The 45,413-nt window shown below is 65.2% G+C and carries 43 protein-coding genes; 23 read left to right on the forward strand and 20 right to left on the reverse strand.

The annotated features are described in order from the left end of the window. From ACO1P8_RS14820 to urtA, 13 genes are all read right to left on the reverse strand, one after another. On the reverse strand, positions 1-245 hold a 245-nt coding region (locus tag ACO1P8_RS14820; protein ID WP_486296649.1), incomplete at its 3' end, for a TRAP transporter small permease subunit. A 10-nt stretch (positions 246-255) separates the two neighbouring features. Beyond that, positions 256-1,356 carry a TRAP transporter substrate-binding protein gene (locus ACO1P8_RS14825; RefSeq protein ID WP_486296650.1) on the reverse strand — a complete coding sequence of 367 codons (1,101 nt, stop codon included), beginning with the start codon at positions 1,354-1,356 and terminating at the stop codon, positions 256-258. 89 nt (positions 1,357-1,445) lie between these two features. Then, positions 1,446-3,131: a methyl-accepting chemotaxis protein gene (locus tag ACO1P8_RS14830; RefSeq protein WP_486296651.1), complete on the reverse strand. Its 1,686-nt coding sequence runs from the start codon at positions 3,129-3,131 to the stop codon at positions 1,446-1,448. Between the two features lie 276 nt (positions 3,132-3,407). Continuing rightward, positions 3,408-3,725 carry an NIPSNAP family protein gene (locus ACO1P8_RS14835; protein ID WP_486296652.1) on the reverse strand — a complete coding sequence of 106 codons (318 nt, stop codon included), beginning with the start codon at positions 3,723-3,725 and terminating at the stop codon, positions 3,408-3,410. A 62-nt stretch (positions 3,726-3,787) separates the two neighbouring features. Continuing rightward, the gene (locus tag ACO1P8_RS14840) at positions 3,788-4,762 is read right to left on the reverse strand and encodes a Bug family tripartite tricarboxylate transporter substrate binding protein (protein WP_486296653.1); all 975 of its coding nucleotides are present in this window, start codon (positions 4,760-4,762) and stop codon (positions 3,788-3,790) included. Between the two features lie 127 nt (positions 4,763-4,889). Then, a complete protein-coding gene (locus ACO1P8_RS14845) occupies positions 4,890-5,792 on the reverse strand; it encodes a helix-turn-helix domain-containing protein (RefSeq protein ID WP_486296654.1) in 903 nt (300 codons plus the stop codon). Positions 5,793-5,882: 90 nt separating this feature from the next. Next, positions 5,883-6,215, reverse strand: a complete 333-nt coding sequence (locus ACO1P8_RS14850; protein WP_486296655.1) for an FmdB family zinc ribbon protein — start codon at positions 6,213-6,215, stop codon at positions 5,883-5,885. Between the two features lie 30 nt (positions 6,216-6,245). After that, entirely contained in the window at positions 6,246-7,475 is a 1,230-nt protein-coding gene (gene fmdA, locus ACO1P8_RS14855; RefSeq protein ID WP_486296656.1) for a formamidase, read from the reverse strand. A gap of 25 nt (positions 7,476-7,500) precedes the next feature. Further along, the gene (gene urtE / locus ACO1P8_RS14860) at positions 7,501-8,193 is read right to left on the reverse strand and encodes an urea ABC transporter ATP-binding subunit UrtE (protein WP_486296657.1); all 693 of its coding nucleotides are present in this window, start codon (positions 8,191-8,193) and stop codon (positions 7,501-7,503) included. Between the two features lie 22 nt (positions 8,194-8,215). Further along, positions 8,216-8,989 (reverse strand): urea ABC transporter ATP-binding protein UrtD, encoded by a 774-nt coding sequence (urtD, locus tag ACO1P8_RS14865; protein ID WP_486296658.1) that lies wholly within the window; start codon positions 8,987-8,989, stop codon positions 8,216-8,218. Further along, positions 8,986-10,077, reverse strand: a complete 1,092-nt coding sequence (gene urtC / locus ACO1P8_RS14870; protein ID WP_486296690.1) for an urea ABC transporter permease subunit UrtC — start codon at positions 10,075-10,077, stop codon at positions 8,986-8,988. The genes urtD and urtC overlap by 4 nt, the downstream gene beginning before the upstream one ends. 62 nt (positions 10,078-10,139) lie before the next feature. Further along, positions 10,140-11,057 carry an urea ABC transporter permease subunit UrtB gene (urtB, locus tag ACO1P8_RS14875; protein ID WP_486296659.1) on the reverse strand — a complete coding sequence of 306 codons (918 nt, stop codon included), beginning with the start codon at positions 11,055-11,057 and terminating at the stop codon, positions 10,140-10,142. Positions 11,058-11,138: 81 nt separating this feature from the next. After that, the gene (gene urtA / locus ACO1P8_RS14880; RefSeq protein ID WP_486296660.1) at positions 11,139-12,401 is read right to left on the reverse strand and encodes an urea ABC transporter substrate-binding protein; all 1,263 of its coding nucleotides are present in this window, start codon (positions 12,399-12,401) and stop codon (positions 11,139-11,141) included. Positions 12,402-12,603: 202 nt separating this feature from the next. Between urtA and ACO1P8_RS14885 the strand changes: the two genes are divergently transcribed. Both ACO1P8_RS14885 and ACO1P8_RS14890 read left to right on the forward strand, forming a co-directional pair. Then, entirely contained in the window at positions 12,604-15,999 is a 3,396-nt protein-coding gene (locus tag ACO1P8_RS14885) for an ATP-binding protein (protein WP_486296661.1), read from the forward strand. Further along, positions 15,980-16,978, forward strand: coding sequence for a response regulator (locus tag ACO1P8_RS14890; RefSeq protein ID WP_486296662.1), 999 nt, complete (start codon positions 15,980-15,982; stop codon positions 16,976-16,978). Before ACO1P8_RS14885 ends, ACO1P8_RS14890 begins: the two co-directional genes overlap by 20 nt. A 10-nt stretch (positions 16,979-16,988) precedes the next feature. Here the strand turns inward: ACO1P8_RS14890 and ACO1P8_RS14895 are convergent, their stop codons facing one another. Continuing rightward, positions 16,989-17,639 carry a nitroreductase family protein gene (locus tag ACO1P8_RS14895; RefSeq protein ID WP_486296663.1) on the reverse strand — a complete coding sequence of 217 codons (651 nt, stop codon included), beginning with the start codon at positions 17,637-17,639 and terminating at the stop codon, positions 16,989-16,991. A 172-nt stretch (positions 17,640-17,811) separates the two neighbouring features. On the opposite strand from ACO1P8_RS14895, the gene cynR reads away from it, so the two are divergent. The 6 genes from cynR (at position 17,812) to ACO1P8_RS14925 (ending at position 23,515) form a co-directional block, all read left to right on the forward strand. Continuing rightward, positions 17,812-18,714, forward strand: coding sequence for a transcriptional regulator CynR (gene cynR / locus ACO1P8_RS14900; protein WP_486296664.1), 903 nt, complete (start codon positions 17,812-17,814; stop codon positions 18,712-18,714). A gap of 121 nt (positions 18,715-18,835) precedes the next feature. Continuing rightward, positions 18,836-19,897 (forward strand): Bug family tripartite tricarboxylate transporter substrate binding protein, encoded by a 1,062-nt coding sequence (locus tag ACO1P8_RS14905; RefSeq protein WP_486296665.1) that lies wholly within the window; start codon positions 18,836-18,838, stop codon positions 19,895-19,897. A gap of 21 nt (positions 19,898-19,918) precedes the next feature. Beyond that, a complete protein-coding gene (locus ACO1P8_RS14910) occupies positions 19,919-20,938 on the forward strand; it encodes a M14 family metallopeptidase (RefSeq protein ID WP_486296666.1) in 1,020 nt (339 codons plus the stop codon). Beyond that, positions 20,938-22,002: an Ldh family oxidoreductase gene (locus tag ACO1P8_RS14915; RefSeq protein ID WP_486296667.1), complete on the forward strand. Its 1,065-nt coding sequence runs from the start codon at positions 20,938-20,940 to the stop codon at positions 22,000-22,002. The genes ACO1P8_RS14910 and ACO1P8_RS14915 overlap by 1 nt, the downstream gene beginning before the upstream one ends. Positions 22,003-22,049: 47 nt before the next feature. After that, a complete protein-coding gene (locus ACO1P8_RS14920; RefSeq protein WP_486296668.1) occupies positions 22,050-23,204 on the forward strand; it encodes a UxaA family hydrolase in 1,155 nt (384 codons plus the stop codon). Beyond that, the gene (locus ACO1P8_RS14925; RefSeq protein WP_486296669.1) at positions 23,201-23,515 is read left to right on the forward strand and encodes a UxaA family hydrolase; all 315 of its coding nucleotides are present in this window, start codon (positions 23,201-23,203) and stop codon (positions 23,513-23,515) included. The genes ACO1P8_RS14920 and ACO1P8_RS14925 overlap by 4 nt, the downstream gene beginning before the upstream one ends. Before the next feature lie 37 nt (positions 23,516-23,552). On the opposite strand, the gene ACO1P8_RS14930 is transcribed toward ACO1P8_RS14925, so the two are convergent. After that, a complete protein-coding gene (locus tag ACO1P8_RS14930; RefSeq protein ID WP_486296670.1) occupies positions 23,553-24,062 on the reverse strand; it encodes an RcnB family protein in 510 nt (169 codons plus the stop codon). 192 nt (positions 24,063-24,254) lie between these two features. On the opposite strand from ACO1P8_RS14930, the gene ACO1P8_RS14935 reads away from it, so the two are divergent. The 4 genes from ACO1P8_RS14935 to ACO1P8_RS14950 all read left to right on the forward strand — a co-directional run bounded on the left by ACO1P8_RS14935 (position 24,255) and on the right by ACO1P8_RS14950 (position 28,633). After that, positions 24,255-24,614 (forward strand): hypothetical protein, encoded by a 360-nt coding sequence (locus ACO1P8_RS14935; RefSeq protein ID WP_486296671.1) that lies wholly within the window; start codon positions 24,255-24,257, stop codon positions 24,612-24,614. Next, complete coding sequence (locus ACO1P8_RS14940) at positions 24,614-25,246, forward strand: ATPase (protein WP_486296672.1); 633 nt, start codon at positions 24,614-24,616, stop codon at positions 25,244-25,246. Before ACO1P8_RS14935 ends, ACO1P8_RS14940 begins: the two co-directional genes overlap by 1 nt. Before the next feature lie 194 nt (positions 25,247-25,440). Further along, on the forward strand, positions 25,441-26,967 hold the full coding sequence (locus ACO1P8_RS14945) for an ATPase domain-containing protein (RefSeq protein WP_486296673.1): 1,527 nt from the start codon (positions 25,441-25,443) through the stop codon (positions 26,965-26,967). Next, positions 26,954-28,633: an ATP-binding protein gene (locus ACO1P8_RS14950; protein ID WP_486296674.1), complete on the forward strand. Its 1,680-nt coding sequence runs from the start codon at positions 26,954-26,956 to the stop codon at positions 28,631-28,633. The genes ACO1P8_RS14945 and ACO1P8_RS14950 overlap by 14 nt, the downstream gene beginning before the upstream one ends. Positions 28,634-28,655: 22 nt before the next feature. On the opposite strand, the gene ACO1P8_RS14955 is transcribed toward ACO1P8_RS14950, so the two are convergent. Further along, positions 28,656-29,906 carry a flavin-containing monooxygenase gene (locus ACO1P8_RS14955; RefSeq protein ID WP_486296675.1) on the reverse strand — a complete coding sequence of 417 codons (1,251 nt, stop codon included), beginning with the start codon at positions 29,904-29,906 and terminating at the stop codon, positions 28,656-28,658. A 237-nt stretch (positions 29,907-30,143) separates the two neighbouring features. Here ACO1P8_RS14955 and ACO1P8_RS14960 point away from each other — a divergent pair, with 237 nt between their 5' ends. The 5 genes from ACO1P8_RS14960 to ACO1P8_RS14980 are packed head-to-tail and all read left to right on the forward strand — an operon-like array spanning position 30,144 to position 34,348. Next, positions 30,144-31,265, forward strand: a complete 1,122-nt coding sequence (locus ACO1P8_RS14960; RefSeq protein ID WP_486296676.1) for an ABC transporter ATP-binding protein — start codon at positions 30,144-30,146, stop codon at positions 31,263-31,265. Further along, entirely contained in the window at positions 31,262-32,260 is a 999-nt protein-coding gene (locus ACO1P8_RS14965) for an NAD(P)H-quinone oxidoreductase (protein WP_486296677.1), read from the forward strand. Before ACO1P8_RS14960 ends, ACO1P8_RS14965 begins: the two co-directional genes overlap by 4 nt. A 5-nt stretch (positions 32,261-32,265) precedes the next feature. After that, entirely contained in the window at positions 32,266-32,883 is a 618-nt protein-coding gene (locus tag ACO1P8_RS14970) for a glutathione S-transferase (protein ID WP_486296691.1), read from the forward strand. Positions 32,884-32,894: 11 nt separating this feature from the next. Then, positions 32,895-33,377, forward strand: a complete 483-nt coding sequence (locus ACO1P8_RS14975; protein ID WP_486296678.1) for a type II 3-dehydroquinate dehydratase — start codon at positions 32,895-32,897, stop codon at positions 33,375-33,377. 11 nt (positions 33,378-33,388) lie between these two features. Beyond that, a complete protein-coding gene (locus tag ACO1P8_RS14980; protein ID WP_486296679.1) occupies positions 33,389-34,348 on the forward strand; it encodes a 2-hydroxyacid dehydrogenase in 960 nt (319 codons plus the stop codon). Between the two features lie 32 nt (positions 34,349-34,380). Here the strand turns inward: ACO1P8_RS14980 and ACO1P8_RS14985 are convergent, their stop codons facing one another. From ACO1P8_RS14985 to ACO1P8_RS14995, 3 genes are all read right to left on the reverse strand, one after another. After that, a complete protein-coding gene (locus ACO1P8_RS14985; protein WP_486296680.1) occupies positions 34,381-35,202 on the reverse strand; it encodes an ABC transporter permease in 822 nt (273 codons plus the stop codon). A gap of 1 nt (position 35,203) precedes the next feature. Beyond that, a complete protein-coding gene (locus tag ACO1P8_RS14990; RefSeq protein ID WP_486296681.1) occupies positions 35,204-36,058 on the reverse strand; it encodes an ABC transporter permease in 855 nt (284 codons plus the stop codon). Positions 36,059-36,152: 94 nt separating this feature from the next. Next, the gene (locus ACO1P8_RS14995) at positions 36,153-37,178 is read right to left on the reverse strand and encodes an ABC transporter substrate-binding protein (protein WP_486296682.1); all 1,026 of its coding nucleotides are present in this window, start codon (positions 37,176-37,178) and stop codon (positions 36,153-36,155) included. 325 nt (positions 37,179-37,503) lie between these two features. Between ACO1P8_RS14995 and ACO1P8_RS15000 the strand changes: the two genes are divergently transcribed. The 4 genes from ACO1P8_RS15000 to argE all read left to right on the forward strand — a co-directional run bounded on the left by ACO1P8_RS15000 (position 37,504) and on the right by argE (position 41,021). Further along, positions 37,504-37,917 (forward strand): RidA family protein, encoded by a 414-nt coding sequence (locus tag ACO1P8_RS15000; protein WP_486296683.1) that lies wholly within the window; start codon positions 37,504-37,506, stop codon positions 37,915-37,917. Between the two features lie 21 nt (positions 37,918-37,938). Continuing rightward, positions 37,939-38,610, forward strand: coding sequence for a DUF1028 domain-containing protein (locus ACO1P8_RS15005; protein WP_486296684.1), 672 nt, complete (start codon positions 37,939-37,941; stop codon positions 38,608-38,610). Between the two features lie 182 nt (positions 38,611-38,792). Beyond that, entirely contained in the window at positions 38,793-39,770 is a 978-nt protein-coding gene (locus tag ACO1P8_RS15010) for a LysR substrate-binding domain-containing protein (protein WP_486296685.1), read from the forward strand. 75 nt (positions 39,771-39,845) lie between these two features. Continuing rightward, the gene (gene argE / locus ACO1P8_RS15015) at positions 39,846-41,021 is read left to right on the forward strand and encodes an acetylornithine deacetylase (protein ID WP_486296686.1); all 1,176 of its coding nucleotides are present in this window, start codon (positions 39,846-39,848) and stop codon (positions 41,019-41,021) included. Between the two features lie 19 nt (positions 41,022-41,040). Here argE and ACO1P8_RS15020 read toward each other — a convergent pair whose 3' ends face one another. Continuing rightward, positions 41,041-41,790 (reverse strand): SDR family oxidoreductase, encoded by a 750-nt coding sequence (locus ACO1P8_RS15020; protein WP_486296687.1) that lies wholly within the window; start codon positions 41,788-41,790, stop codon positions 41,041-41,043. 197 nt (positions 41,791-41,987) lie between these two features. On the opposite strand from ACO1P8_RS15020, the gene ACO1P8_RS15025 reads away from it, so the two are divergent. Continuing rightward, positions 41,988-42,896: a LysR family transcriptional regulator gene (locus ACO1P8_RS15025; RefSeq protein WP_486296688.1), complete on the forward strand. Its 909-nt coding sequence runs from the start codon at positions 41,988-41,990 to the stop codon at positions 42,894-42,896. 312 nt (positions 42,897-43,208) lie between these two features. Continuing rightward, positions 43,209-45,413 (forward strand): beta strand repeat-containing protein (locus tag ACO1P8_RS15030; protein WP_486296689.1); only part of this gene is annotated, 2,205 nt, incomplete at its 3' end.

A 45,413-nucleotide genomic window follows, 5' to 3' on the forward strand; every position in this document is an offset into this window, starting at 1 on the left:
GACAGGATGTCCACCCGCACGTGCTCGTTCTTCAGCAGCGTATAGCCCGCGGACAACAGGAACATCGCCCCGAACATATACCACTGCAGCTCCAGCCACGCGTTCGAGCTGCTGTGAAAGACCTTGCGCACCACGGCGTTACCGGCGCTGACCAGCACCACCAGCAAGGTCACCCACATCACCGCGCGGCCCACGCGCAGGTTTATCGCGTCGATCAGACGCGATAAGGCAAGTAATGATTTCATTGCTGCTCGCTTACTTGCCGCTGTTGCGCCCTATCGTGCCCATATAGCCGTCGAAGCTGCCGTCCGCCACGCGGAACCAGGGGATCTCGTTATCGCGGAAGGCCACCATGCTGTCGTAGATCTTCTTGAACATGGGGCTCTTGGCGCTCATTTCCTGATAGACCTTCAAGGACTCGGCATAGCAGGCGTCCATCACGGGCTTGGGGAAGGCCCGCAGCTGGGCGCCGTTGGCGATCAGCCGCCGCAGCGCGGCCGGGTTTTCCGCATCGTACTTGGCGATCATGTCATTCGTCGCGGCGGCCGACGCCTGTTCCAGCACGGCCTGGTAGTGCTTGGGCAGCTTGTTGTAGGCGTCCTGGTTCACATACAGCGACACCTGCAGGGTGCCTTCCCACCAGCCGGGGAAGTAATAGTATTTGGCGACCTTGTTGAAGCCCAGCTTCTCGTCGTCGTAGGGGCCGATCCACTCGGCGCCATCGATGGTGCCTTTTTCCAGCGCCGGATAGATATCGCCGCCAGCGATCTGTTGCGGCACCACACCCAGGCGCGACAGGACGGCGCCCGCGAAGGCGCTCATGCGGAACTTCAGGCCCTTCAGGTCATCGACCGACTTGATCTCGTTGCGGAACCAGCCACCCATCTGCGTACCGGTATAGCCGCAGGGGAAGTTGACGACGTTATACGTCTTGAACAGTTCGCGCAGCAGCTTCAGGCCATCGCCGTGCCGCATCCACGCATTCATCTGGCGCGTGTTCAGGCCGAAGGGCACCGCGGCGTCGAAGCTCAGCGCGGGGTCCTTGCCGAAGTAGTAGTAGGAGGCGCTGTGCCCGCACTCCACCGTGCCGTTCTGCACGCCGTCGAGCACCTGCAGCGCGGGGACGATTTCGCCAGCGGGAAAGGCGCGAATGCTGAATTTGCCGCCCGTGGCCTCGCCCACGTATTTCGCCAGGTTCTCGCCGCCGCTGTAGATCGCGTCGGCGCTGCGCGGGAAGCTGGAGGCCAGGCGCCAATTGATCGTCGGGGATTCCTGGGCAAAAACGGGGGAAGCGAGGGTGGCGCCACCGGCGGCGGCGCCCAGGGTGGCCTTTTTCAGGAAGGAACGGCGTTGCATTGCGGATGTCTCCCGGGTGTAGGAATGAACGGAGCTCGCAGCGCCGCCCGGGTAGGGCGGGCGCGAATAGGAATTGTGGAGGGCAGCTTTCAAACAACTGCCGTTTGGGTCGCCATCTTAAGGGCGAGAGCGCCGGGCTGCGCTTGCGGATAACCCTTAATGATTGTTACGGCACCACCATTTTGCTGCATTGCAACAGACGAAGGGCCGCCATCATCCAGCCGGAAAACCTGCATGGTTTCGTGCGTGCTCCGTGCCAGGCCTTCCAGCGAAACGGCAGCCCCGGCCACCTGCTCGACCAGTTCGGCGTTCTGCTGCGTAATGCTATCCAATTGGGCAACGGCCGCATTGACCTGCGAGATCCCGGCGAGCTGCTCTCTCGACGCCTCGGTGATTTCGCCGATCAGCGCATTCACCTCCTGCACGCTGCCCAGCACGTCGGCCATGGTCTTGCGGGCGACCGCCGTCCTTTCGCTGCCCTCCGCCACTTTCACGCCGGATTCGTCGATCAGGTGGCGGATCTCTTTCGCCGCATGGGCGCTGCGTTGGGCCAGCGAACGCACCTCTCCCGCCACCACGGCAAAACCACGCCCCTCTTCCCCGGCGCGCGCGGCCTCGACGGCGGCGTTCAATGCGAGGATATTCGTCTGGAAGGCGATGCTGTCGATGACTTGCGTGATCTCGCTGATGCGCCGCGACGATTCCAGCATCCCCTGCATGGTCGCGCCGACTTCCTCGACGGCGCGTGCGCCACGCTCCGCGACCTCGCTGGTCCGCGCCGACAGTTGGCTTACCCGCTGCGCGGACTCGGCCGCCAGGCCCACCGTACCGGTAATCTGCTCCATCGACGCGGCCGTCTGCTGGACGTTGCCGGCCTGCGTTTCGGTGCGCTCGGAAAGATGCGCGTTGCCCTGGGCGATTTCCGCGGTCCCGGTCACGATATCCTGGCTTTGGTCGCGCGCGTCGCGCACCACGGAGCCCACGTTGATGCGCAGCTGTCCGAGCGCCGCCTGCAATTCGCCCAGTTCATCGCCGCGCGTCCTCTCCAGCGGCTGCGTAAGGTCTCCCGCGGCCAGGCGATAGGCGGCGGCCAGCACGTCGTCCAGCGGCGCCGCCACGCTGCGGCGCAGGAACCCCCACGCGGCCACGATCAGCACCAGGCGCAACAGCCACGCGCCAGCTTCCCACGCCACCGCGTCGGCCGGCATCAGGCGGTCGATCGCCAGGAAACACAGCATCAACAGCGTCAGCAGCGTCGTCAGCTTGCCCACCACGCCCAGCCGTGCCATTTCCGCCATCCGGCCCGCCAGCGTGCGCTTCACCCGCCGGCCGTTGGCCAGGGTGTGAACCCGCCGTCCGGCTTGCGCCTCGTCGCGCATGACGGCATAAAGCGCTTCCGCCTCCTCGACCTGTTCTTGCGTGGCTTCGGTGCGCACCGACATATAACCGACGGGCTCGCCATCCTTGAGCATCGGCGTCGCGTTGGCCATCACCCAGTAGTAGTCGCCATTCTTGCGGCGATTCTTGACCGGCGCGGACCATGGGCGGCCGGAGGAAATCGTCGCCCACATATCCCGGAAGGCCTCTTCCGGCATGTCGGGGTGGCGGATCACGTTATGGGGTTTGCCCAGCAGCTCCTCCTTCGAAAAGCCGCTGACTTCGAGGAAGGCGGGATTGCAGTAAAGGATTCTCCCCTTGGCGTCCGTCGTGGAAACCAGGGTGCGTCCACGAGGGAACGGATATTCCTTGTCCGAGACGGGAAGGTTCACGCGCATATCTTCAGCTGTTCCAGTGAGTGTTGCTTATCGACCGCCTGCTTCGGAACGCTGACAAGGCCATCTTGCTTATCGGTATCCCCGCCGCCTCCCGCAGTCGGCTCATTCTGGCTCCTATCGGGCCATCATCCCTTGCGTTTTATCAAATTGTAAGCAATGTCTGTATGAATAGGACAGAATGCAAGGCCGGCCGGCGGGATGTCCCCGCCGGCCGGCCTTGAAAACAAGGGATGGCAGCGCGCGCGCCCTTCTCCGGGCCTCCGCGGGCCCGCAGTGTCAGGACCTGAAAAAGGCCGTCGGCGTCATCAAGCGGTTTTCCTGGCTGACCAGGTAGGCCGCCTCCGCGCTGCGGGACAGATATGCCGCCCAGTCCGGATCCTTCTGCAGCGCCTGGCGCCTGGACTCGCGGTCGGCCGCGCTTTCATAGACCCAGATGTGCATATAGCTGTTGACGTTGCCGGCATCCGTCTGCAGGTAGGCCAGCGGCGTGCCGAGGTGGCGGCTTTGGACGGCGTAGCCGTGCTCCGCATAGAGCGCCAGATGCTTTTTCAGTGTGCCGGGGCGGCAAGTGTAGGTACGTACGTCGTAAAGCATGGATCGTCCTCGAAAAGCAGAAGGAAAATGTTCCGGACCGTCGCGAGGCGGTCGCGCCAGGACTAGTCGGCGCTTGCGCCGGATTGTGTAACCAGGGTCCGCCAACGCACGACGTCGTCCTGGACGTAGCGCTGGAATGCCGCATGGCCGTCGCCGATCGGATCCGCCCCCAGTCCCTTCAGCTTGGCCTGCACATCGGGATCCCGCACCGACGCGACGATGGCGCGCGAAAGTTCGTCGACGACCGGCTGCGGTGTATCGGCCGGTGCGAACAGGCCGAACCAGGAACGCGCATCGATCTGCTTGAAAGCGGTTTCCGCGAACGCCGGCACCTCGGGCAAGGCATCGCTGCGACGATCGCCGGACAGGGCCAATGCCTTCAACCTGCCGCCCTTTACCTGCGAGAGGACCTCCGGAAGATTGGCGAACATCAGTTGCACCTGTCCGCCCATGACGTCGTTCAGCGCCTGTGCGCCGCCCTTGTAAGGCACATGCGTCATCTGCCGGCCGGCCAGCACATTGAATTGCGCCCCGGCAAGATGCGCCGCGGTGCCCGTGCCGCCCGAGGCATAGTTCACGCGGCTTCCATTGGCCTTCGCATAGGCGGCCAGCTCGGCGGGCGTGGACGCGGGTACGGCCGGGTTGACCACCAGCAGCAGCGGTACCGATGCCAGGTTGGACAGGCCGACGAAATCGCGCGTCAGGCTGTAGTCCAGGTGGCGGTACAACGACGCATTGATGGCATGGCTGGACGTCGCCATCAGCAAGGTATAGCCATCCGGCTGGGACCGCGCGACCAAGGCGGCGCCGATATTGCCGTTCGCGCCCGCCTTGTTCTCCACCACCACCGGCTGCTTCAGCCGCACCGCCACGGCTTGCGCCACGGTGCGTGCGATCACATCCGTGGCGCCGCCCGGCCCGAAAGGCACGATGACCCGTATCGGATGATCGGGATAATCCGCCAGCGCCGGCGCAGCCACCGTCCCCACCAGGGCAAGCGCGCCCAGGCGCGCGGCCAATTCCTTCCATTTCTTCATTGTCGTCTCCCAGGTTTTCTTATTCGGCGGGCCGCGCGTTCATGCCATGTTTCGGTGGATGCACTTTACGCAATACCGTTCCGCGGGCGTTAGGACAGTTCGCCCCTTGTATTGGACTTTTTCCCGCTCAGTCCAAGGCCCGCGCGTACCTCCGGCGGAAGTCTCCTGGGGTGCACCGCGTGTGCTTCTTGAAGAACCGCGTGAAATAGGCCGGGTCGTCGAAGTTCAGCCTGAAGGCGATCTCGGCGATGCCGAGTCCGGTGTTGCTGAGAAGCCGCTTGGCCTCCAGAGCGATGCGTTCCTGGACCATCTGGCTGGCGGTCCGTCCGACGGTGCGCTTGACCGCCTCGTTGAGTTGGCGCTCGCTGACATGCAGCGCCTCCGCGTACTGCCGGATCGCGGTGTAGGCCAGGTAATGGGATTCGATCAACAGCGAAAAGCGCTTGGTCAGCGCATAACGGGGGCCGGAAATCGCCCCGCGCTCTTCCGCGGAATACAGCCGGCGCAAACGTGTCAGCAGAATCAGCAGGTACGACCGCACGATATCGAAGCGCCCCGGCTGCCGGGCGCGCGTTTCGGCCTCGATTTCCGCCAGCAAGGGGAGCAGCGCGTCGTGCTCGCCGCGCGACAGGTACATCACCGGCGCGTCGCGGTTCAAATGGAAGAACGGAAACTGGGCGATGTCATCGGCGCGCGGAAACATGTGCGCGAAGAACGCCGTGCTGATATTCAGGACGTAGCCGTGCGGCTTGACCGTGGAGGTCCACGCGTGGATCTGTCCGGGCGACAGGAAAAAAACCGAACAATCACGCACGTCGAAGGTTTGGAAATCCAGCATGTGCGAACCTTCGGCGCGCGTCATCCACAGCAAGTGATAGTAATTGTGGCGATGGGGAAAGCCGCGCGGAATGTCGTCGCGGTCCTGCAGCCTGACCAGATCGAAATAAAAGGCATCTTCCGCGCCCGCGAAGTCCGACGTCTCGAAAACCGGGAAGTCGGCCTGTTCCAGGCGGTCCAGGGCTGTCGTCACGCGTTGTCTCCGCTATCGCCGCACCCGTCTTTGCAGCGTGCCGCCGCCATTGTAGGCGGCCGGAGACCCGCGACTACCCAGGCCAGCGCGTCAGTGGCTGATCATCCACGGACGGCTGTCGACAAAGGTCTTGCCGCCGTCGGCGGTCTTGCGCGTCTTGCCGGCGGACCTGCCGCCGCCGCAGCAGCCGCAATTCATGCCATGGCCGGCGCGGGTCGCGCGCGGTTCATGGGCGTTGCGCTCGTTGGCGGCGCGGGCGCGATTGACCGCCGAGGACAGCGCCCCCAGGGCGGGCGCGCCCGCCACGATGCGGGCCGAGGCCGCGCCACAATCCGGACAGGACGCGGGGTCGCGCCATTGCGCCAGCGGCCGCATGGCGGCGAAGTCGCCACATTGCGCGCAGGAATAGTCGTACAAGGGCATGGCGTTCTCCAGGATAGGCCTCGTGGAAGATCAAAGGTCGGGCGACAACGGCATATCGACGCCGCCGGCGACCGCCTTCACCGGGCCGCTGGCCGAGGGCTGGATGTCGAACTCGAAGATTTCGGTTGGCAGCCAGAGCGTGGCGCAGGCATTGGGGATATCCACGACCCCGCTGATATGGCCCTGCACCGGCGCGGTTCCCAGGATGGAATACGCCTGCGCGCCGGAGTAGCCGAACTTCTTCAGATACTCGATGGCATTCAGGCAGGCCTGCCGATAGGCGATATGCACGTCCAGGTAATGCTGGCGTCCCCCCTCGTCCACCGAAATACCCTCGAAAATCAGGTAGTCCTTGTAGTTCGGCGTGATCGGACTGGGCTTGAAGATCGGATTGCGGATGCCGTATTTGTCCATCCCGCCCTTGATCAGCGAAACCCGCATATGGATCCAACCCGCCATTTCGATGGCGCCGCAGAAGGTGATCTCTCCATCGCCTTGCGAAAAATGCAGATCGCCCACCGACAGGCCACCGCCCTTGACGTAGACCGGGAAGAATACCCGTGAGCCGCGCGACAGGTCCTTGATATCGCAATTGCCGCCATGCTCGCGCGGCGGCACCGTGCGCGCGCCTTCGGCCGCCGCCTTGTCGCGCGCCGCGCCCTGTAGCTTGCCCATGTGAGCGGTGTGCGGCGCTGGCGGATTCGCCAGCGGCGGGACACGCGCGGGATCGGAGTCGATCAGCGCCTGCTCGCGCTTGTTCCAGGTGTCCAGCATCGCCTGGTCGGGAAGGCAGCCGATCAGGCCGGGATGGATCAGGCCGGCGAAGCGCACCCCGGGGATATGACGCGACCTGGTGAACATGCCCTCGAAGTCCCAGATGGATTTCTGAGCTTGCGGGAAGTGTTCCGTCAGGAAGCCGCCGCCGTTCTTCTTGCTGAAGAAGCCGTTGAAGCCCCACAGGCTGTCCTGTTTGGCCCCGATATCGAGGAAGTCGACAACCAGCAGGTCGCCCGGTTCGGCGCCCTCTACGCCGACGGGACCGGACAGGAAATGCACCGTGGACAGGTCCACATCCCGCACGTCGTCGGCGCTGTCGTCATTCTTGATCGCGCCGCCGGTCCAGTCGTAGGTTTCCAGCACGAAGTCATCGCCGGGCTTGACCCATGCCGCCATGGGAATGTCGGGATGCCAGCGGTTATGGATGCTTTCGTTTTCGTATGGCGACTGGGCGAGATCGACCTTGATCAGGGTATCGGGCATGGCATGCTCCTTTGGGTGATGGAACCTAGACGGACAGATAACGGCTGATGGTTTGTTCATCGACCTGGCCGCGCAGGTCCTCATGCACGAAGCGGCCCTTGTCGATGACGATCAGCCGGTCGGCGATCTGCATGGTGAAACTGAGCACCTGTTCGGAAACGACGATGGCCAGGTCCTTCAGCTTGCGGATCTCCAGCAGCGTTCGCGCGATGTCCTTGATGATCGACGGCTGTATGCCCTCGGTGGGCTCGTCCAGCATCAGCACCTTCGGGCCGGTCACCAGCGCCCGCGCGATCGCCAACTGCTGCTGCTGGCCGCCGGAAAGATCCCCGCCCCGGCGCCGGCGCATCTCGTGCAGCACAGGGAACAGGGCGAACACCTCGTCGGGGATGGGATCGCGCAGCGCCCGGCCCGGCAAACCGGTGCGGATATTCTCTTCCACCGTCAGGGTGGGAAAAATCATGCGGCCCTGCGGCACATAGGCCACGCCGCTGCGCACGCGCTGGAAGGTCTGCAAGGCGGTGATGTCCGTGCCGTCGATGCTGACCTTGCCCTGCATCGACGGCAGCACGCCCATCATGGTCTTGAACAGCGTGGTCTTGCCCATGCCGTTGCGTCCCATGACGGCGACGATCTCGCCCCTGGCCACGCTCAGGTCCACGCCGTGGATCACGCGGCTTTGTCCATACCCGGATACCAGGCCCGAAACATTCAACATGCGGATTCTCCTGCGCGCGCGCTCAATGACCCAGATAGACTTCAATGACACGAGGATCGGACTGGACCTTGTCCATCGGCCCCTCGGCCAGCACCTTGCCCTGGTGCAGCACCGTCACCTTGTGCGCGATGTTCTTGACGAATTCCATGTCATGTTCGATGACGATCATCGAGCGGTCCTTGCTGATGCGATTGAGCAGCTCGGCCGTTTTTTCGCGTTCCGATACGCTCATGCCCGCAACCGGCTCGTCGAGCATCATCAATTCCGGCTCCTGCATCAGCAGCATGCCTATTTCCAGCCACTGCTTCTGCCCATGCGACAGCAGTTCGGCCGAGTGCTCCAGCATGTCGGCCAGGAAAATATCGCAAGCCACCTGCTCGACGCGCTCGATCACGTCGGCGGTGCGGCGAAACGCCAACGCACCGAAGACGCTGCGCCCGCGCGGAAACGACACTTCGAGGTTCTCCCGCACCGTCAGGGTTTCGTAGATCGACGGCGTCTGGAATTTGCGGCCCACGCCGGCTCGCACGATCTCGTGCTCGGCCATGCGGGTCAGCTCCGTATCCTTGAAGCGGATGGAGCCCGCGGTCGCCTTGGTGCGGCCGCAGATCAGGTCCAGCACCGTGGTCTTTCCCGCGCCGTTCGGCCCGATGACGACGCGCAGCTCGCCCTTGTCCACGTACAGGTTCAGATCGTTCACCGCGACGAAGCCATTGAAGGACACCGTCAGGCCCTCGACGTACAGGGCGAATTCCTGCGCGGCGGCCGGCCGCGCGTTCATCAGGGGCGGATTCATGCGACCTCCGTGTGGGACGCGGCCTTGGGCGGCACGGCTTGGGCGCGCGGTCCCCGGCGCAGCCGTGGCTGCACGTATTGGGTATACAGGCCGGCCAGCCCGTTGGGAAAGGCCATGACGACGGCGATGAAAAGCCCGCCCATCAGGAACAGCCACAGCTGCGGAAAGCTTTCGGAAAAGTAGCTCTTGCCGAAGTTCACCAGCAGCGTTCCGTAGACCGCGCCCAGCAGCGAAAGGCGCCCGCCCACCGCCGCGAAGATCACCATTTCGATGGAGGGGACGATACCCACGAAGGACGGCGACATGAAGCCCACCTGCAGGGTGAACATGGCCCCGCCGATGGCGGAGAAGACCGCCGCCACGCAGAATACGAATATCTTGAAGCCCGCCACGTCGTAGCCGGAGAAGCGCACCCGTTCCTCTTTGTCCCGCATGGCCACCAGCAGCTTCCCCAGTTTGGACGAGAGCAGGAACCTGCCGAACAGCAGGCAGGCGAACAACAGCGCGCCGTTGACGAAGTACAGGATGACGCGCGCCGAATCGGTGCGGATATCCCAGCCCAGCAGGGTTTTCAGGTCCGTGATGCCGTTGACGCCGCCGGTCAGCCCTTGCTGGCCGATGATCAGTACGGAAAGGATCAGCGCAATCGCCTGCGTGACGATGGCGAAATAGGTATCGCCCACGCGGCGCTTGAACATCGCCACGCCGATCACGAGCGCCAGCAGCGCCGGCACCACGGGCACGGCAATCAGCGTGAACAGGAAGCTCTTGAACGGCACCCAGAACCACGGCAGCGACGTGATCTGGTTCCAGTCCATGAAATCCGGGATGCCGGGCGTGGATTGGATTTTCGTGGCTTCGACGGTGGATGCTTCCAGCTTCAGGAACATCGCCATGCAATAGCCGCCTATGCCGAAGAACACGCCCTGCCCCAGGCTGAGTATCCCGCCGTATCCCCAGCACAGCACGAGCCCCAGCGCCACGAAGGCGTAGGTCAGGTACTTGCCGACCAGGTTCAGGCGGAAGCTGTCCAGCAGCAGCGGAAAGACCAGGAAAACCAGCGCGGCCAGGACGGCCAGGCCGATCATGCCCTGGCGTCCGCCCAATACATTCTTGTAGATGAGTTTCACGTTCGAGCTCCTGGACCTGCTTATTTGCGGACTTTGATCGTGAACAATCCCTGCGGGCGCAGCATCAGGATGATCACCACGGCGGACAAGGTCAGCACCTTGGCCATGGAGCCCGTCAGGAAAAACTCCGACACGGACTGCGTCTGGGCGATAACGAAGGCCGACGCGATCGTGCCGTAAAGACTGGCTGCGCCGCCGAAGACCACGGTAAGGAAGGTATCGACGATGTACAGCGATCCGCTGGTCGGGCCCGTGGAGCCGATGGTGGTGAAAGCCGCGCCGGCGATGCCCGCGATCCCGCATCCCAGGGCGAAGGTCACCCGGTCCACTTTCCTCGTGTCGATGCCCACGGCCCCGCTCATGACGCGGTTCTGCATCGTCGCCCGCACGTGCAGGCCCCAACTGGAGCGAAACAGCGCCAGCAGCAATCCGACCGTCAGGATCGCCGTGATCGACATGACGATCAGCCCGTTGATGGGGATATCCACGCCCGGCAGCGGCTGCACCGAACCCATCAGCCAATCGGGCAGTGTCGGGCTGACTTCGCGCGGACCGAAGATCGAACGCAGCGCCTGCTGCAACACCAGCGACAGACCCCAGGTGGCGAGCAGGGTATCCAGGGGGCGGCGATACAGGTGGCGGATCATCAGCCATTCGGTCAGCCAGCCCAGCGCGAAGGTCACCGCGAAGGCCGCGGCAATGGCCAGGAAGAAGTAATAGGGCATGACCGCGGGCGCATACTGCTGCGTCAGTTCCGAGAACAGGCAGGTCGTATAGGCGCCGATCGCGAGGAATTCCCCATGCGCCATGTTGATGACACCCATCTGTCCGAAGATGATGGCCAGGCCCAGCGCCATGAGCAGCAGGACGCTGAACACCGACAGGCCATTGAAGCCCTGCATCAGAAGAATGGCGCCAAGATCGGAGAAGGATTCCATGGGCGAGCCTTTGCGTGGGAAAAGCGGGACCGCGCCGCCCTCGGGCCGGGGCCCGGCGGGCGGCGCCTGCCGTGGACCGGATTACTGGTAACCCTCGGGGAAGGGATCCGGCTTGATCAGGTCGGGCGTCTGGTAAACCACATCGAACTGCCCGTCCTTGCGGATCTGCCCTACGCGCGTACGGCTCCACAGGTGATGGTTCGGGTCCACCTTGACGTAGCCTTCGGGCGCCTGCTTGAACTCCAGGTTGGGCGAGGCCGCCACCACTTTGTCCACATCGAAGCTCTGGGCTTTTTCCACGGCCATCTTCCATAGCCAGGGGCCCAGATAAGCGGCCTGGGTGACGTCGCCGATCACCGCGTTCGGGCCGTACTTCGCCTTGAACGCGGCAACGAACTTCTTGTTGTTCTCGTTGTCCAGGCTTTGGAAATACTTCATGCAGGACCAGAAACCTTCGGCGTTTTCGCCGCCTATTCCCAGCAGTTCGTCTTCCGTCACCGAGATGGTCAGGAGCTTCTGCTTCTGCGCCGTCACGCCGGCCGCCTTCAGCTGCTTGTAGAACGACACGTTGCTGCCGCCGACCACGTCGGCGAATACCACGTCGGGCTTTTTCAGCTTGATCTTGTTGATCAGCGAACCGAATTGGGTATGGCCCAGCGGGTAGTATTCCTCGCCCACCACTTCGCCCTTGAGCACGTGTTCGATGTGCTTGCGGGCGATCTTGTTGGAGGTGCGCGGCCAGATATAGTCGGAACCGACCAGGTAGAAAGTCTTGGCCTTCTTCTCCTTGGCCAGCCAGTTCAGGCTGGCCAGGATCTGCTGCGTGGCCTCCTGGCCGGTATAGAAGACATTCTTGGACTGCTCCAGGCCCTCATAGAAGGTCGGGTAGTACAGCAGGCCGTTTTCCTTTTCGAACACCGGCAGCACGGCCTTGCGCGAGGCCGACGTCCAGCAGCCGAACACCGTGGCCACCTTGTCGCTGACCAGCAGCTTGCGGGCCTTCTCGGCGAAGGTAGGCCAGTCCGACGCGCCGTCTTCCTGGATGATCTTGATCTGGCGCCCCAGGATGCCGCCCATGGCGTTGATCTGCTCGATGGCCAGTCGCTCGGCCTGGATGGAGCCGGTTTCGCTGATGGCCATGGTGCCGGTGGCCGAATGCAACTGTCCCACCGTCACTTCCGTATCGGTTACGGCCAACCCCGTGGTATTGACGGCGGCCGTCGCCGGGCCCGCGGCGCGGCCCAGCCCGGGGATGCCGATCAGCGGCAGCGACGCCAGCGCCAGCGCCGCGCGGCGCCGGGCGGGCGAGGCGGGGTCTTGTTCAAAAGGGGGTTTGCGAGACATCGAACGCTCCTTGCGGATGAGACGCTTCAGGGAAAAACCCGATGCCGCGACCGCTATCGCGCGGTGCCGCATCCGGGGGTTCGATGCGATACTAGGTACCCATACCGCACTGCAACATACGTTGATTGACGTAGTGGCTGTTACGTCGCCAGGCGGTACAAACGCGGCATACGTCGAATGACGCATACCGGAGATTCCAAGCGTGGATGCTGGCGCACCTCAACGCATCGTCAAGATACGGCGCGACTACAACACCTGGGTTGCCAACGAGACCCTGGAGGACTACGCCCTGCGGTTCACGCCCGTGTCGTTCCGTAAATGGTCGGAATTTCGCGTCGCCAATACCGCCCTCGGGGCGGTGTCCTTCCTGGCACTGGAGGCCATCGGCGGCGCCCTGGCGCTGAACTACGGCTTCGACAATGCGTTCTGGGCCATCGTCGCCGTGTCCATCCTGGTGTTCTTCACCGGCCTGCCGATCGCCTACTACGCCGCGCGGCATGGCCTGGACATGGACCTGCTGACCCGCGGCGCGGGCTTCGGATATATCGGCTCGACCATCACGTCGCTGATCTACGCGTCCTTCACCTTCATCTTCTTCGCGCTGGAAGCGGCCATCATGGCGCTGGCGATCGAAGTCTGCACCGGGCTGCCGCTGTGGCTGGGCTACATGGCCTGCGCGATTGTCATCATCCCATTGGTTACCTACGGCATCACACTGGTGAACCGGCTGCAGTCATGGACGCAGCCGGTGTGGCTGACGCTCCTGGTGCTGCCCTACGCGTTCATCCTGTTCCAGGACCCGGGCGCGCTGCGCGGCCTGATGGATTTCCCCGGCCGCCACGGCGGTGGCGGGCACTTCGATCTGCTGCTGTTCGGCGCCGGCGCGGCCGTGGCCGCGTCGCTGATCACGCAGATCGGCGAACAAGTGGATTTCCTGCGCTTTCTGCCGGAAAAGACGGCCGGCAACCGCGGCCGTTGGTGGATCGCCCTGCTGTGCGCGGGGCCGGGATGGATCGTTCCCGGGGCGGCCAAGATGCTGGGCGGCGCCTTCCTGGCCTGGCTCGCGCTGCAGCACGGCGTCCTCGCCGCCAAGGCGGCCGACCCCACCAAGATGTACCTGCACGCGTTCGGCTATGTTTTCTCGCATCCGGGCGGGGCGGTCGCCGCCATGACGGCGTTCGTCGTCATTTCGCAGGTCAAGATCAATGTGACGAACGCCTATGCGGGTTCGCTGGCGTGGTCGAACTTCTTCGCGCGCATCACGCACAGTCATCCGGGCCGCGTAGTCTGGCTGGTGTTCAACGTGCTGATCGCCATCGGCCTGATGGAAATGGGCGTGTTCGACGCGCTGGAGCACGTACTGGCCATGTTCGCCCACGTCGCGATCGCCTGGATCGGCTCGCTGGTGGCCGATCTGGTGATCAATAAGCCCCTGGGGCTAAGCCCGCGGGGAATCGAGTTCCGGCGCGCCTACCTGTACGACATCAATCCCGTGGGCGTGGGCGGCATGCTGATCGCGCTGGCAACCGCCTTCATCGCCTACAGCGGTGTGATCGGGGCCACGGCCCAGGCGCTATCGCCTTTTATCACCCTGGCCGCCACGTTCATCGCCGTCCCGGCGATCGCCTGGGCCACTCGCGGCCGCTACTACCTGGCCCGCCAGCCGCACGCCCTGCATGCCCATGGCGCCGGCCTGAGCTGCGTCATCTGCGCCAAGGCGTTCGAGCCTCAGGACATGGCGCACTGCCCCGCCTACAACGGCGCCATCTGTTCGCTGTGCTGCACGCTCGACGCGCGCTGCCAGGATCGCTGCAAGACCGGCTCGCGCCTGCAGGACCAGCTTGGCGACGCGCTGCGGCGCATATTGCCGGGCGCGGCGACACCCCTGTTCCATAACCGCCTCGCCCATTACCTTGTCATCCTCGGGATGATAGCCGGCCTGTTCGGGGCCATCCTGGCGCTGATCTACTACCAGGAAGCGGTGACCTTCGGCCAGGCCGGCGCGAACATCGCCGTGCTGCGCGCCACCTTCCTGAAACTGTTCGCCGCCCTGCTGCTGGTCGGCGGAGTGGCCGCGTGGTGGCTGGTGCTGACCAACGAAAGCCGCCAGGTCGCCCAGGAAGAATCGGACCGCCAGACCCACCTGCTGTTGCGGGAAATCGAAGCCCACCGCCAGACCGACGCGCAACTGCAGAAGGCCAAAGAGTCCGCGGAGGCGGCCAATCTGGCCAAGAGCCGGTTTATGGGCGGAATGAGCCACGAACTGCGCGCGCCCTTGAACAGCATCCTGGGCTATGCGCAGATACTGCAGCGCGACACCGCCATCCCGCCGAACCGGCGCGAAGCGATCGACGTCATCCATCGCAGCGGCAAGCATCTGATCGGCCTGATCGACGGGCTGCTGGACATCGCGCGTATCGAGGCCGGCAAGCTGCGCCTGGAGAACGGCGAGCTGCGCCTGCCGGAATTCCTGGAACAGATCGTCAAGATGTTCCAGCCCCAGACCGCGCTGAAGGGCCTGCGCTTCGACTACGAAGTCGCCGCCAATCTTCCCAGGATCGTCCACATCGACGAAAAGCGGCTGCGCCAGATACTGATCAACCTGCTGAGCAATGCGGTGAAATTCACCCGCGTGGGCCACGTGGCGCTGCGCGTGCGCTACGCCGCGGACATGGTGCAGATGGAAGTGGAGGACAGCGGCGCCGGTATCCCGGCCGACGATCTGGATCGCATCTTCATGCCTTTCGAGCGCAGTTGGGCCGCGGCGGATCACGCCGATACGGGGACCGGACTCGGCCTGACGATCTGCCGCATGCTCACCGGCATCATGGGCGGCGAACTGACCGTCCGCAGCGAGGTAGACCGCGGCAGCGCATTCACCCTTAAGCTTTTCCTGCCCGAGGTACGCTCGCCGCGCGGCGATACGCAGCCGGCGGCGTCCATCGTCGGGTATGCGGGCGAGCGGCGCGCCGTCCTGGTGGTGGACGACCAGCCGTCGCAGCGCCGGATCCTGCGCGACATGCTGCAACCGCTGGGCTTCGACGTGCTCGAAGCCGGCAGCGGGCAGGAATGCCTGGCCTGCGTGCATACCCTGCGCCCCGCCCTGATCCTGATGGATATCACCATGCCGGGCCTGCCCGGGTGGGAGGTGTGCCGTCTGCTGCGCGACCAGGGCGTGGGTGCCCCGGTCATCATCGTATCGGCCAACGCCTATGGCGTGGACCCCAAAGAGGCGGTCCAATGCGGACTGACCGACTGGCTCGTCAAACCTGTCCTTCTGGACGAATTGGTGGCGAAGATCGGCCTGCATCTTCGCCTGGACTGGATCCTGCGACCGGCCGCCGTGCCCCCGCACGTCCCCGCGACCGCCCTGCACGACGTCCCCCTGGACCGCGAGGACGCGGAGTCCCTGCTGGAATTGGGGGCCATGGGATACATCAAGGGCATTTCAGCCCGGCTGGACGAAATCCGGGCACGCGCCCCACATGCGGCGCCGCTGGCCGACCGGCTCGGCGCGCTGGTCCAGGACTTCCGACTGGCCGAATACAACGCCTTGCTCAAGGAACACATACAGCACCATGCCGCGGCCCTCCGATAAGAACCTGGTTCTACTGGTGGACGACACACCGGACAACCTGAAAATGCTATCCGACGCCCTCGACGACGCCGGATACATGGTGGTGGTCGCCACCGACGGTCTGTCGGCGCTGGAAAGGCTGGACTATGTGGTCCCCGATATCGTGCTGCTCGATGCGGTGATGCCCGGCCTGGACGGCTTCGAAACCTGCCGGCGCATGAAGGCACACCCCGCCGCCAGCCATGTACCGGTGGTCTTCATGACTGGCCTGACCGAGCCGGAGGACGTGGTGCGGGGCTTCCGCGCCGGCGGGATCGACTATGTCGTCAAGCCGCTGGATACCGACGTGGTGCTGGCGCGCCTGCAGGCCCACCTGCGCAATGCCCGCATGATGTCGGTCGCGATCAACGCCATGGACGCGGTGGCGAATGCGGTCGTGGTGCTGGACGAGGCCGGCGCGGTGACGTGGAAAACAGCCAAGGCACGCCTCTGGCTGGCGGAATATTTCGGCCGCGATGAGCCCGGACGGGATCTGCCCGCGCCGCTGGCGGCCTGGGTCGCGCAACAACTATCCCGCACCGGCACCCCCAGCGGCAACGATGCCGGTGACGCTGCCGACGCGGCCGGCGGGGATCCTCCGGACTTCGTGCGGCAAGCAGGCGACCGCCAGTTGCGTGTGCGCCTGACGGCGTCGCGCAAGGCGGGCGAATACGTATTGCTCATGGACGAGCGCTGCGCGCCGGCCGATCCGGCGTCCAGCCTGGCGGCCACCTACCAGCTGACCGCGCGCGAGCGCGAGGTGCTGATCTGGCTGGCCAAGGGGAAGACCAACCGCGACATCAGCGACATACTCGGAATGAGCCCGCGAACCGTCAACAAGCACCTGGAACACGTTTATGTGAAGCTGGGCGTGGAAACAAGAGCCGCCGCCACGGCGCTGGCCTTGACCCATATGCACGCGACGCTTTTCACCGACACGGCGGCCCAGGCCAAACGTTAAGCCGCTTCTCCTAGGACCGGCCCGGATACCCCACGGTCTGCGCGAGTATCGGCACTTCATCCTCGTTCAGCGATAGGGCCTCCGCCAGCAAGCGCGGAGATATCCACCCGCGCACCACGCTGGCCAGGCCGGCCGAGGCGCAATACAGCGCCACGTTCTGGGCAATGGCCCCGGCCGTCACGGCGGAAAACCGGTCGCGTTGCTGGACGGGCATTTCCAGCAGCCGCGAGGTCTGCACCACGTAGACCAGATCCAGCGGTGCCTGGCCGACGAAGTCCTGGTAACCGGTCTGCCCCCGCGCATCCACCGCATGCTTGAGTACCAATTGGTGTTTGGCTGGATCGTAACGGTAGACACCATCCGCAAGCGCGACGTAGATATCGATCTCGTTGAAGGCGTGAGGCGATGGCGCGGTCCGCCCCCCCGTCACGGGCCTGTTGATGCCGTCCGCCGCCCACAGCAGTTCGCCGAGCGTGGCGGTCGGCAGCGGCCTGGGCGCGAACTCGCGGCAACTGGCGCGGCGGCCCAGAGCCTCCATCAACGGCACGCCGGCCTGCCGCGAGGGTGGGTCCAGCGCGATGGTATGAGGGGGCGCCTGCTTGACCGCTTTCAACGGAAGGGCCACCGCCGGTTTGTAGGTAAGAAGTTGCGCTTCGCTCATATCCGACTCCCTTCGCAAGGTTGCCATGCCGATCGCGCGCCGCCGCCGCCGCCGCGCTGCATCCCGCTTTTGAAGTTAGCGTGAACGTCTCCCGGCCTATTGATATAGATCAGGCAACGGGCATTCTTCGCGCCCTATCGCGGGCGGCGGGCTGGCCGGTATGATCCTCGCCATGGAACTTCGACACCTGCGCTACTTCCTTGCCATCTGCGAAGCAAAGAGCTTTTCCCGCGCGGCCGACCGGCTGCACGTCACGCAGCCCACCTTGTCGCATCAGATCCAACAACTGGAGGAAGAACTCGGCACCCGGCTGCTGGAGCGGCGCGGCGCGCGCACCGAGCCGACTGCCGCCGGCGAAGTGTTCCGCGCCCATGCGGCCCAGGCCATGCAGGACGTTGCCGCCGGCGTGATGGCGGTTCACGAACTGGAAGGCCTGATACGCGGCAATCTGTCGGTCGCGGTCTTCCATTCGTTTTCGAACACGCGGTTGCCGGCGGTCTTCGCGGATTATGCGTCCCGCTATCCCGGCGTGCGGATCGTCGCGCGCCAGCTGTCCCGGGACGATATGGAAAAGGAACTGCTGAGCGGCCGGCTGGATTGCGCCATCGGCTACCTGGAACCGGCGGATGACGGGCAGATCGAATCGCAGACCCTCTTCGACGAAGCCCTGGTACTCGTGGTCGGTGCGCGCCATCCCTGGGCCGCGCGACGCAGCATTGCGATGAAACGATTGGCCGAACTGTCCCTGGTCCTGCTCACCCCCGAATTCGGCGCGCGCGCATACCTGGATGATTATTTCGCCGGTATCGGCGCAACGCCCCATATCGTGCTGGAAATGAACGCCATCGATCCCATCCTGGCGACCATACGCGACACCGCCCTGGCCACCGTCCTGCCCCAAGGCGCGGTAGGCGATACAAGACGCGTCAAGGCCGTGCGCCTGACCGATCCCGTGCCCAAGCGCCGTGCGGCGATCCTCTGGCGCCGGCACGGGACGCGCTCGGCGGCGGCGCAACGGCTGGCAGAGATGTTGATGGCCGAATACGCCGACCGCGGCGCCGGCAGACCGCTATAACTGCCATCGATAGGCCGTATCGAAATAAATCATTTGATCTATGGGCTTCCACCGCCGCAGAATGAATTCCGCCACATCATGAGCCCATAGGGCCGCCGGCGAAATTTCAAGGGGAAGTGCCATGATTCTGTTTGCAGCGGCCCGCACAGGGCCGGGCAGCCGCTCGGCTGTCCAATCCGCCAATCCGCTCATGCGCGCAAGGGTAAAACTGCGCGGCCTGATCAACGTCATTCTGATGGCCTCGGCCGCCGCCGGAATCCTGGCCGCGACACCCGCCGCGGCGCAGGACTGGCCCAACCGGCCGATCCGGATGTTGATCCCGTTTCCACCGGGCGGCGTGTCGGACGTGATGGGCCGCTTCTGGGCACAGAAGCTGTCCGAAGCCCTGAAAACGTCCGTCGTCGTGGAAAACCGGCCCGGCGCGGGCACCACGATCGCCGCCGGCATCGTTGCCAAGGCGGCGCCCGACGGCTACACGCTGTACTTCGCGGACGTCACGACGCACGCCATCAACGCCACCCTCTACAAATCCCTGCCGTTCAAGAGTGATAAGGATTTCACGGATATCGCGCTGCTGGCGGCGGCGCCGCTGGCCCTGGTCATACCGCCCGACGTACCGGCCGCCAACCTGCAGCAGTTCATCGCATTGGCCAAGGCGAAGCCGGGCCACCTGAACTACGCGTCGTCGGGCAACGGCACCATCCTGCACCTGGCCGGCGAGACGCTCAAGCGCATGGCCGGCATCGACATGGTGCATGTCCCGTACAAGGGCAGCTCCGATGCGGTGATGGCGACACTGGGCGGCCAGGCTTCGGCGACCTTTTCGGCGCTGCCGCCCGCCTTGCCGCAGATCCGCACCGGCAAGCTGCGGGCCCTGGGGGTTACGTCGACGACGCCCAACGAGACGCTGCCCGGCGTGCCGCCCATCGCCGCGACGCTGCCGGGCTTCGACATGGTCCTGTACTCGGGGATCCTGGGCCCGGCGGGCATGCCGCCGGAGATCGTCGATCGTATCAATGCCGCGGTAAGCGGCGTACTGAAGGAATCCGCGACGCGTCAGTTCTACGACAGCGTCGGCGCCGACCCGGTCGATATCAGCCCGGCCGCATTCACGGCACGGATGACATCGCTGATCGCGGAAATGGGCACGGCCGTGCGCGATTCCGGCGCGGTGATCAACTGACAATGGAGAGAGAGTCGCATCATGCCTAAAGAAAATATCCTGCGTATCGCCGGGCTGGAAGTCCAGCCGGGACAACGCGCGTCCACCCTGTTGCATATCACGCGTACGCTGCGCGGGGATCTGGCCGTGCCTGTCCACGTGATCAACGGCGCCCATCCCGGCAAGGTATTCGCCGTGCTGTGCAGCGTGCATGGCGACGAGGCGATGCCGCTGCTGTCGGCGATGCAGCTATGGCGCGAGACGGATCCGGCCTCGATGCGAGGCGCCCTGGTGATCCTGCCGGTATGCAATCCGCTGGCCTTCTCGGACTTTCGCCGCGAAAGCGCGGAGCAGCGGGAAAACACCGACCTGCACCGCTGCTTTCCGGGCAACGCGCGCGGCTCGGTGACCGAGATGATCGCGCGCGTCCTGACGGACCAGGTACTGGACCATGTCGATGCGTTGTGCGACATGCACTCGGGAGGACAGGGCGGCCGCATACACCAGCGCGCCGACCTGAACGAGGACGCCACCGGCCAGGTACGCGAGGCCAGCCTGGAACTGTGCCGGGTATTCGGTACCGGCGTGGTCCATGTGAACTTCCTGCCGCCCTCCACCGCTGTGGGCTATCTGAACAGCACAGGCCGCGCCGCGGCCGGCGTCGAGATCGGCGGCACCTACATGAGCGGCCCCATGACCGACGAATTCCAGGCGCGCGTGGTGCGCGGCCTGCGTAACCAGATGAAGTCGCTGGGCATCCTGGATGGCGAACCGGAACTGCAAGGCAGGCAGTACCTGTTCACGCGCAAGGAACGCAAGGAATCGAATCCGACACGAGGCGGCTATGTCGTCTCGCTGGCCAATCGCGTGGAAGACCTGGGCCGGCGCGTCGCCAAGGGCGAGAAGCTCGGCTCGGTCGTGGACCCCTATACCCTGGAGGAATCCGAATCGCTGGCCGCGCCCTGCGACGGCATTCTTTTCTTCAGCCGCATGTCGGGGCCCGCGGAGGCCGGCGCCAAGGGCTATGCGATCGCCGATGCGGCCGGATTGCGGGAGATCTGATGCCGACCGACCATCCAGCCACGCGCTACCCCGCCGCGCGTCTGCATGAGTTCAGCGCGGCGGCCCTGCGATCGCTGGACGTCCCCCCGGACCACGCCGCGCTCGTCGCGGACTGCCTGGTGGCGGCCAGCCTGCACGGCGTCGACACGCACGGTATGGCGCGGCTGCCGACCTATCTGCGCCGCCTCGCGCAAGGCGCGATCAACGCGCGCGGGCAGCCGCGCGTGGCTCGCGAATTCGCCGCGACAGCGGTGGTCGATGGCGACAATGCCCTCGGACCGCTGGCGGGCCATATGGGCATGCGCGAGGCGATCGAGCGCGCGCGCCGCTTCGGCGTCGGCTATGTCGCCGTACGCGCCAGCAACCATTTTTCGTATGCCGCCTGGTACTGCGAGCAGGCCGCGGCGCAGGGCATGATGGGTTTGTGCTCGTCCGGCGGCGAACCCACGGTGGCGCCCTGGGGCGGCAGGCAGGCCTTCTTTACCAACAGCCCGTTGGCGTTCGCGGCGCCCACCAGCACTGACCCATTGGTCGTTGACCTGGCCACCAGCGTGAGCTCGCGCGGGAACATACTGCTGGCGGAATTGCTGGGACAGCCGATTCCCGCCGACTGGGCGCTGGACGCGGACGGCCAGCCCACGACCGATCCCGCCCTGGCGTTGAAAGGATCCGTCCTGCCCATGGGAGGCGCCAAGGGATATGCATTGATCGTCGCGCTGGAAGTGCTGAACAGCGTGCTGGCCGACGGCGCCATGGCGCCCGACGTGAAATCGCAAGCGGCGCAGGATGGCCTGCCGGCCGGCGTCCCGCATTGCTTCATCGCCATCCATCCCGAAGCGATGATGGAGCGCGGTGCCTATCTGGCCCGTATCGATGCGCTCCTGGAACGCACGCGCGCGGCGCCGCGCGCCGATCCGGAGCACCCCATCCGGCTGCCGGGTGAACGGCGGCGGCAGATCGCCGCCGAGCGCGCGGCCGCCGGCATTCCCTTGCCCGCCAAACTCGTCGATGAATTGCGCGCGGCGGCGCAGCGCTATGCCGCGCCGGCCGCGCCCCTGCTGTAAGGGCGTGCGGAATTCAATCCAGTGACCCAGTCGCACCGAGGATAGCCATGACTTCATTGACCGCCTATACGCGCCCCGATGGGCGCCGGGGCATACGCAACCTGCTGGCGGTGGTCGCCGCCACGGACGCGGCCAACCCGGTGGCGCGCCGGCTGGCCGAGGCGCTGCCCGACTGCGTCGCGATTACACCGCTCTATGGCCGTGGCCAATTGGGCGCGGACCTGGCCTTGTCGATCCGCACGATGGTAGGGCTGGGCAGCCATCCCAACGTCTACGCGACGCTGGTGGTCAGCCTGGAGCGCGTCGCCGGCACGCGCGTCTACGACGGCATCCGCGCGGCGGGGACGCCGTGCGAAGTCATGGGTATCCAGGAAGAAGGCGGCACACCCGCCCTCTTCCGGCGCGGCCTGGCCCTGCTCAAGGAATGGCGCGCGCAAGCCGAAACGCTGCGACGCGAGCCCGCGCAGATGTCGGAGTTCGTCATCGGCCTGGAATGCGGCGGTTCGGATACCACTTCCGGCCTGGTCGCCAACCCGGCGATCGGTTGGGTCACTGACGGACTGGTCGACGCCGGCGCGACCGCGATTTTTTCCGAACCGGTGGAATGCCTGGGCGGCGAGGCGACGCTGGGCGCGCGCGCGGCCAGTGCCGGCGTGCGTGGGCGCATCGACGCCACTATCCGCAAATACGAGGAAATCGCCCGTCGTGCCGGCGTGGACCTGAACAAAACCAACCCCGCGCCCGACAATATCCGCGGCGGCCTGACCACCATAGAGGAAAAGTCGCTGGGCTCCATCTGCAAGACAGGCAGCCGGCCCATCCATGGCGTACTGGACTATGGCGAGGCGGCACCTGCCTCGGGCCTGTACTTGATGGACGCGCCCGCGCCCGCCACGGAGAACATCACCGCGCTGGCAGCCGGCGGCTGCCACCTGATTCTTTTCGCCACCGGGGTGGGAAATTCGATAGGCAATCCCGTGTCGCCCACCGTCAAGATATGCGGCAACGATCGGACCTGCCGGACATTCGCCGATCACATCGATGTCGATCTCAGCGACGTACTGCTGCACGGCCGCTCGTTGGAAGATGCGGGGGAACGGGTCCGGGACGCGATGGCCGCGGTGCTGAACGGCCGGTTGACGCGTTGCGAAATCCTGGGTGAAACCGAGACTGCCATCAGCCGCATAGGGGAATCCGTATGAAAGATCCTCAATCCCTGGCCGCCGAGGCGAAAGTCTGGGTGGTCCATCGCGACGACAATGTGGGCACCGTGGTGGGCGGCGACATCCGTGAACGAGGTCCCGTTCCGCTCGCCGGCTCGGGCCAAGGCATGGTGGACGTATGCGAGCCGGTGCCTTACGGGCACAAGGTCGCGCTGCGTCCGCTGGACGCCGGACAAGAGATTGTCAAATACGGCGTGGCGGTGGGCCGCCTGTCCAGCGCCGTGGCCGCCGGCCGCCACGTGCATGTGCACAACCTCGAATCGCAGCGTGGCCGCGGCGATCTGGGTTAGCCCAAACAGCCGCCGGCCATCGCGTCCGCGTTGATTATCAGTTTCCGAACACCGACTCCAGCACCACACCGGTGGCCACGCCGATCAGGAAGAAATCCGGGCCGACGCTGATCCAGTGATACCCGTGCGGCGGCTGGTGCAAGTGGTAAGGCCGCCAATCCTCGACCACATACTGATAGCCGCGATAGGGCTGGGGCACGCGTTGGCCCTTGTGCCAGCGTTCCGGAGGGGGGTCGCCCCGGTAGGCCTGGTGCCTATCGCGGTCGTGGCTCTTGGAATGGCCGGGCGGCCGGCCCTTGCCGTCGTCGTGGCGGTCGTGGTCATGGTCGTGGGAATCCTGCTTCTGCGGCCCCGGACGCCCATGGTCCTGGTGTCCCGAAGGACCGTCGCCGCGCGATTGCCCGGGCGGGCCGTTGCCGCGTTGCGGGCCCTGGGAGCCATTGCCATGTTGTTGTCCCGGGGGCCCGGGCTGCGCCCATACATAGCTGCAACCGGTCGCGAGCATCGTCGCCAATACCGCCGACGCGATCTTTCTTTTCATCCTCATGGCTTACTCCTGCGATGTCGGCACATGCCGACGGCCCGACTATATCGGCACCTAATGGATGAGAAGCGGCCATTCGTTACCTGCCGTAAGGGCGGCCCCGATTTGAAATCGACTGTGACACCCATTCGTGGAATGCCGATTCAATTTGGGAATTTTGGGTAAAATGGCCACATCGATAAGCCGGATGACGCCATGAGCCTGCCTGCCCCCCTGGACGATCCCCTGGACCGCTTGCCGGTCGCCGCCGCTTCGTCCGTCAAGAAAGAGGGCTGGCGCGGCATGATGCGCGCGCTGGCGCCCGAAGGCCGGTTGCTGATCACCAATCACAATCAGCCGGAGGCCGTGATCCTGTCCACGGCCGAATACGCGCGGCTGGTGCACGCCGCGCAGGCCGCCAACCAGGCCATGCCCGATCCGCTGGCGGAGCTGCGTCGCCGTTTCGATGAACGACTGGCGGTGCTCGACGATGACGACGCCGGGGATCGCCTGCGCGCCGCGATGCGGTCGCCCGGCCGGCTCGACGGCAAGGTCAAGGCCGGGCCGACGTATTGATGTCGCGCCCCGTCGTTTATGTGCTTGCCGGTGTAAATGGCGCCGGCAAAAGCTCGATCGGCGGCCATCTGCTGACGCAGGCGGCAGTCACGTGGTTCAACCCCGACACCTTTGCCCGCGAATTGGCGCGGCACCACGGCTACGCGGTGGAAGACGCCAACGCCGCCGCTTGGAACGAAGGCGTGCGACGCCTGGAACGCGCCGTATCGTCAGGCAAATCGTTCGCCTTCGAAACCACGCTGGGCGGCCGCACCATCGTACGCAAGCTGATCGCCGCAGCGGCCACGCACGACATCCTGGTCTGGTTCTGCGGGCTGCGCGACGCAGAGCAGCATATTGCCCGCGTCCGGCTTCGCGTCGCGCAAGGCGGTCACGATATTCCCGCGGACCGCATCCGGCAGCGCTGCCGCACGTCGCTGTTGAACCTGCTGGCCTTGATGCCCAGGCTGGCGCAATTGCGCATCTACGACAACAGCCTCGACGTCGCCGTCGGCCAGGCCATACCGGAACCCCGGCTCCTGCTCTGGATGGATGATGGGCAGCGGGTCTTTCCGGCCACGCGTCGCGAGGCAAGCACTACACCGGACTGGGCCAAGCCACTGGTGGAAGCGGCCTTCGCCGACGCGCCCTGATCCTCGATAAGCGGGCGTTGCTTATGCCGCGCATCGGGCGCCGGGCGCATCACATATACACACACTCGTAAACCGCACGCGCATGGCTCAGTACCAAGTGCCACACGTTGTAGCCATATGTTTGGAGAGCAGGCTGGTCATATTGGAATTTAGGGTACGCTAGATTTGTCTGCATCAAAGCGGAGAACAGCGCGATGAGTGACAGAACCAACGGCAATACTCCGAAATACAAGCCGCTACCTCGCATTTCGACCGGCAGCGAAGGACTCGACGATATCCTGGTCGGCGGGCTCGATCGGCACCGCATGTATCTGTATGAAGGCAACCCCGGCACGGGCAAGACCACCATTGCCATGCAGTTCCTGCTGGAGGGCGCGCGCCAGGGCGAACGCGTCCTCTACATTGCCCTGTCCGAAACCCGTCAGGAAGTGGCCCTGGTGGCGGAACGCCATGGCTGGTCGCTGGACGGCATCGACATCTTCGAACTGGTGCCTTCGGAAACCACGCTGGATCCTGACCGGGAACTGACGGTGCTGCACCCGGCCGAGGTCGAGCTGAACGAGACGACCAAGCTTATCCTCGACAAGGTCGAAGCAAGCAATCCTTCGCGGGTGGTGCTGGACAGCCTGTCGGAATTGCGGATGCTGGCGCAAACACCGCTGCGTTACCGCAGGCAGGTATTGGCGCTGAAGCATTTCTTCGCCAGCCGGCAATGCACGGTCGTGCTGCTGGACGATCTCTCGTCGGATTCCGTGGATCTGCAATTGCATTCGATCTCGCACGGCGTCATATCGCTGGAACAGCTTGCCATCGACTATGGCGCGCAGCGCCGGCGGCTGCGCGTGGTGAAAATGCGGGGCATCGATTTTCGCGGCGGCTATCACGACTTCACGATCAAAAAGGGCGGACTGGCCATCTATCCGCGGCTGGTCGCGGCGGAGCATCACAAGGATTTCCCGCGCGACCTGACCTCCAGCGGCAACCCGCGCCTGGACGATCTGTTGGGCGGAGGGCTGGAGCGCGGCACCAATGCCTTGCTGATCGGCGCGGCCGGTGTCGGCAAATCCTCCATCGCATTGATGTACGCGATCGCAGCGGTCCAGCGCAACGAGCCCGCCATTGTCTTCGCCTTCGACGAAGGGCGCGGCACGCTGGAGGCTCGCGCCGAAGGGCTGGGCATGCCCATCAAGGCGGCGCTCGAGAGCGGCCTGCTCACCATCCAGCAGGTCGACCCGGCCGAGCTGTCCCCCGGCGAGTTCGCCGCCATCGTGCGCGACAGCGTGGACCAGGGCGGCGCGCGCATCGTCGTCATCGACAGTCTGAACGGCTACCTGAACGCCATGCCGGACGGCCGCTTCCTGATTCTGCAAATGCACGAACTGCTGACCTATCTCGACCAACAGGGCGTGAATACGATATTGGTGCTGGCCCAGCATGGCCTGGTGGGGCCGATGGAGACGCCGCTGGATATCAGCTACCTTAGCGATGCGGTGCTGATGCTGCGCTACTTCGAGCATGGCGGTAAGGTACGGCGCGCGCTATCCGTCGTGAAAAAACGCAGCGGCCGCCATGAGCAGACCATACGCGAGTTCCGGCTTTCCTCGCGAGGCGTGGAGGTGGGCCCGCCCTTGGCATCGTTCAGCGGCGTTTTCTCCGGCACGCCCCAGTACACCGGCGAAAACCTTCCTCCCATGCCGAGCGACGACAATGGAGCTGCTTGACGGGCGCGAAGCCCGCGTTCTGGTCTTTGCTCCGATAGGCCGGGATGGACCGGCATCGGCGGCCGTGCTGCGCCGGTCCGGCCTGGATGTCGAAGTCTGTACCAGTATGGACGACGTGCTGGCTTGCGCGGACCAGGGCGTGGCGACCCTATGCGTGACCGAAGAGGCATTGTTCGGCAAAAACCTGGATGCCATGACAGCCTGGGTCGCGCGGCAAGCGGCATGGTCCGATGTACCGTTCGTGGTCCTTACCAGCCACGTACAGCAGCCCGCGGTGACGGCCTGGCGGCAGACCATGGTCGCTGCGTTGCGCAATGTCTCGCTCCTGGAGCGGCCGGTACACAGCATCACGCTGACCAGCGCCGTGCATGCCGCGGTTCGTGCCCGCATGCGGCAATACGAGATGCGCGCGCTGCTGCACGCGCGGGAGATGGCCGCCGCGGTTCTCGAAGACACGGTGCGCAGCCGGACGAGCGAGCTGGAAGCGGCCAACGCGGCGCTGCGCAAGCAGATGCGGGAGCGCGCCCTGGTCGAGGAATCGCTGCGCCATGCCCAGAAAATGGAAGCCCTGGGCCAATTGACCGGTGGCGTGGCGCACGACTTCAACAACCTGCTCATGGTGATTTCCGGCGGGCTGCAAATGCTGGACAGGCAGTCCGATCCGGATCGCCAGGCGCGCCTGCTGCGCGGCATGAAGCAGGCGGTCGAACGCGGTGCCGGCCTGACGCGGCAGTTGCTGACGTTTTCGCGGCGCCAGCCTCTGCAGGCGGAAACGATCGACCTCGCGCGGCGTATCCAGGGCATGCGCGAAATGCTGGAACGCAGCCTGAGAGGCGACATCAAGGTCAGCCTGCGCCTGCCGGATAGCCTGTGGGCGGTCGAGGTCGATCCGGGCGAGCTCGAGCTGGTACTGCTGAACCTGGCGGTCAACGCGCGCGACGCGATGCCGGCGGGGGGCACCATCGAGATCCGCGCCGAGAACGTACCGGACATGGACGAAGGCGGCCTGCGGGGCGACTTCGTCAGCCTTGCGGTCGTCGATTGCGGAACCGGGATGACGGAAGAAGTGAAGGCGCGGGTCTTCGAGCCCTTCTTCACCACCAAGGACGTCGGCAAGGGTTCCGGCCTGGGGCTGGCGCAGGTCTATGGTTTCGCGCGGCAGTCGGGCGGCAGCGTGCAGGTCATCAGCGAGCTGGGCAAGGGCACCACCGTGCGCCTGGCGCTGCCACGCTCCAGCAAGCCTTTATCCGCCGCCGCCCAGCCCGATATCGCGCCCCTTTCGGAGGCGGCGCACTGCGCGCACGTGCTGCTGGTCGAGGATGACGACGAGGTAGCGGCACTGGTCGCCGAAATGATGACGCAGCTGGGCTTCGAATCCACCCGGGTCGCCAGTCCCGCCGCCGCGCTGGGCGCCCTGGCCGATGGCCGGCGCATCGACGTGGTGTTTTCCGACATCATGATGCCGGGCGGCATGAGCGGCCTGGAACTGGCGCATGAAATACGGTCCCGGCGCATCGCTCTGCCCATCGTGCTGACCACCGGCTATGTGGGCCAGGACGCGCGCGCGGCCGAAAACGACGGCATCCCGGTACTGCCCAAGCCCTATCGGGTGGAAGACCTGGACGCGATCCTGCGCGCGGCGCTGGCGGGCCGGGCGCCGCGCTGATGGCGACGCCGGCCCGGGTGCATCAGGGTTTCCGGTAAGCCAGGTAATCGAGGTGGATGCCGATGTGATCCGCGATGTACCTGGCGTCATGCCAGACGCCCCAGATGAACGATGAGGAGCGGTTCGTCAGGTTCGGCAGGCCAAGGAAATAAATGCCTTTTTCCGCGGAGATCCCGCGCTTGTGCACCGGGTAGCCGTTCGCGTCGAACGTATCGATGTCCATCCAGCTGAAATCCACCTTGAATCCCGTCGCCCACAGGATGGTGCGGATGCCCGCCTTGGCGATGTCCAGCGTGGAGATCGGATGCGTCAGGCATTCCGGATCGTCGAGCAGTTTCCAGGCATCGGGTTCGGGCGGCAGGTCCAGTCCGTTCTGCTCGATATAGGCATCGGCCTCGCGCAAAACCTCGAAATAGTCCGCGTCGCCCTGTGCGATGTTCCTGGCCAGGCCTTCCTCGAAGGTCATCACGCCATTCTCATAGTTTTTGGTCACGCCGACCAGCGTGATGCCCATGTGCGCCAGCCGGCGGAAGTCGACGGTCTTGCCATTGTCGTAGCCGCTGACCGCGAACGCGACGTGCTCGCGCTTCGGCTTTTTCTTGACTTCGTCCCACATGCCCAGCGCGCCCAGCCACCAGCAGTAATCGCGTTGCCGGTAGGAACGGGGCGGACGATAGTGCTCGCCCACGGAAAGGTAAACCTCTCTGCCCGCCAGGCGCAGTTCCTCGGCGATCTGCGAGCCGGATGCGCCGGCGCCCACGACCAGCACCGCGCCCGCTTCCAATTGCGCCGGATTCTTGTAGGCCGAGGAATGCAGCTGGCGGATGCCGGCATCGGCCGGGACGATCGCCGGATAGCTGGGAACCTGGAACGGCCCGGTCGCCGCAACGACGTGCAGGGCCTCGATCACGCCCTCGGAAGTGGTGATGGTGAACCCTGGCCGCCCCGCGTTGCGCCTGACGTGCGTGACCTCGACCCCGGTGCGGACGGGTGCCTCGATCATGCGCGCGTAATCCTCGAAATACTGCGCCATGCGTTCCTTGGGCGGGAAAACCTCGGGACCGACATCGTCGAACGCCAGGTTGGGAAAGCGGTCGTGCCAGGCCGGGCCATTGGCCACGAGCGAATCCCATCGTTCGGAACGCCAGCGTTCGGCAATGCGCTTGCGTTCCAGCACGATGTGGGCAATCCCCTTCGAGCGCAGGTGCTCGCTCATCGCGATGCCCGCCTGGCCCGCGCCGATCACCAGCGTATTGGTTGTTTCGATGGACATTTCGAATTCCTAAGTAGTATCGAGACCTTGGCGGGCAGTGTGAGCGAGATCGCACGGTTTGATAACTTCGTTTTTCGGACGCCGGGCTTAGGAAAAAGCAAATGGCTGCCCGGCGATGGCTTTCGTTTTTTCCGATGAACCGCCTCAGTATCGACAAAGGGCCGCTGCCGGCTGCCTGCCGTATCCTTCGAAGCATCGATCATCAGACCGGGCTTCGACCTGTCGAGCCAGCCGCCCATGCAGACCAGCCCCCTTCCCCCGGAATCCGCCACCGCCGTCAGCCTGGAAGGCGTGGTCAAGAAGTACCGCGACCAGACGGTGCTGCAGCAACTGTCGCTGAAGATCCGGCGCGGCGAATTCCTGACCTTGCTGGGGCCTTCCGGCTGCGGCAAGACCACTCTGCTCAATCTGATAGCTGGCTTCGCGCAAGCCGACAACGGCGAAATCTTCATCGACGACCAACTGGTCACGGACCTGCCGCCCTATCAACGGCAGATCGGCATCGTGTTCCAGAACTACGCGCTTTTCCCCCACATGACGGTGGAACGCAATATCGGCTACGGCCTGCGCACGCGCCGCCTGCCATCCGCCGAAATCGCCCAGCGCGTGCGCGAGGCCATGGCGCTGGTGAAGCTGGATGGACTGGGCCAGCGCAAGCCCCGGGAATTGTCCGGCGGGCAGCAACAGCGCGTCGCCCTGGCCCGGGCCCTGGTGATCCGCCCCAAGGTCCTGCTGCTGGACGAGCCGTTTTCGGCGCTGGACAAGGGCCTGCGCGGTGCCATGCAGGTAGAGATACGCGAGATCCAGCGCCAGTTGGGCGTCACCACGGTTTTCGTCACGCACGACCAGGGCGAGGCGCTGAGCATGTCGGACCGCATCGCGGTGATGTCCAGCGGGGTAATCCGGCAGATCGCCACGCCCGACGAGCTCTACCGCAATCCTCAGGACCCCTTTGTCGCCGCCTTCCTGGGCGATGTGAATATCCTGCCCGCCCATTACCACGGCGCCGACCAGGACGGCATACAGCTGCGCCTGGGGGCCGGATTGATACGCGTCCCGCGCGAGCGCCTGGTCGGCGGTTCCCATGAAGGGCGGCGGCTGGACGTCTACGTGCGACCCGAGCAGATACGTCTCGAAAACCTGAACGGAGGCTCCGTCCTGAGCGGGACGGTCGTCAACCACGTGTTCCAGGGCGATCACATCGACTCCTACATCGACGTGGACATCCCCGTGGCGGGACACAAGCGCGTCATGGTCCGCAGCGCCGGACTCGACGCCCCCCGGCTGTGGCCCGTGGGCGCGGTCACCGCCCTGGTCCTGCCCGATCAAGGCATCAGCGTCTTCAACGCCGCGTCATGACCCATACTCCCGCCACCATGCAAGCCGTCATCGCGCGCCAGCCCGGCGACGCCGACGTCCTGGCCGTCGCCACGCGGCCCGTCCCCACCCCGGCCACGGGCGAAGTGCTGCTGCGCGTGCGCGCCGCCGGCGTCAACCGGCCCGACATCATGCAGCGGCAAGGCCTGGCCAAACCGGCGCCGGGGGTGACCGACATCCTCGGCCTGGAAGTGTGCGGGGAAGTCGTTGCATGCGGCCCCGGCGTGCCGGAGACCCTGCTCGGCCAACGCCTCATGAGCCTGCTGCCGGGCGGCGGCTATGCCGAATGGTGCGTGGCGCGTATGGACCACTCGCTGCCGGTGCCGGACGGCATCGGCGACGATGCCGCCGGCGCCCTGCCCGAAGGACTGTTCACGGTCTGGCACAACCTCTTCGAACTGGGCGGCCTGCGCATGGGCGAGACGGTGCTGATCCACGGCGCCGCCGGCGGCATCGGTACGCTGGCGATCCGCATGGCCCACGCCGCCGGCGCCAGGGTCATCGCCACCGCCGGCCGGACCGATCGCCTGCCCGCTTTGCGCGATATGGGCGCGGCGCATGCCATCTGCTACCGCGACGAGGATTTCGTCGCCGCCTGCCAGGATGTCACCCAAGGGCGGGGCGTGGATGTCGTGCTCGACATGGTCGGCGGCGATTACGTGCGCCGCAACCTGCAGGCGCTGGCCTTCGGCGGACGCCACGTCAGCCTGTCCTTCCTGCAGGGGTCCTCCGTCAATATCGATCTTCTGACCCTGATGCAAAAGCAACTGAGCCTGCACTCATCTACCCTGCGGCCGCAGAGCGCGGCGGAGAAGACACGCATGGCCACGGCCATCGCCACACACGTGCTGCCGCTGGTCGATGATGGCCGCATCCGCCCCCGCATCCACGCCGCCCTGCCCCTGGCCGCTGCGGCCGAGGCCCATCGGATGCTCGAAAGCGGGGCGGTGTTCGGCAAGGTGGTGCTCCTGCCATGACCGCACTGCAACTGCTTTATGCCCCGACGTCGCCCTACGTCCGCAAGGTCATGGTTAGCGCGCACCTGGCCGGGGTGGCAGACCGCATCCGATTCCTGGACAGCGCCGCCCACCCGATACGGCGCGACGGACGCATCGCCGCGCACAATCCGCTGGCCAAGGTCCCGACCCTGATCCTACCCGGCGGCCAGGCGCTGTACGACAGCCGCGTGATCTGCGAATACCTGGCCAGCCTGGGCGCCAACGACCACCTCTTTCCCGGCAACGGTCCGGCGCGATGGCTGGCGCTGACCCGCCAGGCGCTGGGCGACGGCCTGCTCGACGCCGCCCTGCTGGCCCGCTATGAGTTCACCGCGCGGCCCGCCGAACGCCAGTGGCCCGAATGGCGCGAGGCCCAGCTGGTCAAGGTGGATGCCAGCCTGGACGAAATCGAAGCCCAGGCGGCTGCCCTGGCGATACGGCGCCCGTCCATCGGCGACGTGGCGATCGGCTGCGCCTTGGGTTATCTGGATTTCCGCTTTCCCGACATCGACTGGCGCGCCGGCCACCCCCGCGCGGCCCGCTGGTTCGAGGAATTCCTGGCCTTGCCGGCCATGCAAGCGACCGTGCCACACGAAGCCTGAGGCCTGCCACCGTGAACAGCCCCATCGATACCACCTCCACTGCCACCGACGCCTTGACGGTCTGGTTTCTTAACGGCCCGAACGCCAATCTCTACGGCCTGGACGCGAACAAGACATACGGCTCGGAAAGTTTCCCCGTCCTGCGCGAGCGCTGCCAGAACAAGGCAGCCGCACTGCGCATGACGCTGAATTTTGTCCAATCCAACCACGAAGGCCAGTTGGTCGACTGGATCCAGGAAGCGCGCGGCACGGCGAGCGGCATCATTATCAACGCGGCGGGCCTGACGTATTCCTCCGTGCCCATCCTGGATGCGCTGCTGGCGTTCTCCGGCCGCATCATCGAAGTGCACATGAGCAATATCTGGCGACGCGAGAGCTTTCGCCATCATTCCTATATTTCCAAGGCGGCCGACGGCGTGATCGCCGGGCTGGGCGCCGAAGGCTACGAACTGGCCATCGAAGCCATGGCACGCCTGATCCGCCGGGCGGATTGAAGGACGACCCGATGAGCGCATCGACCACCGCGACGCCGTCAGGGTCGCTCGTATTCCACAGCGATTTCGACGACTTCGCGACCTGGCGCGACGCGCTGCGGGCGCGGCTGCCGCGGCTGGACATCCTTCACGCCAGCGAGATGTCCGACCGCTCGCGCATCCACTACGTCCTGGCCTGGAAGCCGCCCGAGGGCTTCTTCGACGGCATGGCCAATCTGCGCCTGATCGTCAATCTGGGAGCAGGAGTGGATTCGCTGGTCGGGCGCCGGGATCTCCCCGCCGGGGTGCCCATCACACGCATCACCGACCCGCACATGGGCCGGATGATGGCCGGCTATGTCCTCTTCGCCACGCTGCGCTACGCGCGCGATATTCCCCATTTCGAACAGGCGCAGCGGCGCGGCGAATGGGCGTACCGCCACCCGCGCTCCCCCGAGGACGTGCGCGTGGCCGTCCTTGGCCTGGGCGAGCTTGGCGCCTATGCCGCCCGCGAACTGAGCCGTCAGGGGCTGACCGTCATGGGTTGGTCGCGCAATCCGCGGCAAATCGAAGGGGTGCAATGCCACTCGGGCATGGATACGCTGGATGCCGTGCTGTCGCAAGCCGATATCGTCGTCGTCATGCTGCCGTTGACGCCGCAAACGCGCGGCCTGCTCGACCGGCAACGCCTGCAACGGCTGCCACGCGGCGCCGCGCTGATCAATGTGGCACGGGGCGCGCTGGTGGACCAGGCTGCCATGACGGATCTGCTGCGCAGCGGCCATATCGGCGGCGCCACCCTGGACGTCTTCGAGCGCGAACCGCTGCCTGCCGACGATCCGCTATGGCGGATGGAAAACGTATTGATCACCCCGCACCTTGCGTCCGTCGCCATCCCGGCCTCCGCCGCCATGCAGATCGCCGACAACATCCTGCGCGTTTCCGACAATCTGGAACCGGCGAACCGGGTCGACGCCGCGCGCGGCTATTGAACCAGCGCGAAGCGCCCGCCGGCCGCGGCCGCCTAGCGGGTTTCCTCGATGTTGAGAATTTTCCCCAGGCCCAGGAAGTAATTCGCGAACGCCAGCAAGCTGGCCGTCACCACGATATAGACGACCGACAAGGCGGCCAATGTAGGGTCCGCGAACTCGCGCACGTAGTTGTACATGAATACGGGCAGCGTCTGGGTGCTCTGCGTCGTGACGAACAGCGAGGCGGTGAATTCGCTGAAGGACATAATGGCTGCGAACAGCCAGCCGCCGAACAGCCCGGGCGCGAGCAGCGGCACCGTGATCGTGAACAGCACGCGCACGGGAGACGCGCCCAGGCTTGCGGCGCTGTGCTCCAGCCGTTCGTCCAGGTTCTCCATCGAAACGTAGACGCTGCGCAGCACGAAGGGCAGCACCAGCATAATGTGGCAAAGGATCACGATGGCATAACCGCGATCCAGCTTGAGCTGCGCCACCAGGATAAGCAGGCCCAGTCCCAGCGTGAAATGCGGGATCACCAGCGGCGACAGCAGGACGGCCTGCAGGGCGTGCTTGCCGGGGAACTCCAATCGCTTGACCGCGATCGCCAATGCCGTGCCGATCGCCAGCGCCAGCACCGAGGACCAGAGGGTGACGACCAGGCTGGCGCGGAAACCGTCCTTGAAGTCCGGATACGTGAAGACCCGGTCGAACCAGCGCCAGGACCACGCCGCCGGCGGGAAACTGAGCAGCGCCTTGTCGTTGAAGGAAGCCAGGGTCACTACCACCACGGGCAGCAGCACGAAAGCGAGCAGAATGCCCACCAGCAGCGGTGCGCCGATGCGCAGCCAGAACGGCGTGGCGTTACGTATTTTCATGTCAATGGTCCGTCGTGCTTTTCAGCCGGCGCGTCACCCTGCCCAGCAGCAGCAGGGAAACTACCGTCAATGCCAGGCCGGCAACGCTCAGGCTGGCCGCCAGGGGGAAATTCATGGAAGAAAATCCAAGCTGGTACACCAGCGTGGAAATCGTCGGCACCCGCCCGCCGCCTATCATCTGCGGCGTGGCGAAGGCACTGAAAGTCCAGGCGAAAGAGGTGGTGATGCTGGCCAGGATGCCCGGCATGGACAGCGGCAGCGTCACCGTCAGGAAGGTGCGCACCGGGCCGCTGCCCAGGCTCTGGGCGGCCTTTTCGTAATCCCGATCGATGTGCGAGATCGCGGTGGCCAGCATGAGCACGACGACCGGGATCGTCACATGCACCAGCGCGACCAGCACGCCGACGTGAGTGAACATCAGGTTCAGCGGCTGGTCCAGCACACCCAGCTTGCGCAGTACGGTATTGATGAAGCCGCTGCTGCCCAGGACGATGATCCAGGAATAGGTGCGGACGATCTCGCCCAGGAACAGCGGCGTGATCGAGACGATCAGGATGAAGGACTTCAGGACGCGATTGCGCACGCGCACCAGCGCGTAGGCCAGCGGATATGCCGCCAGCAGCGAACAGACCGTGGTCTCCACGCTCAGCAGGAAGGTATTGGCGAACGCCTCGAGATAGATCGGCTTGTCCAGGCCGGTGAAGTTCGCCAGCGTCAGGCCGCCGACGTCCATCGATCCCGGCACGAAGGCGCGCAGGCTGTACTGGAACACCGTTATCAGCGCGGCGCATATGCACAGCGCGATAAAGCTCGCCGGCGATATCAGCCATCCTCTCAGCCCCGAACGCGATTCCATAACTCCATCCGTTTTCGTCTACGTTGTCCTGCCGGAGCACGAACGTCCCGGCAGGACCGCCTGCCGGGACGTCGCGCCTGCGCATGCCGCGCCATCAGTTCATGATGTTCTCGGTGAACCACTTGCGCCACTCGGCGGTCTTTTCCGCGCGCAGCTTGTCGTCGATGACGATGGCCTGCGTGTCCCATTGCTGCTTGGTGGTGAACACGCCGGGCAAGGCGGCGTCTTGGGCGGAGACCTTGGCGTTATCCACCACCGGGCTGGCTTTTTTGTAGCTGACGATCTTGGCCTGCACCTCGGGCGACAGGGCGATGTTCATGAACTTGTACGCCAGGTCCTCCTTGGTGCTGCCCTTCATGATGGCCATGGTGTCCACGCCCAGCACGGCGCCCTCTTTCGGGATGACGACCTTGATGGGAACGCCCTGCCCGATCATGTAGTACGCGTTCATGGAGAGCAGGACCTGCACGGGCGTTTCCCCGGTGGCGATCAGTTGCTGGCTATTCGCGTCGTTGGTGTAGAAGGCCTTGAAATTGGGCTTCAGCGCCTTGAGCTTTTCCTCGCCCTTTTGCCACGTAGCCGCATCGCCGCCGGACAGCATTGCGGCGACCGTGATGATGTGGCTGGGGTCGAAGTCCGGCGCGGAAATCTTGCCCTTGAGCGCCGGGTTCCACAGGTCGTTCCAGCTATCGAACTTGATGCCCGGCGGCACCATGTCAGGCCGGTAGCCGATGGTATACACGTAGGCCCAGCTGCCGATGTGATACGGGCTGATCTTCGCGCGGTCGACCAGATGCGAATAGTTCGGCAGCTTGCTCGTATCCAGCTTTTCGTACAGGCCGGCATTGACGTAAAGCCAGCCGATGTGCGAAGTGGTGAACGTAATGTCGCTTTCGGGCTTGGTGGCCAGTTTGGCCTTGTTCAGCCGGTCTATCGTGCCACCGGTGATGTACTTGACCGGCACACCAGTCTGGCGCGTGAATTCCTTGCCGATGTTCTCGTCGATCAGATCCCGGAAGCTGCCGCCCCAGGTGCTGATGACCAAGGCGTCCTCCGCGCACGCCACGGTGGCGAACATCGCGCTGGCGAGGATCCCCGCCGATATAAGCTTTCGAACCATTGCAATCCCCTTGTGCTGTGTTGATGCGCTTGAATGCTTCCGATCGAGCGCAAATGATCGGATAGACCCATCGCCGGGCCAAGTCGCCTTTTCCTTGGGCATGGCTCGCATTTCCTGACGCGCCCATGGCCGGGGCGGAACGGTGGTGTTAACCCTGACGCTCCGCGCGTGCGGGTCGGAATTTCCGAGACAGTCCCCCGGAAAAAACAAATAGGCACGGCTGCCGCCTGGATCGACCATGGCGTCCATGCGGTCCAACGGATTCGCCAGAACACGGCTCCGCTCGGCGACACGGACATCCGATCCAACCTACCCCTACCCAACCATGAAACACACCCGCATCCGCACCTTCAATACCAAGGCGACCTATCCCGAACAGAACCTGGACAACGATCTATGCCAGGCCGTGGTGGCCCGGGGCAGCACCGTGTTCCTGCGCGGACAGATCGGCCAGAACCTGGACACCGCCGAAAGCGTGTGTATCGGCGACGCCGCGGGCCAGGCCGAACAAGCCATGGCGAACATCGCCATGCTGCTGAAGGAAGCCGGCGGAGAGCTCGAACATATCTGCAAGATCACCATCTACATCATCGACCCGCGCTATCGCGAGGCGGTCTACCGCGTGGTCGGACGCTGGCTCAAGGGCGTCTTTCCGGTCTCCACCGGCATCGTGGTGTCGGCTTTGGCCCGCCCGGAGTGGCTGGTGGAAATCGACGCGACCGCCGTCATTCCCGACTGACATCCGACCGGGGTTCCCGCCATGACTTTCTCGATCGTCGCCCGCTGCCCCGCATCCGGCCAGTTCGGCGCCGCGGTTTCCTCTTCTTCGCCCGCGGTCGCCGCGCGCTGCATCCGCGCCCGCGCCGGTGTCGGGGCGGCGGCCAGCCAGAACATCACCGATCCCGCCCTGGGCCCGCTGGCGCTGGATGCGATGGCCGGCGGCCAGACGCCCGAACAGGCGCTCGCCGGCCTGCGCCAGCGTCCCTATATCGAGTACCGGCAGCTCATGGCCATCGATGGCAGCCACCCGCCGGCCATCTACACGGGCAGCAGCGCGCTGGGCACGCTGGCGAGCGCGGCCGGCCGGGATGCCGCCTGCGCCGGCAATATGCTGGCATCGCTCGACGTTCCCGCCGCCATGCTGGCGGCATTCGAGCAGGCGCGGGGCACGCTGGCCGAACGCCTGATGCAGGCCCTGCTGGCGGGACAGGCCGCGGGCGGCGAGGCGGGCCCCGTTCACTCCGCCGGACTGTTGGTTTATGCCGACCTGGACTGGCCCATCGTCGACCTGCGCATGGACTGGGTGGAAACAGGACCGGTGGAAGCCCTGTACGAGGCCTGGAAGATATACGAGCCCCAGGTGGAGGACTACATCACCCGCGCGCGCGATCCGCGCGCGGCGCCCAGCTTCGGTGTGCCCGGCGATCTCTGACCGGTGCGTCCGGGGGCGAGCCCCGCGCAACGGTGGCGGCGGGCACGCCGCGGGCATATGTGGATACACTGCGATATCGTGCCGCGCGGATCGCCACAGGGGTGCGGGGCCGGTGGAGAGTCCCGCGGGCGGTTGCTCCGACCGGCGTCCAGGCCCACCCGATTACGTTCCCTCCCTGCACTATGCTCAATCGCATTTCCCTGCGGCAGATGGAGTACTTCGTCGCTACCGCCAAACACGGCAGTATCGCGTCGGCCTCCGCCCAGATCCATATATCCCCGCCTTCCATTTCGGCCGCCATCGCCCACATCGAAACCGAGCTGGGCGTGCAATTGTTCGTACGGCATCCGTCCAAGGGGCTCGCGCTGACCATCCTCGGGACGGAAGTGATGCAGGAATGCGAAGACCTGCTCGAACGCGCGTCCCGGCTGTATGGGATCGCGTCCGTATCGAGCGACACCATCCAGGGCGTGCTGCGCGTGGGCTGCTTCCAGTCGCTCGCGGCGATGGTCGCGCCGGAGGTCATCTTCGGCTTTTCGCGGGCCTTCCAGAAAGTCGAACTGCACATGATCGAGGGCGACCAGCAGGAACTTATCGGCAAGCTGCATACGCTGGACGTCGATGTCGCCATCACCTACGACCTGCAGCTGGGCGAAGAGATCCAGTTCGAGACACTGGCCCATCTGCCGCCCCATGTGCTGGTCAGCGAGCTGCACCCGCTCGCCCAGCAGATCGCCGTGACGCTGGACGAACTGGCCCAGCAGCCTATGGTGCTGCTGGATCTTCCCATGAGCAGGGAATACTTCATGTCGCTGTTCGCCAAGGCCGGCCTGGAGCCCAACGTCGTGGCGCGCTCGCGGTCCGAGGATGTCGTACGGTCCATGGCCGCCAACGGCATAGGCTATGCGCTTTTCAATGTGCGCCCGCGTTCGACCCAATCCCTGGACGGCAAGCGGCTCGTGCGGCTGCGCCTGGCCGGCGAACACCGCCCCATGCTGCTGGGGCTGGCCACCTACAAGCCCATGAAACCCTCCCGCCTGGCACAGGCTTTCATGCAACGCTGCCGCGCCTACATCTCGGACCAGTACATCCCGGGCATGAGCGCCGCCAGCTTCTTCGATCCTTATATCTCCGGCACCGCAGAGGACCAGGCCCCATGAGGCTACCCGCGTGCTTCCCTTTACCTCCGGCCTTCGGCGTCGCGCCGTCAGGGCCTTATCGCCATTAGCACAGCCATGACCAAGCCTTCGCCCTCCACCAGCGTCGCACTGTTGCGCGAACTGATCGCCTTCCCCTCGGTCACGATGACGCCCAATGCCGACCTGATGGCACGTGTACAGGAGTTGCTGCAGGACGCAGGCATCGCATCCATAATCGTCGCCGATCCCCAGGACCCCAGCCGATGCAATCTGTTCGCGTCCGTGGGACCGGAGAGCGAACCCGGCGTGATGCTATCGGGCCACACCGATGTCGTGCCCGCCAGCGGCCAGCCATGGACCGTCCCGCCGTTCGAGGCGACCGAACGGGAGGGCCGCATCTATGGCCGCGGCAGTTCGGATATGAAAGGCTTCGTGGCATGCGCGGTGATGGCCATGATCCAGGCCTCCGGACGCCCGCTCAAACGGCCGCTGCAACTGGCGCTGTCGTTCGACGAGGAAATCGGCTGCGTCGGCGTGCGGCACCTGATCCGCGCGCTGGCCGACATGCAGCCCGCGCCCTCGCTCTGCCTGGTCGGAGAGCCGACGCTCATGAAAATCGGCACGGGCCACAAGGGCAAGGCCGCCTATCGCGCCTTGTGCTGTGGCCAGGCCGGCCATTCCGGGCTGGCGCCCCGCTTCGTGAACGCCATACACACCGCAGCCGATCTCGTCGGCGCGCTGCGGGACGTACAGGAGGAGCTCGCCGCGAACGGCCCGCGCGAAGCCGGATACGCCATCCCGTACTCCACGGTTCATGCCGGCACCATACGCGGAGGCACCGCGCTGAACATCGTTCCCGAGGAATGCGCGGTGGACTTCGAGATCCGGGCCGTTGCCCAGGACGATCCCGCACATATCCTCGAACGCGTGCTGGAACGGACCGGATCGCGCATGCGCGACGCCAGGGCATTGCCGGACGCCGCGCCGCCGGAAGTCCACCTGGTCAATGCCTATCCGGGACTGTCCACGCCAGAGGACTCGCCCGCCGTGCGGTTGCTCGCTTCGCTGCTGCCGCCGGACACCCCCACCACCAAGGTTGCCTTCGGCACCGAAGGCGGGCTTTTCCGGCAACAGTGGAACGACACGACCGTGCTGGTCTGCGGGCCGGGCAGCATCGAAGTGGCTCACAAGGCCGACGAGTACGTGGAGGTGTCGCAAATCGAGGCTTGCGACCGCATGCTGGCGCGGCTTGTGGACCATCTTTGTCGGTAGCCCGCCCGGCCGCGCTTGCTCAGACCTGGGCCATGCCGCCGTCGACGAACAGCTCGGTGCCGTTGATATAGCTGGCCGAATCGGAAGCCAGGAAGGCCACGGCCTTGCCGATTTCCTCCGGCTCGCCAAGGCGGCCCAGCGGCACCTGCGCGGCCAGCGCGTCATACAGGCCCTGGCGGGCATCGTCGGGCACCAGGCCGCCCAGGCCCGGCGTACGGATCGGCCCCGGGCTGACCGCGTTGACGCGGATGCCGCGATCCTTCAGGTCCAGCGCCCACGAGCGCGCGAAATTGCGCACCGCCGCCTTGCTCGCGCTGTAGACGCTGAAGCTGGCGGTTCCCTTTACCGACGTCACCGACGAGGTCAGGATCACCGAGGCGCCATCCGTCAGGAGGGGCAAGGCCCTTTGCACGGTGAACAGCACGCCGCGCACATTGGTGCCGAAGATGCGGTCGAAATGCTCCTCTGTGATCGCGCCCAGCGGCATCATGTCGCCGCCGCCCGCGTTGGCGAACAGGATGTCCAGCTTGCCGGCCGTCCTGGCGATCTGCGCGTACACCGCGTCCAGGTCAGGCAGCACCGATGCATCCGCGCGGATCGCCGTCGCGGCGGGGCCGATCAGCGCCACGGCGGCATCCAGCTCCGCCTGGCGCCGGCCCGTAATGAAGACGCGCGCGCCGCGCGCGGCCAGTTCGCGGGCGGCCGCTAGGCCGATGCCGGTGCTGCCGCCCGTGACCAGGGCAATCTTGCCATTCAGTTGTTCGTTCATGATCTGCTCCGTTTCGTGATGGGAAAGTCGGGATATCCGCATCGAAGTGCGCCGGCGGCTCGCTTGTACCGGTGTCTTCGCGCAGTGCGTGAAGCGAACTTTAATCACCGCCAATTTATTGATAAATGGCAAATTAACTAAATGACTATCCACCGACATGTATAATCTCGGCCGGACAGACACGGGCGGGGCCATGCATGGATCAGTTATCCGCAATGCGGGCATTCGCCCGCGTGGTGGAAGCGGGCAGCTTTACGCGGGCCGCCGAATCGCTGGATATCCCGAATGCGACCATGAGCAAGCTGGTTCAGGAGCTCGAGGCGCATCTGGGCATCAAGCTGTTGCAGCGGACCACGCGCAAAGTCACCGTTACGCCGGAAGGCCAGGACTACTACGCGAAGGCCACCCGCATCCTGAATGACCTGGCGGACATCGACGCATCCTTCAATGCCACGCGGGGCTCGCCGCGCGGCAACCTTCGTGTGGATGTGGGCGGCCTCACCGCGCGCGATGTCCTGGTTCCCTTGCTTCCGGACTTCATGTCGCGTTATCTGGACATCCGCATCGAACTGGGGGTCGCCGATCGTGCGGTGGATCTCGTCGGCGACAATGTCGATTGCGTGATTCGGGGCGGCCCCCTGGCCAACTCGTCGCTGGTCGCGCGCCATATCGGCGATGCCATGATGGTCACGTGCGCCGCGCCGGCGTATTTGAAGCAGTTCGGCGTTCCGGCGTATCCGGGGGAACTCGAAAACGGGCATCGGTTGATCGCCTACGTCTCGCCCCAGAACGGCCGGGCCATGCCTTTCCGATTCCAGAAAGCGGACGAACGAATCGACATCAAGATCGCGCACCGAATCGGTATCAACGAAAGCAACGCACATTTCGCGGCGGGGATCGCGGGGCTGGGGATCATCCAGACATTCGCGTCCTCCGCCCGGCCGGCCATCGAGGCGGGGTTGCTGGTAGCGGTCCTGGAGGGCTGGCAGCCTCCGCCCTATCCGTTCCATGTCGTGTACCCGCAGAACCGCTACGTCACACACCGGCTGCGCGTCTTCATCGAGTGGCTGCTGACCGTTTTTCCGGACAAGATCCGAGGTATGTAGACGGATCAGCAAGCAAAGCGCCGCGACCATTCCTGACCGGCCCGCGAGTATCCGAAGACAGACGGATACCTGCGTTCTACCGGTTGCGCACTTGCGTACCCCACCCCATGCCCTGAAACGTCGCCCCCGGGGGGCGGCACAGCGCTGCGCTCCCGTACATCCCGACTTACCCTAGAAATGTAACTTGTCAGTAAGAAGCGTGACGCAATTACACTGGGAAGCACACAGCTTGTATTTATGTGAATTCAAATGAAACGCCGTCGAATACCCGTGCCCGCACATGGTGTTTCGGCGCCCGTTCAGGAGTTCGACTTGCCCGCCCGCCCCCGCCCCTCCGCGCGCACCGCGCCCCGCCAGTACTCGCCTATCGTTACCCCTCTGCAGTTCGCCCTTGGGCTCGCCTGCGGCTCGGTGTTGCTTTCGGCGTCCCCCGCAATGGCGGCCTGCACGCCCTCCGGCGACGTGTTTTCGTTCAACTGCAGCGCGCCCAATCTGCAAATGCAGGGCGACAACGGCAGCTCGTCCTTGACCCTTACCGACGTCACGGCGGACTCGGTGCTTGTAACCCCTGCCGTGAGCGCCACGGGGCCGGTCAACCAGACCTTGATACTGGACGGGCATACGGTTCTGAACCGATCCGACTATAGCGCGGTCATTGTCCAGCCCATCGTACCGATCGACGGCTGGACCGACAGCTGGAATGCCAACGTAACGATCGGCAGCGACGTCACCATTACGTCCGGCGGAGGCTCCGGCGCGGTATTCCTGCGGTCGGACAGCGCCAACCCCGCCGTCCATAACAACCTGAGCGTGGACAGCTCAGGCCAGGTCACGGCCAACACCGGTGATGGCATCACCGCCTCGTCGAACAACGGCGGCGTGACGGTGATCAATCGCGGCACAGCGATTTCCGCCGACGGGCGTGGGCTGTATGCGGACGGCGGCTACTACAGTCCGTCGACATCCCCCGTCACGGTCAACATCGAGAACTCGGGTACGGTCCAAGGCTATGTCGACGCCGTGCGATCGATCAACTACCAGGGCACCGCGAGCGCCAGCAATTCCGGCACGATCACTTCGACGACCCGGCGAGGCATCGTCGCATGGTCGAACAACGGCGACGCGCAGGCGACGAATTCCGGCTATATCAGCTCGGGCAATGACGACGGCGTCGTGGTGGAAACCGAGAACGGCAACGCCACCATGGTCAATAGCGGCTCGATCGTCGCGAACAAGAACACCGCCTATACCGCTATCGGATTGGGGTTCGCCGGAATCCGCACCTACGCGGATACCAGCGGCTCGGTCATGGTGACCAACGAGGCGGGAGGCCATGTCACGGCCAACTATGGGGAAGGCATCGCCGCGTATACCCCGCAGGGCGACGTCACGGTCACCAATGCCGGCCGGATCGATGCGTTGTCTGGCGTCTACGCAAACGCCGATGACGGAACGATCCAGATTTCCAACAGCGGGCAGATCATCGGCGCGACCGACGGCATACGCGTCCTCAACGCCAATGGCGGAACGATCCTCAACTCCGGCACCATCCAGGCGCCCACCGCGCTCAACATTGCAAGCGACAGCATCGGCGCCGTGACCAACAGCGGCCTGATCGCCGGCACCCTCTTCAACGGCGGAACGCGGGACCTGAGCATCGCCGGAGGCAGCAGCGGTACGGGAACGCTGACGGGCGCGAGCGGCGGCACGAGCGCGGCGGACAAGGGAACCATCACCAGCACCGGGGCCAACGTGCTCTTCACGGGCGGCGACCTGCTGCTGAACGACGATATCAATGTCGCCGGCCACGCCGTCATCAATAGCGGCGCGAACCTGCACATCAGTAATGCCATCGCGGTCACGGGCAACTACACCCAGATCGGGGGCGGCCTCGTCTTCCAGGCCGCCAGCCCGGCCAGTTACGGCCGGCTGGATGTCAGCGGCACCGCATCCGTCAGCAACTCCAGCATCAGCCTGAGCGGCCCCGCCCTGGATGCCGGCCAGTCCTACACCCTGGTCAGTGCCGGCACGGCCGGCGCCTATAGCGGCAATACCGCCTTCTTCTCCGTCAATGCGGGCCTGCTCGCGCGCATGAGCCAGATCGGCAATGACCTGGTCGTCACGATTTCCCCCGACGGCCAGCATCACTATTGGGACGGCGCCAATACCAGCGCGGACGGCACCATCGCCGGCGGCTCGGGCACCTGGACAGCGACCGGCACGAACTGGACCAACACCGATGGCACCGGCAACGGCACGCTCGACACCGCCGATGTGCGTCCGGTATTCGGCGGCGCCGCCGGCACCGTCACGGTGGACGACAGCCAGGGCGCGATCAAGGTCAGCGGCATGCAGTTTTCCACCGACGGCTACCGAGTGACGGGCGACGCCATCGGCCTGACCGCCGCCGCCTCGGCTTTCGAGGTCGATGACAACGTCAACGCCACCATCGATTCGGCCCTGCAAGGGACGGGGGGCTTGGCCAAGACCGGCAACGGCATGCTGGTCCTGAACGGC

This window comes from Bordetella sp., from assembly GCF_057362025.1.

What these genes read in the sequence shown, in the direction of transcription:
- ACO1P8_RS14830 (WP_486296651.1), bottom strand. Translation starts at nt 3,131, where the DNA reads ATGCGCGTGAACCTTCCCGTCTCGGACAAGGAATATCCGTTCCCTCGT.
- ACO1P8_RS15010 (WP_486296685.1), top strand. Translation starts at nt 38,793, where the DNA reads ATGCTCAATCGCATTTCCCTGCGGCAGATGGAGTACTTCGTCGCTACC.
- urtA (WP_486296660.1), bottom strand. Translation starts at nt 12,401, where the DNA reads ATGTCTCGCAAACCCCCTTTTGAACAAGACCCCGCCTCGCCCGCCCGG.
- ACO1P8_RS15020 (WP_486296687.1), bottom strand. Translation starts at nt 41,790, where the DNA reads ATGAACGAACAACTGAATGGCAAGATTGCCCTGGTCACGGGCGGCAGC.
- ACO1P8_RS14890 (WP_486296662.1), top strand. Translation starts at nt 15,980, where the DNA reads ATGCCGCGGCCCTCCGATAAGAACCTGGTTCTACTGGTGGACGACACA.
- ACO1P8_RS14955 (WP_486296675.1), bottom strand. Translation starts at nt 29,906, where the DNA reads ATGTCCATCGAAACAACCAATACGCTGGTGATCGGCGCGGGCCAGGCG.
- ACO1P8_RS14990 (WP_486296681.1), bottom strand. Translation starts at nt 36,058, where the DNA reads ATGGAATCGCGTTCGGGGCTGAGAGGATGGCTGATATCGCCGGCGAGC.
- ACO1P8_RS14950 (WP_486296674.1), top strand. Translation starts at nt 26,954, where the DNA reads ATGGAGCTGCTTGACGGGCGCGAAGCCCGCGTTCTGGTCTTTGCTCCG.
- urtC (WP_486296690.1), bottom strand. Translation starts at nt 10,077, where the DNA reads ATGATCGGCCTGGCCGTCCTGGCCGCGCTGGTTTTCCTGGTCTTTCCG.
- ACO1P8_RS14895 (WP_486296663.1), bottom strand. Translation starts at nt 17,639, where the DNA reads ATGAGCGAAGCGCAACTTCTTACCTACAAACCGGCGGTGGCCCTTCCG.
- ACO1P8_RS14945 (WP_486296673.1), top strand. Translation starts at nt 25,441, where the DNA reads ATGAGTGACAGAACCAACGGCAATACTCCGAAATACAAGCCGCTACCT.
- argE (WP_486296686.1), top strand. Translation starts at nt 39,846, where the DNA reads ATGACCAAGCCTTCGCCCTCCACCAGCGTCGCACTGTTGCGCGAACTG.
- ACO1P8_RS14985 (WP_486296680.1), bottom strand. Translation starts at nt 35,202, where the DNA reads ATGAAAATACGTAACGCCACGCCGTTCTGGCTGCGCATCGGCGCACCG.
- ACO1P8_RS14965 (WP_486296677.1), top strand. Translation starts at nt 31,262, where the DNA reads ATGACCCATACTCCCGCCACCATGCAAGCCGTCATCGCGCGCCAGCCC.
- ACO1P8_RS14905 (WP_486296665.1), top strand. Translation starts at nt 18,836, where the DNA reads ATGATTCTGTTTGCAGCGGCCCGCACAGGGCCGGGCAGCCGCTCGGCT.
- ACO1P8_RS14915 (WP_486296667.1), top strand. Translation starts at nt 20,938, where the DNA reads ATGCCGACCGACCATCCAGCCACGCGCTACCCCGCCGCGCGTCTGCAT.
- ACO1P8_RS14835 (WP_486296652.1), bottom strand. Translation starts at nt 3,725, where the DNA reads ATGCTTTACGACGTACGTACCTACACTTGCCGCCCCGGCACACTGAAA.
- urtD (WP_486296658.1), bottom strand. Translation starts at nt 8,989, where the DNA reads ATGAATCCGCCCCTGATGAACGCGCGGCCGGCCGCCGCGCAGGAATTC.
- ACO1P8_RS14930 (WP_486296670.1), bottom strand. Translation starts at nt 24,062, where the DNA reads ATGAGGATGAAAAGAAAGATCGCGTCGGCGGTATTGGCGACGATGCTC.
- ACO1P8_RS14995 (WP_486296682.1), bottom strand. Translation starts at nt 37,178, where the DNA reads ATGGTTCGAAAGCTTATATCGGCGGGGATCCTCGCCAGCGCGATGTTC.
- urtB (WP_486296659.1), bottom strand. Translation starts at nt 11,057, where the DNA reads ATGGAATCCTTCTCCGATCTTGGCGCCATTCTTCTGATGCAGGGCTTC.
- ACO1P8_RS14910 (WP_486296666.1), top strand. Translation starts at nt 19,919, where the DNA reads ATGCCTAAAGAAAATATCCTGCGTATCGCCGGGCTGGAAGTCCAGCCG.
- ACO1P8_RS14940 (WP_486296672.1), top strand. Translation starts at nt 24,614, where the DNA reads ATGTCGCGCCCCGTCGTTTATGTGCTTGCCGGTGTAAATGGCGCCGGC.
- fmdA (WP_486296656.1), bottom strand. Translation starts at nt 7,475, where the DNA reads ATGCCCGATACCCTGATCAAGGTCGATCTCGCCCAGTCGCCATACGAA.
- cynR (WP_486296664.1), top strand. Translation starts at nt 17,812, where the DNA reads ATGGAACTTCGACACCTGCGCTACTTCCTTGCCATCTGCGAAGCAAAG.
- ACO1P8_RS14980 (WP_486296679.1), top strand. Translation starts at nt 33,389, where the DNA reads ATGAGCGCATCGACCACCGCGACGCCGTCAGGGTCGCTCGTATTCCAC.
- ACO1P8_RS15025 (WP_486296688.1), top strand. Translation starts at nt 41,988, where the DNA reads ATGGATCAGTTATCCGCAATGCGGGCATTCGCCCGCGTGGTGGAAGCG.
- ACO1P8_RS14850 (WP_486296655.1), bottom strand. Translation starts at nt 6,215, where the DNA reads ATGCCCTTGTACGACTATTCCTGCGCGCAATGTGGCGACTTCGCCGCC.
- ACO1P8_RS14935 (WP_486296671.1), top strand. Translation starts at nt 24,255, where the DNA reads ATGAGCCTGCCTGCCCCCCTGGACGATCCCCTGGACCGCTTGCCGGTC.
- ACO1P8_RS15000 (WP_486296683.1), top strand. Translation starts at nt 37,504, where the DNA reads ATGAAACACACCCGCATCCGCACCTTCAATACCAAGGCGACCTATCCC.
- ACO1P8_RS14960 (WP_486296676.1), top strand. Translation starts at nt 30,144, where the DNA reads ATGCAGACCAGCCCCCTTCCCCCGGAATCCGCCACCGCCGTCAGCCTG.
- ACO1P8_RS15005 (WP_486296684.1), top strand. Translation starts at nt 37,939, where the DNA reads ATGACTTTCTCGATCGTCGCCCGCTGCCCCGCATCCGGCCAGTTCGGC.
- ACO1P8_RS14920 (WP_486296668.1), top strand. Translation starts at nt 22,050, where the DNA reads ATGACTTCATTGACCGCCTATACGCGCCCCGATGGGCGCCGGGGCATA.
- urtE (WP_486296657.1), bottom strand. Translation starts at nt 8,193, where the DNA reads ATGTTGAATGTTTCGGGCCTGGTATCCGGGTATGGACAAAGCCGCGTG.
- ACO1P8_RS14825 (WP_486296650.1), bottom strand. Translation starts at nt 1,356, where the DNA reads ATGCAACGCCGTTCCTTCCTGAAAAAGGCCACCCTGGGCGCCGCCGCC.
- ACO1P8_RS14925 (WP_486296669.1), top strand. Translation starts at nt 23,201, where the DNA reads ATGAAAGATCCTCAATCCCTGGCCGCCGAGGCGAAAGTCTGGGTGGTC.
- ACO1P8_RS14840 (WP_486296653.1), bottom strand. Translation starts at nt 4,762, where the DNA reads ATGAAGAAATGGAAGGAATTGGCCGCGCGCCTGGGCGCGCTTGCCCTG.